This is a genomic window from Planomicrobium sp. CPCC 101079, assembly GCF_007859275.1.
Taxonomy (GTDB): domain Bacteria; phylum Bacillota; class Bacilli; order Bacillales_A; family Planococcaceae; genus Planococcus.
On record NZ_VOHC01000029.1, the window covers coordinates 1 to 55,845 of the forward strand.

Annotated in this window: 62 protein-coding genes and 1 riboswitch (1 of these 63 only partly in view); of the genes, 41 read left to right on the forward strand and 21 right to left on the reverse strand. The window is 44.6% G+C overall.

Annotated elements, in window-relative coordinates; genetic code table 11:
- Positions 1–289: 289 nt before the first annotated feature.
- Positions 290–1,273: a LacI family DNA-binding transcriptional regulator gene (locus FQV28_RS14025; protein ID WP_146497127.1), complete on the reverse strand. Its 984-nt coding sequence runs from the start codon at positions 1,271–1,273 to the stop codon at positions 290–292.
- Between the two features lie 443 nt (positions 1,274–1,716).
- On the opposite strand from FQV28_RS14025, the gene FQV28_RS14030 reads away from it, so the two are divergent.
- From FQV28_RS14030 to FQV28_RS14065, 8 genes are all read left to right on the forward strand, one after another.
- Positions 1,717–2,730 (forward strand): TRAP transporter substrate-binding protein, encoded by a 1,014-nt coding sequence (locus FQV28_RS14030; protein ID WP_146497128.1) that lies wholly within the window; start codon positions 1,717–1,719, stop codon positions 2,728–2,730.
- Between the two features lie 101 nt (positions 2,731–2,831).
- Positions 2,832–3,335 (forward strand): TRAP transporter small permease, encoded by a 504-nt coding sequence (locus FQV28_RS14035; RefSeq protein WP_255472962.1) that lies wholly within the window; start codon positions 2,832–2,834, stop codon positions 3,333–3,335.
- 8 nt (positions 3,336–3,343) lie between these two features.
- On the forward strand, positions 3,344–4,639 hold the full coding sequence (locus FQV28_RS14040; RefSeq protein ID WP_146497130.1) for a TRAP transporter large permease: 1,296 nt from the start codon (positions 3,344–3,346) through the stop codon (positions 4,637–4,639).
- Between the two features lie 67 nt (positions 4,640–4,706).
- Positions 4,707–7,106, forward strand: a complete 2,400-nt coding sequence (locus tag FQV28_RS14045) for a glycoside hydrolase family 31 protein (protein WP_146497131.1) — start codon at positions 4,707–4,709, stop codon at positions 7,104–7,106.
- A gap of 96 nt (positions 7,107–7,202) precedes the next feature.
- Complete coding sequence (uxaC, locus tag FQV28_RS14050; RefSeq protein WP_146497132.1) at positions 7,203–8,609, forward strand: glucuronate isomerase; 1,407 nt, start codon at positions 7,203–7,205, stop codon at positions 8,607–8,609.
- 460 nt (positions 8,610–9,069) lie between these two features.
- On the forward strand, positions 9,070–9,183 hold the full coding sequence (locus FQV28_RS19670) for a TlpA family protein disulfide reductase (protein ID WP_146497133.1): 114 nt from the start codon (positions 9,070–9,072) through the stop codon (positions 9,181–9,183).
- A 33-nt stretch (positions 9,184–9,216) separates the two neighbouring features.
- Positions 9,217–9,825, forward strand: coding sequence for a thioredoxin family protein (locus FQV28_RS14060; protein ID WP_370455136.1), 609 nt, complete (start codon positions 9,217–9,219; stop codon positions 9,823–9,825).
- 77 nt (positions 9,826–9,902) lie between these two features.
- Positions 9,903–10,889 carry a 2-hydroxyacid dehydrogenase gene (locus tag FQV28_RS14065; RefSeq protein WP_146497135.1) on the forward strand — a complete coding sequence of 329 codons (987 nt, stop codon included), beginning with the start codon at positions 9,903–9,905 and terminating at the stop codon, positions 10,887–10,889.
- A 127-nt stretch (positions 10,890–11,016) separates the two neighbouring features.
- Here FQV28_RS14065 and FQV28_RS14070 read toward each other — a convergent pair whose 3' ends face one another.
- Positions 11,017–11,889, reverse strand: a complete 873-nt coding sequence (locus tag FQV28_RS14070) for a metallophosphoesterase family protein (RefSeq protein WP_146497136.1) — start codon at positions 11,887–11,889, stop codon at positions 11,017–11,019.
- 349 nt (positions 11,890–12,238) lie between these two features.
- On the opposite strand from FQV28_RS14070, the gene FQV28_RS14075 reads away from it, so the two are divergent.
- From FQV28_RS14075 to FQV28_RS14115, 9 genes are all read left to right on the forward strand, one after another.
- On the forward strand, positions 12,239–12,913 hold the full coding sequence (locus tag FQV28_RS14075) for a FadR/GntR family transcriptional regulator (RefSeq protein ID WP_146497137.1): 675 nt from the start codon (positions 12,239–12,241) through the stop codon (positions 12,911–12,913).
- 78 nt (positions 12,914–12,991) lie between these two features.
- Entirely contained in the window at positions 12,992–14,014 is a 1,023-nt protein-coding gene (locus FQV28_RS14080; protein WP_146497138.1) for a TRAP transporter substrate-binding protein, read from the forward strand.
- Positions 14,015–14,090: 76 nt separating this feature from the next.
- Positions 14,091–14,564 (forward strand): TRAP transporter small permease, encoded by a 474-nt coding sequence (locus FQV28_RS14085; RefSeq protein WP_146497139.1) that lies wholly within the window; start codon positions 14,091–14,093, stop codon positions 14,562–14,564.
- A 21-nt stretch (positions 14,565–14,585) separates the two neighbouring features.
- Positions 14,586–15,872 (forward strand): TRAP transporter large permease, encoded by a 1,287-nt coding sequence (locus FQV28_RS14090; RefSeq protein ID WP_146497140.1) that lies wholly within the window; start codon positions 14,586–14,588, stop codon positions 15,870–15,872.
- Positions 15,873–15,891: 19 nt separating this feature from the next.
- Positions 15,892–16,914 (forward strand): C-terminal binding protein, encoded by a 1,023-nt coding sequence (locus tag FQV28_RS14095; RefSeq protein ID WP_146497141.1) that lies wholly within the window; start codon positions 15,892–15,894, stop codon positions 16,912–16,914.
- On the forward strand, positions 16,907–17,554 hold the full coding sequence (locus FQV28_RS14100) for a bifunctional 4-hydroxy-2-oxoglutarate aldolase/2-dehydro-3-deoxy-phosphogluconate aldolase (protein ID WP_146497142.1): 648 nt from the start codon (positions 16,907–16,909) through the stop codon (positions 17,552–17,554). Before FQV28_RS14095 ends, FQV28_RS14100 begins: the two co-directional genes overlap by 8 nt.
- A 30-nt stretch (positions 17,555–17,584) precedes the next feature.
- Positions 17,585–18,283 (forward strand): RraA family protein, encoded by a 699-nt coding sequence (locus tag FQV28_RS14105; RefSeq protein ID WP_146497143.1) that lies wholly within the window; start codon positions 17,585–17,587, stop codon positions 18,281–18,283.
- Between the two features lie 18 nt (positions 18,284–18,301).
- Entirely contained in the window at positions 18,302–19,303 is a 1,002-nt protein-coding gene (locus FQV28_RS14110; protein ID WP_146497144.1) for a 2-dehydro-3-deoxygalactonokinase, read from the forward strand.
- A gap of 67 nt (positions 19,304–19,370) precedes the next feature.
- Positions 19,371–20,522, forward strand: a complete 1,152-nt coding sequence (locus FQV28_RS14115; RefSeq protein WP_146497145.1) for a mandelate racemase/muconate lactonizing enzyme family protein — start codon at positions 19,371–19,373, stop codon at positions 20,520–20,522.
- Between the two features lie 87 nt (positions 20,523–20,609).
- Here the strand turns inward: FQV28_RS14115 and FQV28_RS14120 are convergent, their stop codons facing one another.
- Entirely contained in the window at positions 20,610–21,005 is a 396-nt protein-coding gene (locus FQV28_RS14120) for an SRPBCC family protein (protein WP_146497146.1), read from the reverse strand.
- A 329-nt stretch (positions 21,006–21,334) separates the two neighbouring features.
- Here FQV28_RS14120 and FQV28_RS14125 point away from each other — a divergent pair, with 329 nt between their 5' ends.
- Genes FQV28_RS14125 through FQV28_RS14140 form a run of 4 tightly spaced genes read left to right on the forward strand, consistent with a single transcriptional unit; the run spans position 21,335 to position 24,463 of the window.
- Entirely contained in the window at positions 21,335–21,880 is a 546-nt protein-coding gene (locus tag FQV28_RS14125) for a helix-turn-helix domain-containing protein (protein ID WP_146497147.1), read from the forward strand.
- 21 nt (positions 21,881–21,901) lie between these two features.
- Entirely contained in the window at positions 21,902–22,693 is a 792-nt protein-coding gene (locus FQV28_RS14130) for a CPBP family intramembrane glutamic endopeptidase (RefSeq protein ID WP_146497148.1), read from the forward strand.
- Between the two features lie 41 nt (positions 22,694–22,734).
- On the forward strand, positions 22,735–23,655 hold the full coding sequence (locus FQV28_RS14135; RefSeq protein ID WP_186763885.1) for an ABC transporter ATP-binding protein: 921 nt from the start codon (positions 22,735–22,737) through the stop codon (positions 23,653–23,655).
- Positions 23,636–24,463, forward strand: a complete 828-nt coding sequence (locus FQV28_RS14140; protein WP_146497150.1) for an ABC transporter permease subunit — start codon at positions 23,636–23,638, stop codon at positions 24,461–24,463. The genes FQV28_RS14135 and FQV28_RS14140 overlap by 20 nt, the downstream gene beginning before the upstream one ends.
- Positions 24,464–24,508: 45 nt before the next feature.
- On the opposite strand, the gene FQV28_RS14145 is transcribed toward FQV28_RS14140, so the two are convergent.
- The gene (locus tag FQV28_RS14145; RefSeq protein ID WP_186763906.1) at positions 24,509–25,060 is read right to left on the reverse strand and encodes a GNAT family N-acetyltransferase; all 552 of its coding nucleotides are present in this window, start codon (positions 25,058–25,060) and stop codon (positions 24,509–24,511) included.
- A 345-nt stretch (positions 25,061–25,405) separates the two neighbouring features.
- Positions 25,406–26,314, reverse strand: a complete 909-nt coding sequence (locus tag FQV28_RS14150; protein ID WP_146497151.1) for a collagenase — start codon at positions 26,312–26,314, stop codon at positions 25,406–25,408.
- A 393-nt stretch (positions 26,315–26,707) separates the two neighbouring features.
- Between FQV28_RS14150 and FQV28_RS14155 the strand changes: the two genes are divergently transcribed.
- From FQV28_RS14155 to FQV28_RS14170, 4 genes are all read left to right on the forward strand, one after another.
- Positions 26,708–27,187 (forward strand): DUF2975 domain-containing protein, encoded by a 480-nt coding sequence (locus FQV28_RS14155; RefSeq protein WP_146497152.1) that lies wholly within the window; start codon positions 26,708–26,710, stop codon positions 27,185–27,187.
- A gap of 9 nt (positions 27,188–27,196) precedes the next feature.
- Entirely contained in the window at positions 27,197–27,412 is a 216-nt protein-coding gene (locus FQV28_RS14160) for a helix-turn-helix domain-containing protein (RefSeq protein ID WP_146497153.1), read from the forward strand.
- Positions 27,413–27,506: 94 nt separating this feature from the next.
- Entirely contained in the window at positions 27,507–27,989 is a 483-nt protein-coding gene (locus FQV28_RS14165) for a DUF2975 domain-containing protein (protein ID WP_146497154.1), read from the forward strand.
- Positions 27,990–28,004: 15 nt separating this feature from the next.
- A complete protein-coding gene (locus tag FQV28_RS14170; RefSeq protein WP_146497155.1) occupies positions 28,005–28,229 on the forward strand; it encodes a helix-turn-helix domain-containing protein in 225 nt (74 codons plus the stop codon).
- A gap of 90 nt (positions 28,230–28,319) precedes the next feature.
- Here the strand turns inward: FQV28_RS14170 and FQV28_RS14175 are convergent, their stop codons facing one another.
- Complete coding sequence (locus tag FQV28_RS14175; RefSeq protein WP_146497156.1) at positions 28,320–28,994, reverse strand: sulfite oxidase-like oxidoreductase; 675 nt, start codon at positions 28,992–28,994, stop codon at positions 28,320–28,322.
- A gap of 92 nt (positions 28,995–29,086) precedes the next feature.
- Positions 29,087–29,190, reverse strand: a riboswitch (SAM riboswitch).
- A gap of 169 nt (positions 29,191–29,359) precedes the next feature.
- On the opposite strand from FQV28_RS14175, the gene modA reads away from it, so the two are divergent.
- From modA to FQV28_RS14200, 5 genes are all read left to right on the forward strand, one after another.
- Complete coding sequence (gene modA, locus FQV28_RS14180) at positions 29,360–30,133, forward strand: molybdate ABC transporter substrate-binding protein (RefSeq protein ID WP_146497157.1); 774 nt, start codon at positions 29,360–29,362, stop codon at positions 30,131–30,133.
- Positions 30,130–30,813, forward strand: a complete 684-nt coding sequence (modB, locus tag FQV28_RS14185; RefSeq protein ID WP_146497158.1) for a molybdate ABC transporter permease subunit — start codon at positions 30,130–30,132, stop codon at positions 30,811–30,813. The genes modA and modB overlap by 4 nt, the downstream gene beginning before the upstream one ends.
- A 5-nt stretch (positions 30,814–30,818) precedes the next feature.
- Positions 30,819–31,451, forward strand: a complete 633-nt coding sequence (locus tag FQV28_RS14190) for an ATP-binding cassette domain-containing protein (RefSeq protein WP_146497159.1) — start codon at positions 30,819–30,821, stop codon at positions 31,449–31,451.
- Between the two features lie 122 nt (positions 31,452–31,573).
- Positions 31,574–32,593, forward strand: a complete 1,020-nt coding sequence (locus FQV28_RS14195) for a ThiF family adenylyltransferase (protein WP_146497160.1) — start codon at positions 31,574–31,576, stop codon at positions 32,591–32,593.
- A 20-nt stretch (positions 32,594–32,613) separates the two neighbouring features.
- A complete protein-coding gene (locus FQV28_RS14200; protein ID WP_146497161.1) occupies positions 32,614–33,129 on the forward strand; it encodes a MogA/MoaB family molybdenum cofactor biosynthesis protein in 516 nt (171 codons plus the stop codon).
- Here the strand turns inward: FQV28_RS14200 and moaC are convergent.
- Positions 33,114–33,602 carry a cyclic pyranopterin monophosphate synthase MoaC gene (moaC, locus tag FQV28_RS14205; protein ID WP_146497162.1) on the reverse strand — a complete coding sequence of 163 codons (489 nt, stop codon included), beginning with the start codon at positions 33,600–33,602 and terminating at the stop codon, positions 33,114–33,116. The two genes, FQV28_RS14200 and moaC, sit on opposite strands and share 16 nt — an antisense overlap.
- Positions 33,603–33,667: 65 nt before the next feature.
- Between moaC and FQV28_RS14210 the strand changes: the two genes are divergently transcribed.
- The 9 genes from FQV28_RS14210 (at position 33,668) to FQV28_RS14250 (ending at position 39,937) form a co-directional block, all read left to right on the forward strand.
- Positions 33,668–34,912 (forward strand): molybdopterin molybdotransferase MoeA, encoded by a 1,245-nt coding sequence (locus FQV28_RS14210; RefSeq protein WP_146497163.1) that lies wholly within the window; start codon positions 33,668–33,670, stop codon positions 34,910–34,912.
- Positions 34,900–35,421 (forward strand): molybdopterin-guanine dinucleotide biosynthesis protein B, encoded by a 522-nt coding sequence (mobB, locus tag FQV28_RS14215; protein ID WP_146497164.1) that lies wholly within the window; start codon positions 34,900–34,902, stop codon positions 35,419–35,421. The genes FQV28_RS14210 and mobB overlap by 13 nt, the downstream gene beginning before the upstream one ends.
- Positions 35,408–35,848 carry a molybdenum cofactor biosynthesis protein MoaE gene (locus FQV28_RS14220; protein ID WP_146497165.1) on the forward strand — a complete coding sequence of 147 codons (441 nt, stop codon included), beginning with the start codon at positions 35,408–35,410 and terminating at the stop codon, positions 35,846–35,848. The genes mobB and FQV28_RS14220 overlap by 14 nt, the downstream gene beginning before the upstream one ends.
- Positions 35,845–36,078, forward strand: a complete 234-nt coding sequence (moaD, locus tag FQV28_RS14225; RefSeq protein ID WP_146497345.1) for a molybdopterin converting factor subunit 1 — start codon at positions 35,845–35,847, stop codon at positions 36,076–36,078. The genes FQV28_RS14220 and moaD overlap by 4 nt, the downstream gene beginning before the upstream one ends.
- A complete protein-coding gene (mobA, locus tag FQV28_RS14230; RefSeq protein WP_146497166.1) occupies positions 36,075–36,638 on the forward strand; it encodes a molybdenum cofactor guanylyltransferase in 564 nt (187 codons plus the stop codon). Before moaD ends, mobA begins: the two co-directional genes overlap by 4 nt.
- A gap of 19 nt (positions 36,639–36,657) precedes the next feature.
- Positions 36,658–37,674 (forward strand): GTP 3',8-cyclase MoaA, encoded by a 1,017-nt coding sequence (moaA, locus tag FQV28_RS14235; protein ID WP_222433276.1) that lies wholly within the window; start codon positions 36,658–36,660, stop codon positions 37,672–37,674.
- A gap of 208 nt (positions 37,675–37,882) precedes the next feature.
- Positions 37,883–38,287, forward strand: a complete 405-nt coding sequence (locus FQV28_RS14240; RefSeq protein ID WP_146497168.1) for a hypothetical protein — start codon at positions 37,883–37,885, stop codon at positions 38,285–38,287.
- 98 nt (positions 38,288–38,385) lie between these two features.
- On the forward strand, positions 38,386–38,703 hold the full coding sequence (locus FQV28_RS14245; RefSeq protein ID WP_146497169.1) for a hypothetical protein: 318 nt from the start codon (positions 38,386–38,388) through the stop codon (positions 38,701–38,703).
- A gap of 562 nt (positions 38,704–39,265) precedes the next feature.
- Entirely contained in the window at positions 39,266–39,937 is a 672-nt protein-coding gene (locus tag FQV28_RS14250; protein WP_186763886.1) for a TVP38/TMEM64 family protein, read from the forward strand.
- Positions 39,938–40,656: 719 nt separating this feature from the next.
- On the opposite strand, the gene FQV28_RS14255 is transcribed toward FQV28_RS14250, so the two are convergent.
- The 10 genes from FQV28_RS14255 to FQV28_RS14300 form a co-directional block, all read right to left on the reverse strand.
- The gene (locus FQV28_RS14255; protein ID WP_146497171.1) at positions 40,657–41,298 is read right to left on the reverse strand and encodes a GntR family transcriptional regulator; all 642 of its coding nucleotides are present in this window, start codon (positions 41,296–41,298) and stop codon (positions 40,657–40,659) included.
- 24 nt (positions 41,299–41,322) lie between these two features.
- Complete coding sequence (locus FQV28_RS14260) at positions 41,323–42,495, reverse strand: MFS transporter (protein WP_186763887.1); 1,173 nt, start codon at positions 42,493–42,495, stop codon at positions 41,323–41,325.
- Between the two features lie 69 nt (positions 42,496–42,564).
- Positions 42,565–44,106: a tripartite tricarboxylate transporter permease gene (locus FQV28_RS14265; protein ID WP_146497173.1), complete on the reverse strand. Its 1,542-nt coding sequence runs from the start codon at positions 44,104–44,106 to the stop codon at positions 42,565–42,567.
- A gap of 18 nt (positions 44,107–44,124) precedes the next feature.
- Positions 44,125–44,586, reverse strand: a complete 462-nt coding sequence (locus FQV28_RS14270; RefSeq protein WP_146497174.1) for a tripartite tricarboxylate transporter TctB family protein — start codon at positions 44,584–44,586, stop codon at positions 44,125–44,127.
- Between the two features lie 116 nt (positions 44,587–44,702).
- Positions 44,703–45,752: a tripartite tricarboxylate transporter substrate binding protein gene (locus tag FQV28_RS14275; protein ID WP_255472964.1), complete on the reverse strand. Its 1,050-nt coding sequence runs from the start codon at positions 45,750–45,752 to the stop codon at positions 44,703–44,705.
- A 15-nt stretch (positions 45,753–45,767) separates the two neighbouring features.
- Complete coding sequence (locus FQV28_RS14280) at positions 45,768–46,655, reverse strand: NAD(P)-dependent oxidoreductase (RefSeq protein ID WP_146497175.1); 888 nt, start codon at positions 46,653–46,655, stop codon at positions 45,768–45,770.
- 29 nt (positions 46,656–46,684) lie between these two features.
- Positions 46,685–47,065 (reverse strand): RidA family protein, encoded by a 381-nt coding sequence (locus tag FQV28_RS14285; protein ID WP_146497176.1) that lies wholly within the window; start codon positions 47,063–47,065, stop codon positions 46,685–46,687.
- A 27-nt stretch (positions 47,066–47,092) separates the two neighbouring features.
- Entirely contained in the window at positions 47,093–47,794 is a 702-nt protein-coding gene (locus FQV28_RS14290) for a 4-carboxy-4-hydroxy-2-oxoadipate aldolase/oxaloacetate decarboxylase (RefSeq protein WP_146497177.1), read from the reverse strand.
- Entirely contained in the window at positions 47,794–48,525 is a 732-nt protein-coding gene (locus tag FQV28_RS14295; protein ID WP_186763888.1) for a PIG-L deacetylase family protein, read from the reverse strand. Before FQV28_RS14295 ends, FQV28_RS14290 begins: the two co-directional genes overlap by 1 nt.
- A 198-nt stretch (positions 48,526–48,723) precedes the next feature.
- A complete protein-coding gene (locus tag FQV28_RS14300; RefSeq protein ID WP_146497178.1) occupies positions 48,724–49,365 on the reverse strand; it encodes a GntR family transcriptional regulator in 642 nt (213 codons plus the stop codon).
- Positions 49,366–50,574: 1,209 nt separating this feature from the next.
- Between FQV28_RS14300 and FQV28_RS14305 the strand changes: the two genes are divergently transcribed.
- Complete coding sequence (locus FQV28_RS14305) at positions 50,575–50,937, forward strand: hypothetical protein (protein ID WP_146497179.1); 363 nt, start codon at positions 50,575–50,577, stop codon at positions 50,935–50,937.
- A 102-nt stretch (positions 50,938–51,039) separates the two neighbouring features.
- Here FQV28_RS14305 and FQV28_RS14310 read toward each other — a convergent pair whose 3' ends face one another.
- From FQV28_RS14310 to FQV28_RS14325, 4 genes are all read right to left on the reverse strand, one after another.
- Positions 51,040–51,306, reverse strand: coding sequence for a hypothetical protein (locus tag FQV28_RS14310; RefSeq protein WP_146497180.1), 267 nt, complete (start codon positions 51,304–51,306; stop codon positions 51,040–51,042).
- Between the two features lie 164 nt (positions 51,307–51,470).
- Positions 51,471–51,713 (reverse strand): hypothetical protein, encoded by a 243-nt coding sequence (locus FQV28_RS14315; RefSeq protein WP_146497181.1) that lies wholly within the window; start codon positions 51,711–51,713, stop codon positions 51,471–51,473.
- A gap of 559 nt (positions 51,714–52,272) precedes the next feature.
- A complete protein-coding gene (locus tag FQV28_RS14320; RefSeq protein ID WP_146497182.1) occupies positions 52,273–52,956 on the reverse strand; it encodes a hypothetical protein in 684 nt (227 codons plus the stop codon).
- Between the two features lie 262 nt (positions 52,957–53,218).
- Positions 53,219–55,381, reverse strand: a complete 2,163-nt coding sequence (locus FQV28_RS14325) for a carbohydrate-binding domain-containing protein (RefSeq protein WP_255472965.1) — start codon at positions 55,379–55,381, stop codon at positions 53,219–53,221.
- A gap of 174 nt (positions 55,382–55,555) precedes the next feature.
- Between FQV28_RS14325 and FQV28_RS14330 the strand changes: the two genes are divergently transcribed.
- Positions 55,556–55,845, forward strand: the 5' portion of a protein-coding gene (locus FQV28_RS14330) for a response regulator transcription factor (protein WP_146497183.1). 397 nt of this gene lie beyond the right edge of the window; only the first 290 of its 687 coding nucleotides appear in the window; the start codon lies at positions 55,556–55,558; the stop codon falls past the right edge of the window.

Genomic DNA, 55,845 nt, shown 5'->3' on the forward strand with positions numbered 1-55,845 from the left:
TGAAGCGGCTAAGGCCGTGCCCGCGGAAAGCGAGCGCCGGAACGGAAAGCCCGCTGCCTACGCTTCCCTCATTCCCCTCTTCTGTAAAAGAAAAAGGCTTGACTACTGATAAGAAAGCGTCCGCCTGGAGCGCAATGTGAAAAGAGCAACAAGAGTTTCTCGACAGCCTGGAAAGGGCGGCACAATTCTGTGCCACCCTTTTATATTCTAATGAGTTCAGCTTTCGGTCAGAATGGCCCGAAAGCTTTGTTTAAAAGATTTCTTGGAGAATAGAGGCTTGGCGGTAAGACTACTGTTCCTGCCAGCGGGCACAGGAAGACCGTTCGGAGATGGTAGGGCTCAGTGTCCGGACAAGTGGAACAGAATCGGGATCGCTCAGATTACTGAGCAAAGTATTGACCATATGATGAGCTATTTCTTCAACCGGCACCCCGAAGCTGGTAAGCGGGATTTCCATGTTTGCCATTTGCGGGATGTTATCATAGCCAATAACGGAAATATCTTTAGGTATGACATAATTTTCTTGTCTGAGCGCGCGGACGATTCCTCCGCTAATATCATAGCTGGAGCCGATGATGGCAGTCGGTTTATAGTTGGAAGCCAACAGGCGAGTTGTAGCTATATAGCCGTCATACCAAGTCAGGCCGGCCGTATCAATCAGATTTCCGTTTATGGGCAAGCCGAATTTTTTCATTGCTTTTTGGAAGCCATAGTATTTTTCGAGCTGGCGTTCGTCCACGGGTGAGAAATCACCGATAAAAGCAATCTTTTTGTGGCCCAATTTGTACAGGTATTCTACAGCTCTATGCATTGCGCCTTGGTAATTCACATCAATTACAGGAAATGCTTTATCCTTGCCGACGCCATACGTGACTGTCGGAAGAGGAGAGGTTTCTGGCATTTCATTATGCTGCTCATTGAAAATGATGAGGCCATCCACTTGAAAGCGCTTAAACATTTCAATTGAAGACTGGATCGAATTGACTGAAAGGAGCATGGAATAACCATTTTTAGATATTTCTTCGTTAATTTTGGTGACTAGAATAGAGGGGGCCATCCGTTCCAAAGTTGGCCAGATCAGCCCGATCACTTTGGATTCTTTTGAGACGAGCCGCTGTGCTGCATAATTGGGTTCATACCCCATTTCTTTGGCCAGCGTTATAATTCGTGCCTTTGTTTCGGGTTTGACCAAAGGGCTGTCATTGAGAGCTTTGGATACCGTTGAATAGCTGACACCAGTAAGCTGAGCTAGATCCTTTATTGTTATTTTCATAATTCATCCCCACTAATGATTGATAGCTTACAGTCTAGTATAAATTGGAATAATTAACAACGTTATTATTTTTAAAGAAAAAATCAAAGCAAATATCTCTATAAAGCTACTTAAATAACAATATTTTAACCATTTTAATATAATTTTAAACGAATAATGAATGTGAAATATAAATTTTCTAATAAATGTGTTGATATAAGAGCGGTTTTCATATAAGATAAAAAAACAATAACAACGTTGTTATTGCGAGTAAGGAAACTATGTGTGAGCCAAGATGCAGTAATTTAAATGAAATGTAAGCGCTTGCCTTTTGATGTTTGAATCTTTGAATAAAGAGGAGCAGAAGATTCGGCATTCAGAAATCAGTAGCGCAAAGAAATGTGTAAGCCCTTTCTTTATCTGGTGAGAAAAGAATAAAAGCAATTATTTTAGGAGGAATTTTGATGAAGTTTAAAAAACTGTTTTCTGTAGCAACTGCCGGTTTATTGTCTGTATCTCTTTTAAGTGCATGTGGCAGTGGGAGCAATGCAAGCGGCGATTCTGAAGCAAAGTCAGTTTCTATGCGACTTGCGCATAACCAGTCGGAAGAGCATCCTATTCATACTTCCTTAACTGAGTTTTCGAAAATAGCAGGTGAAGGAGCGGTGGAAGTCGAGATCTTCCCGAATGGCCAGTTGGGTGCCGAAAGGGATGTTATTGAACTTGTGCAATCTGGAACTTTGGATATGGCGAAAGTAAGTGCAAGCGCATTGGAAGCTTTCAATGAAAACTATTCTATTTTTTCACTTCCATACGTGTTCCAAAGCAAAGAACACTATCATAATGTGATGGACAACAGTGAATCGGTACAGGAAATTTTCCAGAGTACAAAAGACGATGGCTTTGTTGCAATCGGCTGGTATGACGGAGGGCAACGCAGCATTTACACGGCTGATAAAAAAGTTGAATCTCCAGCAGATCTGAATGGCATGAAAATCCGGGTTCAAGAAAGTCCGACTTCTATCGCTATGATTGAAGCGATGGGCGGTTCTCCAACACCTATGGCGTTTGGAGAAGTCTACACTTCTCTGCAGCAAGGCGTGATCGACGGTGCGGAGAGCAACGAGACGGCTTTGACTAGCAACAAGCACGGAGAAGTTTCAAAAGCATATTCTTACACGGAACATCAATATGTACCGGATGTTTTGATCGTCAGTGCAGACAAATGGGATGGACTTTCTGAAGAACAGCAACAGGCAATCACTGACGCTGCTGAACAATCCTCTGAAAGCCATAAAGAAGTATGGGCCAATGCAATCGAAGAAGCAATTACAGCTGCTGAAGAAATGGGCGTAACTTTCTACACAATCGATAAAGCTCCATTCATCGATGCATCAGCTCCGCTTCATGAAGAATATCAAGCCAAAAATGAAGCGAACAAGAAATATTTCGAAGATTTTCAGAGCTACGCTAACTAAAAGGACAGATGGCGGCTTCATCCATCAGCGTTTATTTTTTGCTGATGGGGGAGCCGCCCAAGTTCTTTAAAGAAGGGAGAATAACTTTAGTGAGGAAAATAGTGGATAGAATTACAGCGACATTAACGTGTTCCTTGCTGGTAGTCATGGTCTTGGTCGCTTGTTGGCAGGTTTTCACGAGATTTTTATTGAACACACCCAGCACAGTTTCTGAGGAATTTCTAAGATATTCCCTTATTTGGCTTACCATGTTGGGGGCAGCTTATACATATGGAAAGAGAAAACACATCGCAATTGTATTTGTGGTACGGAAGTTCCCGAAAAAAGTTTCTGTTATCGTCGATCTCATTGTTGAGATCATTGTATTGATGTTTATACTTGTGATTTTGCTGTTTGGAGGATACAAGGCTTTTGAAAATGCTCAAGGACAGGTTTCTTCAGCGTTAGGCCTGCCGATTGAGTATTTGTATATGAGTCTAATTGTGGCTGGCATTCTGTTTTTGTTTTATGCCTTGATCCATATTGTTGAACATATAAATAGATATCGAAACAAGTCTTTAGACGAAGATATCTATAAATCCGAGGAAATTATTGACGAGAGGTAGTGAGTTCTATGGCCTTGGAGGCTGGGATTATATTAACAGTGGTATTTGCAATACTGCTAATTATAAGTGTTCCTATTTCGATTAGTATTGTAATCGCTTCATTGGTGACAATTCTGACTATATTGCCAATGGATATGGCAATATTCACAGCTAGCCAAAAGATTGTCACTGGGCTTGACAGTTTCACATTACTGGCCGTTCCATTTTTTATTCTTGCCGGTATTCTTATGAACAACGGCGGTGTGGCTGTGCGTCTGATTAACTTTGCAAAGGTGCTGGTTGGACGGGCGCCGGGAGCTTTAGCTCATACCAACATACTCGGGAACACGCTTTTTGGTTCTCTCTCCGGCTCATCAGTTGCGGCAGCTGCAGCGATTGGCGGCGTAATGGGGCCGCTGCAAAAAAAGGAAGGATATGACCCGAAATATTCAGCAGCGGTCAATATTGCTTCTGCTCCAATCGGGCTGATCATCCCCCCGAGCGGAACATTGATCATCTACTCGCTAGTCAGCGGGGGAACTTCAGTGGCAGCTTTGTTTGTAGCCGGTTATCTTCCGGGGCTGCTATGGGCATTTGCTTGTATGGTTACTGCTTTCATCATTGCGAAGCGAAAAAGCTATCCTGTATCAGAACGAGTCAGTTTGAAAGTGGCATTTAAAACGTTTGTAGATGCAATTCCAAGCTTGCTATTGATCGTTATCGTCATCGGCGGAATTCTATCCGGAATTTTCACGGCGACGGAAGCCTCAGCAGTAGCCGTTGCCTACACATTTTTTCTGTCCATGATGTACAAAGCAGTGAAATTGAAGGACTTGCCGGGAATTATCATGGAGGCAGTTGAAGTGACTTCGGTCATCATGCTTCTTGTGGCTGCCTCATCCATTATGTCATGGGTCATGGCGTTTACAGGAATTCCATCTGCCCTTAGTGACCTTATCATTGGAATATCCGACAATCCGATTGTTCTTCTTTTAATCCTGAATCTTTTCCTGCTGGTTATTGGAACGTTCATGGATATCACGCCTGCAGTGTTGATTTTCACTCCTATTTTCTTGCCGATTGTTGCCGGTTTCGGTATGGACCCTATTCATTTCGGCATTATGATGGTCATGAATTTAAGTATCGGAAACATTACTCCACCAGTAGGTAGTGCATTGTTCGTGGGAGCAAGTATTGCAAAACTGGATCTAGAAGATGTGATCAAACCATTAATTCCGTTTTATGTAGCTATTTTAGTGGTTCTGTTCCTAGTATCCTATATCCCTTGGATCAGTATGGTTCTTCCTAATCTGCTCGGATATTGATAGTCAGGTCAAAGTTGTTTTGCGGCAAAGAAATACAGTCTATGAAGAAAGATCAGGTGAATAATTTATGTCATTAAAAGATAGCTATTTATTTACGTTGCAAAAAGAAGAGAATAATACATTAACTTTTCAATATGAGAATTCTTCATCCACTGCCAGAGTGTTTGTTTTAGAAAAAGATGTAATTCGTGTGCTTTTTACAAAAGGGGAGAACCTGAAAATCGATAAAACCTGGTTCGTGGCTCCTGGTATGGATGATGTACCGCTTAAAGGAAGAGACCGCCTGGATTTAACGCCTTTTTCACTTCCTTCTTATGAAACAAGTATTGAAGGAGACAAGTTTATCGTTGAGACGGATATGCTTAAACTTTCAATTAACTTGGACGGCTTTAAAATCACTTGGTATGCAAAAGGCCAGGAAGGTCTTACTCAAATAGCAGCCGACCGAAATACCCAAGCCTATAATTTGGACGGCTCTCTAGGAGAGGGGATATACCATTACCTTGAACGCAGCCAAGATGAGCAGTATTTCGGATTGGGAGAAAAAAGCGGGGATATGGACCGCTATGGCAAACGGTACCGGATGTTGAGTCTGGATCCAATGGGATACGATGCGCAATATACGGATCCCTTGTATAAAAATATTCCTTTTTACATCACCAGAAACAAACAAACTGCCGTATCTTTCGGGGTTTTTTACGACAATATGGCTCAAAGTGCGTTTGACATGGGGAACGAAATGGATAATTATCATGGCCATTACCGCTACTATCAATCGTTCGGAGAAGATTTGGACTACTACATTATCCTTGGGCCGGAATTGAAAGACGTCGTCAAAAAATATTCTTGGCTTACAGGAAAAACAATCTTTTCACCGAAATGGAGCCTTGGTTATTCCGGTTCCACAATGACTTATACGGATGCCCCGGACGCCCAGGAACAACTGAACAAGTTTATCGAGGAATCTGAAAGACACGATATTATATGCGATTCTTTCCAATTGTCTTCGGGCTATACATCGATTGGTGACAAACGCTATGTTTTCAATTGGAACAGGGATAAGTTTCCAGACCCAAAAAGCTTCATCGATACATATCATCAAAAAGGGGTCAAACTTTGCGCAAATATTAAACCCGCGCTGCTGAAAGATCATCCATCATTCGAAGAAATGAAAAAACGAAAGATGTTCATTATGGACGGTTCCGAAGAAAATGAAGTGGTGCAGTTCTGGGATGAAGTCGGATCTTATGTCGATTTCACCAACGAAGAGTCGGTCCAGTGGTGGAAAGACAATGTAACAAAGCAACTTCTTGAATACGGAATCGATTCCACTTGGAATGACAATAATGAATTTGAAATTTGGTCGAAAGACGCTTCTTGCAATGGATTTGGCGAGAAAATCAGCTTTGAGGATGTTCGGGCTTTGCAGCCGCTTCTTATGATGAAAGCATCTTTCGAAGCGCAAAAAGAGTTTGCGCCTAATCTGCGGCCTTACCTAATCTCAAGATCAGGCAGTCCGGGGATGCAGCGGTATGTGCAGACTTGGTCCGGTGATAACTATACAAATTGGAAGTCACTCAAATACAACATTAAGATGGGCCTTGGATTAAGCATGTCCGGCATCTATAACACGGGACATGATGTGGGCGGGTTCTCCGGTCCGGCTCCTGAACCTGAATTGTTAGTGCGATGGGTGCAAAACGGCATTTTCCACCCTCGTTTTACCATCCATTCCTGGAATGAAGACCAGACCGTCAACGTTCCGTGGATGTATGAAGAAACAACTGGGCATATTCGCGAATTGGTCAAATTCCGCCACAAGATCCTGCCTTACTTATATACAGCGCTTTACAATGCGCACAAAAATTATGAGCCGATCATCCGTCCTACATTCTACGATTTTGGCCATGATCCAAAGACGTTTGAAGAAAACGACGATTTCATGCTTGGCGAATCGATGCTTGTTGCTTCTGTAGTCGAAAAGGGAAGCGTGGAAAGATCTGTCTACCTCCCTTTGCATGAAGCAGGTTGGTACAACTTCCATAATTCCGAATGGCATGAAGGCGGCCAGATAATAACTGTTCCGGCTCCTTTGGAACTGGCACCGCTTCTTATAAAAGCTGGCAGCATTATTCCGGTAAACAATTTTGCCGCTACGTTTGCAACCAAAGAGCAAGAAGAAAGAGGCTTTATGCTCTTCCCGCATAAAGAAGAAGGAAAAGCGGCATACCACCTGTATGAAGATGATGGAGTTTCGCAAAATTATGAAACAAATCACAAAGTTGTTTCTATAGAGATGGAATCCACTTCAGAAGTTGTGGAAATCACACTTAACATACAAGGCAATTATGAACTGCCTTACGATAAGATTCGTTTTGACTTGAAAGGAAATGACAAGCGCAAACTTGTTGTAAATGGACAAGAGGTGAAGGAGACAGCAGAGGGCTATGTAGTTTCGCTGTCCTAACAGATTCTTCTAAACTCGGCAATCTCTACTTGCTGGACCTTTCTATTTCAACAGCCTAAAAACAGATCAAACCAAGCCAGTTCTGCGGAGGTATCCATGAATTTTATAACTGAAGATTTTTTGTTAAACACGGAAAGTGCGAAGATTTTATATCATCAATATGCCAAAGATATGCCTATCTATGATTTCCACTGTCATTTGAGTCCGAAGGAAATTGCTGAGAATCATCGGTTCAAGAGCATAACGGATATCTGGCTGTCCGGAGACCATTACAAATGGAGAGCAATGAGAGCTTTGGGAATTGAAGAGCGGTTCATTACAGGAGATGCGGAAGATAAAGAAAAGTTCCGCGCTTGGATACAAACGGTTCCCTACACAATGGGAAATCCTTTATACCACTGGTCGCACTTAGAGGTGAAACGCTATTTCGGCTACGACAAAGTGATCAAGGAAGAAAATTGGGAGGAAATGTGGGAGCAATTCAACGAACGTGTTCACTCTGATTCCTTTTCAGCTCAAGGAATCATCAAAGACAGCAATGTAAAAGCGATTTTCACAACAGACGATCCTGCAGAAACGTTAAACTATCATGAAGCTATTGAAAAGAACGAAAATATTGAAGCTAAAGTGCTTCCTACTTTTCGTCCGGACAAGGGGCTTAATCTGCTAAACCCTAACTTTGTGGATTATATGGAAGAGCTGGGCAAGTCAGCAGATCAAGAAATCACCAGCTACGAAGAGTTCTTGAATGTTTTGAAGAAAAAGGTGGAATATTTTCACGAACATGGCTGCCGCGCATCAGATCATGGTTTTGACTATCTGCCTTACAGTGAAGCCACTTTTGATGAAGTAAAGGAAATTTTTGCGCAAGTTTTGAACGGAGGTATAGTTTCAAAGGCGGAAGAAGACAAGTACCGTACCTTCACCATGAAATTTTTAGGGGAATTATATGCCAAGCACGGCTGGGCGATGCAGCTCCATATAGGAGTGGTCCGCAACAATAACACAAAGATGTTTGAGCTGTTAGGTCCTGATGCCGGGTTTGATTCGATGAACGATTTTGAATTGGCTCGTCCGTTGAACAAGTTTTTGGATAGCCTTGAACGCAGCAATGCGTTGCCCAAAACGATCATTTATACATTAAATCCGACCCAAAATGAGCTGATTGCCAGCACAATCGGCAATTTCCAGTCGAGTGAAATGAAAGGGAAGATTCAGTTCGGTTCAGGCTGGTGGTTCAATGATCAAAAAGAAGGAATGCTCCGGCAAATGAAAGAATTGGCCAATGCGGGACTGTTAAGCCAATTTGTGGGCATGTTAACCGATTCGCGCAGTTTTCTTTCTTATACGAGGCATGACTACTTTAGAAGAATCCTTTGCCAATTGCTTGGGACGTGGATTGAAGAAGGGGAATTACCGAAAGACTACGCGTTCATTGGCAAAATGGTCCAGGACATTTCCTATAACAATGCCAAAGCATATTTTGGTGTGGAGATCGACTGAAATAGGTTTATCCTGCATTCAAAATTGTGACTAAGAAAATCGCGTAAACCGGGTTGGCCAGTTCCGGTAAAAGATAAAAGGGATGTTCCGTGTTTTCCAATTATGAAACAATTGCGGGTGTGTGGCTGTTATTACCGGCGACAGTGATGTCCTTTATTCGGAAATGTCGCCGCAGTTTGCAGCATTTATAGAAAAATAGTAGTAGGCTGCCATACACCGAATCAGGGGTATGGCAGCCTATTTCCATAAAATCAGGTTTTTATGATTCGCTTTAGGGCAAGAGGCACCAGCCTTCAATAATCTGCCTTGCCAATGTTTCGCTCTTGATCTCGGGCGACTGTAGACAAGCTGTCTGTTTGGTTTGGCGGTCCATTCGGGTAACAGGAATATTAAGATGGGATGTAGAATAAAGATTAGGGAAGAATTATGTTTATATTGATTGAAAAAAGGAGGGCCAGCTATGTTACTGGAACAAATGCAAGACATCCAATTGAATGACCTGGAAGGCAACCAAGTTTCCATCAGCGATTTCCGCGGGAAGAACACGCTTATTTTCATGTGGGCATCCTGGTGACGCTGCCGTGCCCAGCTGCCCGGGTGGCAGCAAGTGTATGAAAAATACAAAGATGCTAATTTCGAGATTTTGTCGGTTGCCGCAGATGGCCAAGGGCCGGAAGTCGTCAAGCCGTATACTGAAGGAACTACTTTTACGACAGTGGTCGATGAAAATAATGTGTTGATCAACCTATTCGGCTTTAAAATGGTGCCAAATGGAATTTTTCTTGATGAGGAAGGAACAATCCGGATGATCAAAGAAGGATTCAAGCTGGATAATCCGGAAAACATCAAGGCGGTTGAACAGCTGCTCCATAAAGAAGTGGAGAAAGTCGAGTTTGACGGCGGCAGCCCGAAAAGCGGCCAATCCGATCTGCAGCAGCAATTAGCCCAGACAAAATACAAGCTGGGCATGGAATACGCCAAGCAGGGCCGCAATGATGAGGCGTTAAAAGAATTGGATGATGCATGCCTGCTGGATCCCGATAATTTCACTATCCGCAAACAGCGTTGGTATATCCGTTTTCCGGAAAAATTCAGTCCGGAGATTGAATTTGAATGGCAGCAAGGCCAGCTTGAAAGGGAAAAAGAGGAAGAAGAGCGCCACCGGAACCAAGGGCTGATCTGTGGGCCAGATGGCTGCTTTTTGCCAAGCACGTGACGAAGAGGCCGATTTTGGCCTTTTTCTTTTCAACCAGAAAAATGGGACATAGATAAAAGGGAGATGAAGGAGAGCCGATGAAACCGAAAGTATTTATTTCTGCACCCATTCCAAAAGAAGTGGAAAACTATATTGCACAACATTGCGATTATCGGATCTGGGACAAAAAAGAACCGATTCCGCCAGAGATCCTTGCCGAGGAAGTGGCAGATGTGGAAGGGCTGATGACTAAAAAAGGCGCAATCAACAAAGAATTTTTAGAAAAAGCGCCTCAGTTAAAAGTGGTCAGCACGATATCCGTAGGCTACGACTCTTTTGATATTGAAGCGATGAAAGAAAGAAGCGTACTGGGAACCCATACGCCGTTTGTTTTGGACGAAACGGTTGCGGACCTGGTATTCGGATTGATATTATCAGCGGCCCGGAGACTGCCGGAACTTGACCGATGGGTGAAAGAAGGCAATTGGGGCAAAGAAAAAAGCTCGGAACGGAATTTTGGCGTAGACGTCCACCATACGACACTTGGCATTATCGGAATGGGCAGGATCGGAGAAAAAATTGCCAGAAGAGCTGCGCTGGGATTTGAGATGAACGTCCTGTACAACAGCAATTCAAGAAAACAGGAAGCGGAAGAGAAATATGGCGCACGGTACAGTGAAGTCGATGACCTGCTTGCCGCCTCTGATTTTGTTGTGGTGATGCTTCCCTTGACGCCCGAAACGCACCATATCATAGGACAGAAACAATTCGATTTGATGAAGCCGGACGCCATCTTTATCAATTGCGCAAGAGGCCAGGTTGTAGATGAAAAAGCTTTGGTCCAGGCACTTCAGGAAAAGAAAATACGCGGTGCGGGGCTTGATGTGTTTGAAGTGGAGCCGGTGGAATCGGACAACCCGCTGCTGCAGCTGGACAATGTCGTAACGCTGCCCCATATCGGATCCGCGACGCACAATACGCGGTTTGATATGGCCATGAAAGCAGCAGAAAACTTGGTAGCTGGGGTGACAGGACAAGTGCCGCCTGACGTCGTAAAGGAACTGAGGAGTTTGACGGAGCAGTGAAGGGCAATGGCGCTTTGTCGATTAGGGAATAGAGCAACAACTTCAAATGGAGCCAAAATGAAAACACCGTTCATATAGGAATGGTGTTTTTGTGTGCCGCTTTTTAAATTTTTGGTATTTGGAACTATTATAAGTTGACCATGCTGGCAGCTTTTGCAGCCGTTTTTTTCGTGGCCGGCACTAATGGAATCAAGTGCTTCATGTCAGCATCTGTCCCTAGCGGATCAACTCGCAGGCTGAAATGGTTAATGGCGTCTCCGATAACTTTTGCCTGTTCTTCCAAAAGCGAATCAGATAAATCAATGGAATCGATGGAAATCAACGAGTCCGATATTTCAATGATGCGCGCTGCCTGCTCATCCAATACAGCGGCAATCTGCAAGAACGTCCAGCGTTTTCGCAGCGCAATTGAATTGTAATGGTTGTGCCCGTTGACATAAAGGCCAGGGCCTTGTTTTTTCTGCAGAATTTCCTGAATTTGTACGTGCGGGTGAATGTAATGCATAGGCTCATGTGATTTTGCAGTTGTTGCATAGATAGGATGATGGCCAAAGACGAGAAGCGGTGTCTCTCCGGAATATTCGACTACTGACTCAAGCCATTCCTGCTGAATGGGATCAAGAACGCCTCCGCAATCATTGAGATCCTGTTCTCTTGTGGTATCCAGGAAAGCCAACATTGCCGAGTCTGTTTCAACCAAGTGAAAGCGCTGCTGCTGCGTGATTTCCAAAACTTCCTTGCGCTTCAAACCATAGACATCATGGTTGCCAAGAACGTGGACAAACTGCTTTCCGTGGCGGCGGATGATCGAATAGATATTCTTCAGCTCTTCTTCCGTTCCGTAATTTGTTAAATCCCCAATGGATACATATATGTCTGCCGGTATCGAAAAAAAACGCTCCATAAACGTTTCGTAAAATCCTTGGCGCGCACCTGCGATAAATTGGTTGTCTGTAGTCAATTCAGGGTAATGCAAGTCACCGATTACTGCGATTCTCATGTCTTTTCATTCTCCCTTCATCTCTATGTTCATTACTAGTGTACCCTCTAATTAATGAGCCGCTATTAAGAGAATATTAAGAGATTGTTAATGCTATAAAAGTTAGCATTATTAAAGAGAAGGTTGTGGTTATTAGATTGCTGAAAGAAGCATGGCTGCTCTAATAAAAAACGAAAGTTGTATTACAGATTTTTAAAAATAAATTCAACTTGTAATACAACTTTTATTAAAATAATTAGAAAATTGTGTTTACAATCGCTTTTTTAGGTGTTATTGTGTAGTTGTAATACAAGAAGTAAGAGTAATATGAAAATAAACATAAAATTTGTAATACAGGTTGGTGTTTAAAGTGAAAGTTTTAGAAGGTCAAACCCCTAGTGAAAGAGTCTTTGATTACATTATGGAAAAGGTTGTGATAAAAGAGTGGAAGCCTTACACGAAGATTATGTCCGAGAAAGAACTCGGCGATGAATTAAATGTAAGTAGAATTTCCGTCCGACAAGCGTTGGATAAATTAGTGGCTTTAGGGATTTTAGTTAAAAAGAAAGGATCAGGTACTGTCGTTCAAGATATCAAACCTCAGGTTTTTTTTAAAAGTTTAATCCCTGCTTTAGTTTTAAATGAAAACGATATTAAAAGTATTATTGAATTTCGTATTCCGTTCGAACAAGGAAATGTAGAAATGTTTATCAAAAATTATGATGAAGACAGGGTAAAGAGACTGCGTGAAATTCATGAGAACATGAAAAAGAGCTACTCAGATCCCGAGGAATTTCATTTACATGATTTCTATTTCCATAAAGAAATTGCCTACGGAACTGGAAATCAAATAGTCATAAGCATTAGTGAGACGCTTCACAGTATTTTAAAATTTAACATTAAGCAACTGTATACCGATGTTGGTCCGGACATTGCGATGGAATTTCATGAGGAAATCTTGAATGCCATCGAAAATAGGGATAAGGAATTGGCTCCATTATTGATGAGAAGACATTTAGAGGCGACTTTACAAAAACTAGAGTGAATTTAATCTCTAGTTTAATGAAAATGTAAGGGCTTACTTTCTGGAAGTATTAATTTAATTATAAAAGGGGAGAAAAAAATGAAAAAAATACTGTTTTTGTTTTTGATTCTGTTAATGATTGTAGTTATGGCTGCTTGTTCATCTGGAACTTCTGGAAGTGGTTCTGAAGGAGTAAAAACAATAAAGATAGCTCACGGATCCAACGAATCTTACCACATGCATAAAGCTTGGTTGGAATTTGAAAAAGATTTGGAGGCAAATGGAAACTTTGAAGTTGAAATTTATCCTTCTTCTCAATTCGGTAATGATGATGAGATGGTAGAAAGCGCAAAATTAGGGGATATTACTATTGCGACACCGCCTTCATCATTTTTGACTGATGAAGCTAAAAATATGGCACTGATTGAATTGCCTTATGTCTTTCCTGACCGCGAAACTGCCATAAATACTTTAGGTGGGGAATGGGGACAAGCTCAACTTAAAGATCTTGAAGATGACGGTTTAATCGGCATGGGTTATTTAGAAAATGGAGTGCGCCATTTAACAAACAACACAAAACCAGTAGTAACTCCACAAGACCTGCAAGGGCTTAAGTTAAGAACAATGCAGGTTCCGGCACACGTTTACTTATGGAACGACCTGGATGCAATAGCAGAAGGTGCGCCGTTCGCTGAGCTTTATAACAACTTAAGTTCTGGTCGTTTTGATGGCCAAGAAAATCCTATTTCGCAAATTTATGCTCAGAAATATTATGAGGTACAGAAATACTTGACGTTAACAGGACATGTTTATACATCTTACGTACCTGTAATGAACCAAGATTTTTGGAATGAACTTACTGATGAAGAAAAAGATGAAATTACTACCGCTTTTGCAGATGCGCGTGATTTCCAACTGGGCTTAATTGCAGAAGAGGAAAGCGGACAGTTGGAAGAAATTAAAAACAATAAAGATTATCCAACGGAAGTTACAGAATTGACTGAAGAGCAAAAGCAACTATGGATTGACGCTGCTCAACCAACTTTAGAAAAATACCGTACGGAATTAGGTGCAGAAGTCTTTGACGAATTTAATGCAGCGATTTCTGAAGCAAGGAAATAATGACCTTGAATACCCACACTTGTAATAAAGGTGGGTATTCTCTAAATATTTTCTGTATGTTAAGGGGGGGAAGGAAGTGCAGGTTGTTAAAAGTTTTACTGACAATATCGAGAAATTTTTATGTGTCGTTTTATTGGCTTTTATCACCGCTATAATGACAATCAATATATTGATGCTGATTATCGCTGATAGTGCTTTAGCGTGGGCCTCTGAAGCCGTATTAACACTATTTGTATTTTTTGTTTGGGTTGGAATTAGCTATGGCTTTAAAGAAAGAAAGCATATTAGAGTCACCGCTTTGGTAGACATTCTGCCAACAAAAGCACAAAAAATTTTAGAGCTATTTGTGAACTTGTTGATTCTAGCGTTTTTCGCGATAATCTTGGTTGTCGGATTCCAGTGGATGAGTCATCCTTCTGTGGTAACCGAAACTTCACTTTTGTTAAGATACCCGATGTGGCTTCTGTATTTAGCTGCACCGCTTGGAGCATTATTATCTGTTATTAGGATTACTCAAAACTTCATCCAAGATATGAAAACAGTCAAATAGATTAAGGGAGAAGGTCAAATAATGGAAGCCATTGTATTATTCGGATTGCTTTTTCTTCTCATCAGTATAGGTGTTCCTATTGCTTTTTCACTAGGAATCTCCTCTATCGCGGTAATTTTTCTTTTTCAAACAACGACATTGATGTTCCAAGCGAAATCTATTGTCTCAGCCATCAATTCTTATCCCCTTTTAGCAATACCGCTTTTTATATTGGCAGGAGAGCTTATGTATTCAGGGGGCTTGTCAAAAAGAATTATTGACTTTTTTGAGTCATTGGTCGGTCATTTCAAAGCTGGCTTGGCATATGTAAATGTTTTGGCATCAACTTTTTTTGCGGCGATTTCAGGATCATCTCCAGCTACTGTCGCTGCAATAGGAACAAATTTAATTCCTGAAATGACAAAAAGGGAGTATACAAAAGAGTATGGTACTTCATTAACTGCTTCTGCAGGAATTATAGGCGTTATGATTCCACCTAGTATCCCGTTTATCATGTATGGAATTTCTGCGGAAGTATCTATTAGCCGGCTATTCATTGCAGGTATTGTTCCGGGATTGCTATTCGCTTTAGGTTTTATGGTTGTCGCAAATATCTTGTATAGAAGAGCGGGTTTTCAAGCAGAGAGAACAACGTTTGTCGCATCCAACGTTTGGAAAACTTTCAAAAAAGCTATCTGGGCATTATTGGCTCCGATTATCATACTGGGAGGAATATATGGAGGGTTTTTTTCCCCGACAGAAGCTGCGGCAGTAGGAGTGTTGTATGCGCTTTTAGTGGGTCTTTTCATATACAAGGATCTGAAAATTAGGAATCTTTTCACTGTATTTTCCCAGACAGCTCTAACGTCAGCAACGATTCTTTCTTTAGTCGTTTTTGCCTCCACTTTCGGCCGTCTTCTGACACTCGAACAAGTGCCGGCAAAGTTAGCAGCTTTCTTAACAGGTTTCTCGGATAATCCGATTATCATATTGTTGCTTATAAATATTTTCCTCCTATTTGTGGGGATGTTCATGGAAACCGTTGCTTCTATTATCATTTTAACTCCAATCCTTTTGCCTGTAGTTGTAGCTCTTGGAGTTGATCCGCTGTTATTCGGTGTTATCATGACAGTTAATTTGGCTATAGGCTTTTGTACACCTCCATTAGGAGTGAATCTGTTTGTGGCAAGCGGCATTAGTGGCCTTTCAATAGAGAAGATTGCCAGGGGCCTCGTTCCATATTTTGTTGTCATGATAGTTTTGTTACTGGTTATAACATATGTTCCGCCAGTCTCTACGTTCCTGCCAGGATTTTTAGTAGGGCAATAAATAATGTAGGAGGTCTAGAATGTCTAAATACAAAGTATATGTCAGTGATTTTGACTATCCGGATATCGAGATAGAGAAGGCAATATTAGAGCCAATTGGAGCCGAAGTTATCGGTTTGCAATGTAAAACAGGTGAAAGCTTAGCTGAGCAAGCAAAAGATGCGGATGCTATTTTTCAACAATACGCTAAAATTTCCAGAGAAACTATTGAACAACTTCCAAAATGCAAAGTAATTGCTCGTTATGGAATTGGTGTAGACATTGTAGATGTAGAAGCAGCTTATGAAAATGGCATGATAGTGACAAATGTGCCAGACTATTGTATCGACGAAGTTGCGAATCATTCCATCTCTATGGCATTTACGCTCATTCGCTCAATACCTGCTTTCGACAAGGCGACTCACAATGGAAATTGGCACTGGAGCGATTGGTTGGCTCCGATTCATCGCATGAGAGAAATGACTTTTGGGCTCGTCGGGTTTGGACGTATTGCTCAAAACATGGCAAGAAAACTAGCTGCTTTTGGGTTTGATATTATAGCTTACGATCCTTATGTTTCTGAAGGGTTGATGAATTCACATAATGTTAAAAAAGTGGATTTGGATACATTATTAAGAACTTCCCATGTAGTAGATGTTATGTGCCCTCATACCCCGGAAACCCATCATTTAATTAATGAAGAAGCATTAAAGAAAATGAGAAAAGATTCTATTCTAATAAATTGCGCAAGAGGAAAACTTGTAGATAACAAAGCGCTATTCCAGGCGCTGAGTAAGGGATGGATTGTGGCCGCAGGGCTCGATGATACCGAGGAAGAACCTGCAAAAGTAGAAAATTGGTCGCCTAAAGATAATCCATTGTTCACTCTTGATAATTGTATTATTACACCCCATGTTGCTTATATATCTCAGCCAGCTTTAAATGAGTGCAGAAGAATTGCTGCTGAAAACATAAAAGCTGTCTTACTAGGGGAGCGTCCTCCTAACTTAGTTAAACCCAAAATCATTACTCAAGAGAAAGGGAAAGTAACTAACAATGGATAAAGCCGATGTCGTTAAGAAAATAAAGGAAGCAAGAATAGTGGCGATTATCAGGGGAGTAGAAGAAATAGACATACTAGCTACCGTGCAAGCTTTAGTTGACGGTGGAATTGAAATAGTGGAAGTAACCTTCGATCATAAACAGCCAAACTTTACAGTAGAAACCGTCAATAAAATAAAGAAAATCAAAGATTTTTTTGGAGAACGCATTCTTGTTGGTGCGGGGACTGTATTAACTGAATCAGAAGTAGAACAGGCTGTTAATGCAGGAGCGGAACTTATAATATCTCCAAACGTTAGCCCGCAAGTAATTAAGAAGACAATCAGTTTGAATAAAGTATCCATGCCTGGAGCGTTAACACCAACTGAAGCATTGGTTGCTAATGAAGCGGGAGCAGATTTTGTAAAGCTTTTTCCAGCTGGTGAGTTAGGAATTAATTATTTAAAAGCTTTAATGGGTCCTCTTCAGCATCTTAATTTTATTGCTGTGGGCGGAGTGACTCCTGACAATGTAAAGGAATTCATAAATATTGGTATCTTAGGCATAGGCGTAGGTGGAAGTTTAGTAAATAAAGAAGCAATTAGTAAAAAAGAGTTTTCCAAACTGACTGAAATAGCTAAGCAGTTTACAGCCAATTTATAAAAATATTAAATTATATGGAGGAATTTTATTATGTCACAAAACTTAATTAAATCAGGAAAAATTATTAACCCAAGACCAGAGATCGATGAAAAGCTGATTGCTCCTTATCGGGAAATGGATGATGTACTTTCACTTTCTTGTATAGTCGGTGATTGTATGGCCAGAGATAATGTAATGACTAATGATATGAAGCCTAAGGCCGCAGACAAAAAAATTATCGGACCGGCCATTACTGTTAAACTGACTCCAGGAGACATTGTGGATTGTTTAGATGTATTTGATATTGCAAAGCCGGGAGATGTTGTGGTAATTGACGCTTTTGGTGAAAGTGAAACATCTATTTGGGGAGGACTAATGTCTGGCCTTGCTAGAAATGCGGGAGTGACAGGAGCGGTAATCGATGGAAGCTGCCGGGATACAGATGAGTCAAAAGTGCTTGATTTCCCTGTTACGGCAAAATTTTCAGGACCAAGACAAGCCCATACTGCTATCTCTGGAAGAAAAGAACCGATTAAAATCAATGTACCCATTACATGTGGAGGCATCATTGTCAATCCAGGAGATTTAGTTGTTGCCGATGAAATAGGGGTAGCGGTCGTGCCTTATGATCAATTAGAAGAAGTTTATGGAAAGGCACGCCAACTTGCGGATAATGAATTGAAAATTAGAGAAGAGATATTAAAAGGAGCAACAGTCGAAGAGATCCTAGCTAATTTTGGCCGCATTTAAATTGAAGGTTGTGATGAAATGTACATCTTGACTATAGATGCAGGAACTACCAATACACGTGTGACTCTCTGGCATAAAGATCAACCGCAAAGTATAGCGGTTCGTGAAGTAGGGGTTAGAGATACGGCAACAGATGGCCATAATAGCAAACTGAAAATTGCTATAAAAGATGCAATTACAGAGGTATTGGCTGGAAAAAGATTAACGCTTGAAAACATATCTCAAATAATAGCTACTGGAATGATTACCTCAAATGTGGGGCTCGTTGAAGTTCCTCATTTAATTGCTCCTGTAGGAATAGAGGAATTAGCTCGCGGAATAGTCGCATATAGGTTCCCGGAAATCATAGATAAAGAAATTCTATTTGTACCAGGAGTCAAAAATCATGCAGACGTGAGAACGCTGGAGGATAAAGAATCCATGGATATTATGAGAGGGGAAGAGGTGGAGGTAGTCGGCCTGATTGAGCGCTTGAACTTGGCGGGGCCGGCTGTAGTAATCCTTCCGGGGTCCCACTCTAAATTCATTTCTCTTGATAAAAATAACAAAATTACTGGCTGTGTAACATCACTGGCTGGAGAATTAATATCTTTAATTACAAAAGGCTCGATTTTAGCAAGTTCTTTATCTAGCTCTTTTGCAAAAGAACTGGATAAAGAATTGCTAATTCAGGGATTTGAAGCAGGAACTCGATATGGATTGACCCGTGGAAGCTTTATGGTAAGAATTTTAGATCGGTTTACCGAGTTGACAGACAATCAAAAGGCAAACTTTTTGCTGGGAGTAATTTTATCTGATGATTTAAAGGCTCTAAAAAATAGCACCGCCATAAAAGTAAGTTCAGATTCTCTTATTATAATAGCTGGAAAAGAGATACTAAAAGATGCGCTCGAAGTTGTCATCTTAGAGGATGGGTTCTTTAAAAACATTAGAAAAGCAAGCAAAGAAGAAGCTAACCATTTAGCTGGTTTTGGCGCCTTATGCGTATCAAAGCGTTCACTAAAGGAGATGCAACCTTAAATTCTGCAGAAGAGAAGCAACAAAGTTTGGTATTGTAACATAAAAATTAGGAACTGGAGTGGATATTTTGAAGGTAGCCGATATAAAGGTATATATATTAAAGTCTGCACTTCCACAGCCTTTTGCTTTTTCACAAGAATGGGTCACTCAGCGTTCTTCAACAATTGTTGAGATTGTGACTGATGAGGGTTTAAGCGGGTGGGGCGAAGCGCTTAGTGCAGGACTTCAGCAACCTGAAATTTCTGCAGCTACTATCGAAAAAGTGTTAAAACCCCTTGTATTAGGAAAAGACCCGCTACATACAGAAGTTATTTGGGATGAGATGTATCACCATACGAAAGATTACGGTAGAAAAGGCGCGGTTATAGGTGCTATAAGTGCCATAGATATAGCACTTTGGGATTTGAAAGGAAAAATTTTAAAACAACCAATCTGCAATTTGTTGGGTGGAGTTTTCCGTAAAAAAGTTCAGGCGTATGCTACTGGATTTTTTAGGACACAAGGCCAAGGGGAGAAAAAACGATTAGCAGAAGAGGCAAGCAACCATGCAGCTAATGGCTTTGAATTGATGAAAGTGAAGCTAGGCTTTGGCATTCAGGATGATATTGAAGTAATGAATGAGATTCGTCAAGCGGTAGGAGATAAAGTAGAATTGATGATTGATGTTAATCATGCGTACAGTGTAAGCGAAGCGATTAAACTTGGAAGAGCTTTGGAAAATTTTAATTTGAGATGGTTTGAAGAACCTGTAATTCCTGAAGATATAAAAGGATATCAAATGGTTAAAAATAGAATTGATGTTCCAATTGCCGGCGGAGAGGCGGAATTTACAGCGTTTGGATTCAGAGATCTCCTAGAGAGTCGAGCAGTAGATTTTGCGCAACCCGATATTTGCATTGCTGGAGGATTTACAGCATGCAAACAGATTGCGGCAATAGCGGCTGTTCACGGAATACAGGTGAATCCGCATGTATGGGGAACGGCCATCGGTCAAAATGCGTCTTTGCACTTTTTAACTTCAATTCCTCTTGCTAACAGATCATTGTTCGCTCAAGAACCAATTTTTGAATATGATACTTCTTCTCATCCTTTTAGAACAGATTTAGCGAAAAATCCAATTGAACATGAGAATGGTTGGGTGACAGTGCCAGAAGGAGATGGATTAGGTTTAGAGATAAATCGAGATTTTTTGAATGAAAACTCAGTTATTTACCGTTAATTCAATGTAAGGAATATAATGAAACATAAGGAGATGTTTTATACAAAAACCACCGCTCAGACAAAGAGCAGTGGTTTTTTCATTTTGCTATATATGCGGAAGATTTTTCCCTTCCGCAAAAGCTTTCAAATTTTCCAAGCTAAGGCCGAAGCCGTCTGCATTTACCGTTACCCGGGTTCCGTCCTGCTCGGGAAACAAATCGAACGTAAAAAGCGTCCCATCCGAATCGGAAGCATAGGAAAACCTTTCGAAAGGCAGAACCTCGGCAATAGTGAAACTCATTGAGATGCTTTCGCCTTCTTCCAGTGAATTATGGTCGCTTGGCATCAGTATGAACAGCGCCTTTTCCCCAACCTCCACTTTCGGTATTTGCCAAATCGAACCGGGAGCGTACCAAGTGGAAAAGCGGCCGTCTTTAACAATGGAGTTCCATACCGTTTCAGGGTCGGCATCAATGAAAACAGAGCGTGTGCCGGTATTCATCCGATCAACCTCCTGTTTTCTTTAAACTCTAGGTGTTTTTTGTTTCGCTAACAAGTGCACAAAATACCGTAAAACAGCTAAAAAAATAAAAATAATCCATTTTTTTCCTTGTTCTAATAAGACTGCCATTTATCTGGTCAAAATTCCGCTTCAACTTCGTCTGACAAAAGAAAGACCGGCTAATATCTGCTGCTGCGAAACCACAGCAAATACTTCATTTATAAGAATGTATTAACTTCAACTAAAAGGTGTCTCGGTTGAAAAAAGTATTGCTAAAAGTCAGATTCTTTATTATCATTATTAATAATGATAATAAAGGGAGAGATTTGATGAAAGAATCAAAGGCAGACGTCGTCTTGCACCCGGTACGGATGCGCATCATCCAAACATTAGTGAACAGACGGCAGCTGACTGTACAGCAAATCGGAGAAAAGTTGCCGGATGTTCCGCAAGCCTCGCTATACCGGCACCTCAAAAAGCTGGTAGAGGCGGAGATTGTCAAAGCGGTTGAGGAACATCAAGTACGCGGCACTGTTGAAAAGGTCTACGCTTTGCCGGAACAGGCGGCATCTCTAAGCGAAGAAGAACTGAAGAACGCTGGCGCCGAGGAACATATGAGCTTTTTCATGAAATTCTTCGCTACTGTTTTGGACGATTTCGAGCGTTATGTGGCGCAGGACGATTTTGATTTTATCAAAGACGGAACAGGCTATCGCCAAGTTTCTTTCTATGCCAATGACGATGAATACCTTGACTTGCTGGAAACCATAAACGGCGCAATGATGAAGCTGATCGGCAATGAAGAAGAGGGCAGGCGCAAGCGGACATTGACAACGATTGTGACTGCTGAAAAAAACAAGGAACAAAAGAAATGATATAAAAAAGGAGTGAAGCCAATGAAAAGAAAGAGTTTCTGGAAATCATTTTTAGCACTTTTCACCTTTGGATTGATCGGCATTATCTTTTTTATCCCTTCTTTAATTCCACTGGTTGAAGAACAATTGCAAAGCATACCAAATCCGCCGGATATCCCGCTCGTCCTGCTCGTCTTGCTGTCTTTGATCAATCCGTTGATTTTGTTGACGATTGCGGTGCTGGCAGGCTTGATGACTGCCCCGAAAGTCGGTTTGGTGTCTTATCTTCATTTATGGGTAAACGGGAACTTTGAAGGAGATGCAGCCGCTTCTTTCAAAAAAGCTGTGCCGGCCGGAATCTTCTTGGGAGCAGCGGCGGCTGCCGTTCTTTTTCTTTTGGAACTCGCCTTTCAGCCTTATTTGCCGGAGGCGCTGCAAACTAGCGCCGGCTCCAGAAGCTTGCTGGGAACAATAGGGGGGATCTCCTACGGGGGAATTACGGAAGAGCTGCTCCTTCGTTGGGGCATGATGTCCCTTTTTGTATGGATCCTATGGAAACTGTTCCAACGATCACGGAAAGCGCCTTCTGCGGCAATTTTCTGGATCAGCATTCTGGCAAGCGCGCTGCTGTTTGCCGTCGGCCATCTAGGGGCAACGGCATTGGCTGCACCGCTCACTGCGGCTGTGTGGGCGCGGATGCTTCTCTTGAATGGCATCGCCGGTTTGGTGTTCGGCTGGTTATACTGGCGAAAAGGGCTGGAAATCGCCATGGTTTCCCATGCTTTTGTCCATATCACAACCACGTTAATCACAGCAGTATGGTCGTTGTTTTAATGCACAGGAAATCTTGGTTGGCTATAGTGAGGAGGCTGTCTATGGAAACGTTAATCGAAGTGAACGGGCTGGCGAAATCATTCGGCAAGCAACTGGTCCTGAAAAACGTCAATTTCCGCGTCAAAAAGGGAGAGATAATCGGGTTGCTGGGACCTAATGGGGCAGGAAAAACAACGTTCATCCGGTTGTTGAACGGCGTCATTAAATCCGATTCGGGCTTGGTTCGTGTCAAAGGGCTGGATCCGGCCCAAAACGGCGATGAAATCCGCAAAATTTCTGGTATTGTGACGGAAAGTGCCGGACTTTACCATCAGCTGAGCGGAAAAGAGAACCTGGAATTTTTCGCTGGCTTATACGGTGTGAAAGACAAGGGGAGAGTAGAGGGGCTTTTAGAGTTGTTTGATCTGAAAGAGCATCAGCACAAGCAGGCTGGAAAGTACAGTACAGGAATGCGGAAGCGCCTCGCTTTGGCGAAAGCGCTGCTCCATAAACCTGAAATCCTCTTTCTGGACGAACCGACAAACGGGCTGGATCCCGACGGCATCGAGCAAGTGCTGTCCTACCTCAAAAAATATAACGAAGAAACCGGGACAACCATTATTATCTGTTCACATGTTCTCCACCAACTGGAGAAAATCTGCGATTCTTTCGCTTTTATCGAGCAAGGAACGATTGCCGAGCAGGGGACACTGGCTGAATTGGAAGAGAAGTACGTGGAGGTATTGACCGTGAACGTCAATACCACATTCCAGCCGGCTCAAGGAGAGTTCCTTGGATATCCGTGCCGGATCATAAGCGGCAATATGGTCGCTTTCGATTTGCCCTCAAAGCATGCCATTCCTGAGTTGCTTCAAGGGCTGCTCCAAACCGACCCGATATTTTCCGTGATTCCGGCGAACAACGATCTGCAGTCCATTTACTTTCAGGTTAGGAGGAAATTCAATGGAATCGTTCATCAGTAAAGCGTTGGTCAAGAAAGATTTGACAGATATCGTCAGAAGCAAAACTTTGTTGATCACGATGATTGCTATCCCGATTCTTTTTACGGTTCTATTTCCGGCACTGTTGATGGGAAGTGCACTATTTTTCGATCTGGAAGAAATTGCAGGGGAAGACGGACGGAAGCTGGTTTCTGTTTTCGCCGGAAGCTCCATGGGCAGCGCCGTCTCTGCTTATTCTCTTGAGCAGCAGATGACATACATCTTCATCAATTACATGTTGCCGACACTATTCTTGCTGGTGCCGATCATAACAGCGATGACGGTTGCAGCGAATAGCTTTGTGGGGGAAAAGGAGCGGCGGACACTGGAAAGCCTGCTGTTTGCGCCGGTTTCCATCCATAAACTATTCCTAAGCAAAGTGGCAGCATCGTTCATCCCGCCGTTTCTTGTCTCAATTATTAGTTTCCTGGTCTGCGGCATCATCATCAACGTGCTTGGCTATCCATTGTTCCGGGAGCTGATTTTCCCGTCAGCCAACTGGATAGTATTGATCACTTGCCTTTCTCCGATGGTGATTTTGCTCGTTGTCCTGGTCAATATTGTGATTTCATCCAAAGTCAAAACGTACCAGGAAGCCCAGAACATTGGGGGTGTCATCGTGCTGCCGGTGGTGGGCATGCTAGTAGGCCAAATCAGTGGATTGTTTTTGCTGGGAGTTGGCCTGATTCTCATCATTTCATTGGGCGTCTTGCTTGTTAATCTTATGCTATGGCACCGAATTTCCAAACATAACGACCGATTTGCCTTGTTTGAAAAGCAAATACATTGATGCAAAAAGAGTCTTCCTTCTGCTTGAAGGAAAACTCTTTTTTGTTCAGCTATTCCAAGGGTTGAGCGCTTCCCATTCAGGGCGCAAAATCCCCATCACGATAATATCAAAGCGTCTGCCGTCCCGGTACACCATCGAGCGCTTGCGTCCTTCCACTTGAAACCCTGCTCTTTCGTAAGCCTTGATGCCGCCCGCGTTGTATTCGATAACTTCCAAGCCTACACGATCCAGGTTCATTTCATAAAATGCATAGCGGAGGATCAAGCGGAGCGCATCGGTTCCGTAGCCTTTGCTGCGGTCAGCAGCATCGCCGATTCCGATGGCCAACACGCCGGTCCGATTGTTCCATTCGATGCCGTATATGGTGACGAAACCCACCAAACGGTCTTCGTCGATGGTTCTTAGGCGGAAATACACTTCATTCGCTTCCGGGGAACCTTCGTTCATCAATTGTTCGCTATTGCGGGGCATCGCCATATCCGTATCCACGTTGCGCAGATAATCGGTATCTTCTCCCCATTTCAGCATAATTTCAATATCGTCTTCCCGCGGTATTGAAAGTTTTATCCGTTCGCCGTGGAACAGGTTAGAGATAATTGTCGTCATGTTGATCTCCTTAACTTTTTCAGTTTTGAACACCTCTACAATGGTTGGCGGCTGACTCGTCACACGCAATACCTCATCCCCCTAAATTCCAATTACTTTTATCATAGAGCGTTTAAAAACGGGTGGCAATAAAATCAAAAACTTTGGCACGAAAAAAGCAAGGGAAAAGTTGAAGGGTTATTTCTGCCGAAAGGGGCTATCACTATTTTCTTCATGAAAAATCAGGAGTCCTACATGAACTTCCTCCGTTCTTACATGAAGTTTTGGATTCTTATACGAACTAAAAGCGACTTTATTCGGCCCGAAGATTCGCAGGCCGAATAAAGTCGCTTCTTGTCATCTTCCCATATAAAACGAGTGCAGTTCTTTCTCAAATTCCAAAACTGTCATTCCTGTTAATTGCTTGAAACTTTTTTCGAAATCCCCTGTTTTCCCTACCGATTCGACCAGTTCATTCAGCGACTCCTCACCATACCGATCGACCAGGTATTTAATTGCAAAATAGCTTTGCTCGTAAACGTTCGCCTTGTCGATAAAGCGGGCTTTTTGCCATTGGTCATGGGTTGTCAATTCCTCGAGTGGAACGTCCTGGTAATAGGAGTGTTCGACCCGGAACGTGTCATTGCCCACATACTCTGCTATTCCTTCATGAAACCAAACGGGATAGAGTGTCGAGTCGTCCGCTTTTGTCTTGTCTATTTTCCGTTCAAATGCGTAATGCGTGTATTCGTGCAAAATATTTTTCTGGAAACGGTACAAGGCAAGTTCATCTCCATCCAAAACCGATTCTTTGTTGTAATAGATGATGCCAAGCAGGCGCTCGAATTCCGAATAAAACCCGGATATGTTTTTAAGGTCGGAAAGCTGGCTAATGTCTTCTTCGTTTTCAAAGACGATAATGTCCAAGTCCTGCTCGTCCAATTCACCGAACAGTTCCTCATTGCGTTCCATCGCCCAGTCCAAGGTTTCTTTCGTAAGGGGAAGAAGATTGGAGAAATCGCTTTCGTAATAAATCGAAACGTGGTGGTGGTCTTCCTGGAGATTTGTCTCTTTCAAATGCCGCTCCGCTGCACTGTCGAAGTTTGTATTGACAAGCATCTTGATGGACTGGAAATATGTCAATTCCTCTTGTGTCTTTTCCTCTAAAAACTTGCTCAAAAAAATACTTCCGCCGATCAAAACAATGCCCAGCAAAACAATAATGCTCGATAAAATGAGCGGCAGTATTTTAACTGAAGTCTTCATTTCGTCTCCCTTCTTTCTGACATTGACAGTCGTTTTTGTATTTTAATCTTACCAAGCCCAAAAGGTTAGTTATACATATATTAGCCAGAATTCCTGCATTTCAATCCTTTGAGGGCGAGAAGAGAGCGGCAAAATTTAATGCCGTGAAGAAGAGAAGTTATCCATAGGTTTTGAAGGATGGCAAAAGGAGTAAAGGAGCTTGGTCTGTAATGGCCTTATAGGTGTGAACAAAATCGCAGAGAAACCATGTATTTCTGTATCGCTGCACAATATCCATTGCAAAGTGCTTCTGTAACAAAAAGAAGAATTGAGTAAAATCAATAATATTTTATTGTAAAACAATAAATATTTTGTTAGAATCAATTTAATCAATAGATAAGTGAGGTGCTTTATATGAAACGGGAAACACTCTTTTTAAAGGCAGTTATTATTCTTATGGCGTTACCGGTACTTGCAGTGTGCATTTTTGTGGTGCCTCCGCTTTCGTCATTTGTTGCGGAAGTTATACCGAAATGGGCTTTTTTGCAATATGTCTTTCTGATTGCGATGTACGCGACGGCGGTTGCTTATTTTGTGGCATTGTACCAAGCGTTGAAGCTGTTAAGTTACATTGACAGGAACGTCGCTTTCTCGGAATTATCGGTGAAAGCCATAAAAAATATCAAATATTGTGCAATCACCATCACGGCCTTGTACATCCTGTGCCTGCCGATCATCCTGTACGTGGCGCAAATAGACGATGCTCCGGGACTTGGCGGACTTGGAATGATCATCACGTTCGGTGCAATCGTAATTGCGGTTTTTGCGGCTGTCCTCCAAAAGCTGCTGCAGAATGCCATTGATATAAAATCTGAAAATGATTTAACGGTCTGAGGTGAGATTATGGCGATTATAATCAATATTGATGTAATGCTGGCAAAACGGAAAATGAGCGTCACTGAACTTTCTGAACGGGTCGGAATCACGATGGCAAATTTGTCCATCTTGAAAAACGGCAAAGCGAAAGCAGTCCGGCTCTCGACTTTAGAAGCAATCTGCAAAGCACTCGACTGCCAGCCTGGCGATATTTTGGAATATCAAAAAGAAGAAGACGCATAGAGCATTTCTTCAGAAGCTGAAAGGGCCTTTGCTCGATTGGCCTAGGTGCTCGGTGGTAATAGATGAAAAAAACTAATGTGGCGAGGTGCTTGTTATGAACCGGGGTTCAACACTCTTTTTGAAAGCAGCTATTATCCTTATCGGAGTTCCGGCACTTGCTGTATGTATATTCGGGTTGTCTAGGCTTCACCCGGATTCCCCGTATTGGGAGCTTCCTGAATTGGCTGATCTGCAATACCCGATTTTGATCGGCATGTATTTAGCGATGATTCCGTTTTTCGTCGCGCTTTACCAGACATTAAAGCTGTTAAGTTATATTGACAAAAACGAAGCGTTTTCGGAATTAGCGGTAAAAGCACTGAAAACGATAAAACGCTGTGCAATTGCCATCAGTATCCTGTATGTTTTAGAAATGCCATTCTTGTATCTTCTGACAAAAGCGGACGACGCACCAGGCATCTTAATCGGAATGGCCGTTATTTTTGGTTCACTGGTCGTCGCCGTTTTTGCAGCTGTTCTCCAGAAACTTCTGCAAGATGCCATCGATATAAAAGCGGAAAACGATTTAATAGTCTGAGCTGAGGTGAAAATAATGGCGATTATTATCAATGTTGACGTGATGCTGGCGAAACGGAAAATGAGCGTCACCGAACTTTCCGAACGGGTCGGCATTACGATGGCAAATTTGTCCATCCTGAAAAACGGCAAGGCGAAAGCAGTCCGGCTATCCACTTTGGAAGCAATTTGCAAGGCGCTGGAATGCCAGCCCGGCGACATCCTGGAATATCGTAAGGACGAAATCGCCCCAAGCAACTAAAAAACTTGCACGAGTAAAAAGGCCCGGTCGATTTCGACCGGGCCTTTTTTTATTGTTTGAAAAGGAGAGGATATGGACCAAATCGCAAGATCAGTCGAATTCTTTCTTTTCCCATTCATCTTCCGGAATCTCCAGGTCTTCACCGGAAAAGCGCTCTTCTTTAAACGGATCGCCGTTCAAGTGGAAGCCATTCTGTTCCCAGAATCCCGGCTGGTTCTCATCGATAAACTCGATGCCGCGCACCCATTTGACACTTTTCCAGAAATAAAGGTGAGGTACGACAAAGCGGAGCGGGTAACCGTGTTTGGCCGTCAGCGGCTCACCGTCCAACGAATGGGCGAGGAGAACGTCTTCCCGGTCCAAGTCGCTGAGCAGCACATTCGTTGTATAGTCATAGTCGCCGTGCAGCATGACATACTTGCTTTTTGGCGTAATGCCAAGCTCTTTCATAAGATCCTGGAAGCGGACGCCGGTGAACGTGTTGTCGAAGCGCGACCAGCGGGTGACGCAGTGGATGTCGCGCGTCATCGTCGTTTGCGGCATGCGTAGAATATCGTCATACGACAGCACCACTTCCCGGTCGGTAAGGCCGAAGATCTTCAATGTCCATTCGTTCATGTCATAGACCGGCACTTCCCCTTCATGGAGAACAGGGAAGCGTTCGGTCAGCACTTGGCCTGGCGGAAGACGCTTTGCCAGAGCCGGGTCTATGTCTGCCGTCGGGACTCTTGTCCGTTTGATGCGTTCTGCTTTGGTTAATTTCATCGGATCACTCCTCTATTTGTATAGACAGATTTTCAAAAATAAAAAACTCTTCCTAAGATGAGGAAGAGTTTGGTTTCGCAACGGGATACTCTTCCTCATCTTTCAGGACAAACCGTCCTGCTGGATTTGGCACCATACTAAACATAGCGGTTGCCGGGCGTCATCGGGCCATTCCCTCTGCCTCTCTTGATAAGGATCTGTAGTTTATATAATTTTCTAACAAGATTTATTTTAACCAATAAAAGGAGCTGTTACAATGGAAGAATCAAATTATTTTAGCGAAAGCCATAGAAAAGGCTTTGGGAAGACGGAGATTGACATTGGAAAGAGGACCCAGTAGGTTTGAAAATAGAGGAGTTAGCGAAATGAAAAAACTTTTAGTCTTGATAATGCTTATAGTATTTCTTCTGGGGGCTTGCAGCAAGCCGGAAGCCGGAAACGAGCATAAACTGCTGATTTCCGCGGCGTCGAGTTTATCGGGCGTCATGGAAAAAGCGGCGTCTGAATTCCGGAAAACCGGGCAGGCTGTAGAGCTATCCTTCAACTACGGTTCATCAAGTAAACTAAGAACCCAAATCGAGCAAGGAGCGCCGGTGGACCTCTTTTTATCGGCGAGTGAAGATGACATGGAGTTGCTGAAAGGGCAGCGGCTGATCCAAGCAGACAGTATTGTGCCGTTTGCGAAAAACCGGCTCGTTCTGGCTTCTAGCGCCGATTTGACGGGAGAGAGGGATTTTGAAGCACTGTTGAAGGATGCTGAAACCATTGCGGTCGGCGAACCGGAAAGCGTGCCGCTTGGCCGCTATACAAAAGAAGTGCTCGAAGACTTGGAACTATGGGATCCTCTCGACGGCAAGCTGGTTTACGCAAAAGATGCACGCCAGGTCCTGACCTACGTGGAAAGCGGCAACGCCTCGCTTGGCATCGTCTATGCATCCGATGCGGCGACCTCGAAAAAAATAACGGGCATGGCGGAATTTCCGGAAAGCAGGGAGCCTGTCGTCTACCCGGGAGCGATTGCGTCAGACAGCAAAAACCAGGAAGCCGCCGAAGCGTTCCTGAACTTCTTGGCGGGGCCTGAAGGCCAGAAACTCTTTGAAGAATTCGGCTTTATACCGGCAAGCGGGGCCGGCTCATGATGGCATACGATATGTCGCCGCTGTTGCTGTCGCTGAAAGTCGCTTCAATTTCCACGTTTTTCGTCTTTTTCGCAAGCATTGCCCTGGCGCGTTTGATGAGCCGACGCGAATTCTTCGGCAAAAGCGCCATTGATGCACTCGTTTTGCTGCCGCTGGTCCTGCCGCCGACAGTCATCGGCTTCGGGCTCATTGTGCTGTTCGGGGCGAACGGGCCGCTCGGCAGCCTGCTAGAAGATTGGTTCGGCTTCCGAGTTGTCTTCACGTGGGTCGGCGCTGCCATTGCCTCGTTCGTCGTCTCACTGCCGCTCATGTACCAAAGCGTCATGGCGGCTTTTGAAAAAGTTGACCCGCGCTGGGAAAACGTCGCGCGGACAATGGGCGTCTCCGAATGGCGGGTGTTCCGGACCATCACGTTTCCGCTCGCCTGGCCGGGGATTCTCGCCGGTTTGATCATGGCGTTTGCCCGGGGCATCGGCGAATTCGGCGCGACGTTGATGATTGCCGGCTATATTCCGGGAGTGACGGAAACGGTGCCGCTCGCCATCTATTTCGCTTATGAAGCAGGGGATATGGAAAAAGCGGCGTTTTGGGTCATCGTCATATCAGCAGTCGGGATTGCTGCCATCACCTGGGTCAATTATTGGCGCAAAAAAACAGCGGTCCGCATCGGAAGGGAGTGACGCGCATGCTGACTGTGGATTTCCAGAAAAGTTTGGAGCATTTTGAACTGGCTGTCCAGTTCCGGCTTGAGGATGAAATCATGGCGCTTGTCGGCTCTTCGGGTTCCGGCAAGACAACGCTGCTCAATTGCATCGCGGGCATCGATCAGCCGGATCGTGGTGAAATCACATTGAACAACCGGGAGTTTTATAAGGAAGGGAAAAAGCCGCTAAAAATACAAAAGCGGAAAGTCGGCTACCTGTTCCAGGACTATGCCTTGTTTCCGCATCTTTCTGTAGAAGAGAATATTTTGTATGGCACTTCACGCGGTTCGGATTTGTCGCATGTCACCGAACTGACGAACATTCTCGGCATCCAAAAGCTGCTGCCGAAATACCCGCACCAGATTTCAGGCGGTGAAAAGCAGCGCGTGGCGTTGACACGGGCATTGGCAGCGAAGCCGGATATTCTGTTGCTCGATGAACCGTTCTCGGCGCTCGATGACGGCAACACCCGGCGCTGCCAAGATGAGCTGATGCGCATCCATGAGCGCTGGAAGATTCCCGTGATTTTTGTCACGCACCGAAAAGCCGATGCGGAGCGGCTGGCAGACCGTGTCGTCCGGATTGAAAAAGGGCACATGACCGAACAGCTATAAGCGGGCTTTCCCTAAAAACGGGAAAGCTTTTTTGTAAGCAAGGTCTAGCAGTTCAGCAAGAATGGCGCTCGTGGTAAGCTTAAGGGAAGAACATCGGATTTACAGGAAAGGGGAGATCACCAGTGGATGAGCGCTATTCAAGACAAACTTTATTCAAGCCCATAGGCCCAAGCGGCCAGAAGCAACTTGGAGACGCGGCTGTCACCATTGTCGGTTGCGGTGCACTTGGCTCTGCGATTGCCGAAACGTTGACCCGTGCTGGCGTTGGTGAGATCCACCTTGTCGACCGTGACTATGTGGAGCTGTCGAACCTGCAGCGCCAGCAGCTGTTTACAGAACAAGACGCAAAAGACATGTTGCCGAAAGTGGTTGCTGCCGAAAAAAGGTTAAAGGCCATTCGCAGCGATCTGCAGCTCTTTACGTATTTGGAGAATTTGGATGCAGTATTGATGGAGAAACTGATTGCGGGAAGCGATTTGGTTATGGACGCGACGGACAATTTCGAAACACGTCTAATCATCAATGATGCTTCCGCAAAACACGGAGTGCCGTGGATTTACGGTGCCTGTGTCGGCAGTTCCGGCGTGGTTTTTCCGTTTGTACCAGGAGCAACAGGCTGTTTCCGCTGTTTGATGCCGGTATTGCCCGCTGTCAATGAAACCTGCGACACCGTGGGCATTATATCGCCGGCTGTCCAAATAACTGCGGCACTGCAAACTGCCGAAGCGATGAAGTGGCTGACCGGCAACAAGAAAGCGCTGCGGAAGAGAGTCCATCATTTTAACTTATGGGACAATAACCAGCTGGATATCGGGATTTCACGCATCAAAAACCCGGCATGCGAAACATGCGGTTCGGATCCGGCTTATCCGTCGCTCGATAAAGCGGCTGAGCGTGCTTACGCAGTGCTTTGTGGAAGGGATGCGGTACAGGTGCTGCCGGATCCAAAGCGGCCGATCACATTGGAAGATGCGGAAAAAGCGGGGCGAAAGCTGGATGCGAAAGTGAAGCGTACGCCTTATTTTGTGGAGTTGCAGGCTTTTGGCCACCGTATGGTCCTGTTCGGCAATGGACGGCTTTTGATCCACGGCATCCGCAGCATTTCCGAAGGACGGAAACTGTACCATCAATTGTTTGGCTGAAACGGAAAGGGAGAAACGCGATGTCTGAATCCTTTAAGCATGACAAGAAAATCCGCCTGGCGGTATTGACCGTCAGCGATACGCGGACCAAAGAGACCGACCTCGGCGGAAAGCTTGTGCAGGAATTGGCGGAAGAAAAAGGGCTGGATATAGCAGCCTATAGAATCGTGCCGGATGATGCGCAATGCATTCGGCAGACGGTAAAAGACTGGCTTCAGGAAGAAAAAGTGGACGTGGTCATTACGACCGGAGGGACAGGAATTGCGAAGCGGGACGTGACACTTGAAGCCATCAGCCCGTTGTTTGAGAAGCAATTGGATGGTTTTGGTGAACTGTTCCGTTACGTTAGTTTTTTGGAAGACGTCGGCACAAAAGCGCTTCTGAGCCGAGCGGCGGCAGGAGTGGCCAATGACAAAGCCATCTTTGTCCTGCCGGGGTCCCGCGGGGCAGTGAAGCTTGCGATGAACCGGCTCATCCTGCCGGAAATCCGGCACATCGTTTTTGAACTGACAAAGCACCTTCAGCCACGGGAATAGTCGCCGGACTTGCCGCCTGTTTTTTCCAGCAGCATTGTCGGCCCGATGACCATTTCCTTGCCGGCTGCCTTGCACATATCGTAAATCGTCAGCGCTGCGGCGGATGCGGCAGTGAGGGCTTCCATTTCGACGCCGGTCGGCCCTTTTGTCTTGACTGTGGCTAGTAAAAGCACTTCATAATGGCCGGCCTCTTCGTCGACATCCCAGTCGAACCGGATGTCGACGCCGCTTAACGCAAGCGGGTGGCACATCGGGATAATCTGCGCGGTATTTTTGGCTGCCATGATGCCGGCCACTTGAGCGACCGCAAAAACGTCGCCTTTCTTATTCGTGCCGTCCTTGATCTGGCGGTAGATGGCTTCGTTGATGGTGACGGAAGTTTTGGCCTGTGCCGTGCGGACGGTGTCCTGTTTATCGGAGACGTCGACCATCTTGGCGCGTCCTTGTTCGTTGAAATGAGTGAGTTCAGACAACGGAATCATCCTTTCAAGATAGATTAAGTCCAGTATAGCAGAACTAATCAAGGGAGTTGAGGGCAGTGGTGGAACACCGAAAACCGATTCCGGTAGCGGAAGCTGTGGAACGGGTGGTTAATAAAGCGCAGGCGCTCGGAACAGAAAGGGCAGCGCTTGGCGACAGTTATGGCCGCATCTTAGCGGAGCCGGTAAAAGCAACACACGACGTGCCGCCGTTCAACCGGTCGCCGTATGACGGCTTTGCAATTCGTTCAAAAGATTCGGACGGCGCAACCGGAGAGAACCGCAAACGGTTCGAAGTCATCGACCATATCGGTGCCGGCGCCGTTTCCGAAAAAACGGTGAAAGAAGGGCAGGCGGTGCGCATCATGACCGGCGCACCGCTGCCGGCAGGGACCGATGCGGTGGTCATGTTCGAGCAGACGGTCGATTCCGGAGCTTCATTCACCATCCGGAAGCCGTTCGAACCGCTTGAAAACGTCTCGCTGCAAGGGGAAGACATGAAAAAAGGCGAACCCGTCATCGACGGCGGCAGTTTGATTCATCCGGGAACAATCGCCGTGCTTGCGACATTCGGCTGCGCCGAAGTGGACGTGGCAAAACGGCCCGTGGTCGGCATACTCGCAACCGGAACCGAGCTTCTCGACGTCAGCGAACCGCTTGTGCCGGGCAAAATCCGCAACAGCAATGGCCCGATGATTGCGGCGCAGCTTGCACGCATGGGGCTGGCTTGCAAAACGTACGGCATGTCAGTAGACGATCTGGACGAAAGCTTCAACGTGGTGAAACAGGCGGCGGAAGAAACGGACATCCTGATCACGACAGGCGGCGTATCGGTCGGCGACTTCGACTTTTTGCCGGCCATCTATGAACGTTTGGGTGCGGAGGTTTTGTTCAATAAAGTCGCCATGCGCCCGGGAAGCGTCACGACGGTCGCCGTAGCTGGCGGCAAGTATTTGTTCGGGCTGTCCGGCAATCCGTCGGCGTGCTTTACAGGGTTCGAGCTGTTTGTCCGTCCGGCAATCCTGAAAATGATGGGGGCGGACAAGCTGTATCTGCCACGGACACAAGCAGTGCTGGCGGAAGACTTTGAAAAAGCAAACCCGTTCACCCGTTTTATCCGAGCCAGCTATGACGGCGCGTCCGTCCGTCCGGCAGGATTTAACCTGTCGAATGCGGTGTCGTCCATCGCGCGGGGCAACGCACTGATCGTTTTGCCCGGCGGAACAAGAGGCTACCTGGCAGGCACAACCGTCGATGTGCTGCTTCTTGGAGTGGAAGAAGGGGCAAGCGAATGGGTGCTGTGAAAGTACTGCAGGTTGTGGGCTTTAAAAACAGCGGAAAAACTGCGTTGATGTCCCGGCTTTTGGGTATGGCAAAAGAAAGCGGCAAGGCTGTTTCCACCATCAAGCACCATGGCCATGGGAGCCCGCCGCAAATGCCGCCCGGGACAACTGACAGTACACGTTTTTTTGATGAAGGCGCGGCAAGTTCGCTTGTTTACGGGGGCGGCGTTATCCAGCTGCACCAGCGGCAAGAAAGTGCAGCATTGGCTGATTTGCTGAAGCTGGCGTGTTTCGCAGAGCCGGATCTCGTGCTCGTCGAAGGCTACAAGGAAGCGGATTTTGATAAAATCGTCCTTGTCCGTTCGGAAGAAGATTGGCCAGAGCTGGAACGGCTTCAAGGAATAAGGCTTGTCGTGGCACCCGAAGGCTTACGTTTGGATGGTGTTGAAACGATGGGCCGGAATAACGAGCAAGAGATGAAAAGTTGGTTTTTGAAATGGATGGAAGGTGAAAAAGATGAAAGCATTTGAAGTGGTAACAGAACCGATCGATCCGCAGGCATACGCCGACCTTGTCCTGCGTCCCGAAGCAGGGGCCGTCACTTTGTTCACTGGCCATGTCCGGGAATGGACAAAAGGGGTGCGGACGTTGTATCTTGCTTATGAAGCTTACGTGCCGATGGCCGAGAAAAAGCTGGCGCAAATCGGGCGCGAAATCGAAGAAAAGTGGCCGGGTGCACAAGTGGCGATTGCGCACCGCATCGGTGAACTGCAGATCAGCGATATCGCCGTCGTCATTGCCGTGTCGTCGCCGCACCGAAAAGCGGCGTATGAAGCAAACGAGTACGCAATCGAACGGATCAAGGAAATCGTGCCGATCTGGAAAAAAGAGATTTGGGAAGATGGCGAAGAATGGATCGGCGACCAGAAGAAAAAACCGGAGGGGGGAAACCAATGATTACGTTGCATTATTTTGCAGGACTTCGTGAACTGACGGGCACGTCACAGGAACAGGCGGACCTCGCCGGCAAAACGGTCGAGGACCTTATGGAATGGGCAGCCGACAAATACCCTGGCATAGAGAACGCTTCGGCGCGAGTCGCCATCAACGAGGAATACGCCCTGCCGGCAGACGTCCTTGAAGACGGAGACACCGCCGCATTTATCCCGCCGGTGAGCGGCGGATGACCGGACGAATCGGCATTCTGCTTTCGGGCGGTGAGTCGCGGCGCTTCGGTTCGCCGAAAGCGTTCGCGGAAATTGGCGGCGAGAAGTTTTACGAAAGAGCGTACCAGGCATTGGATGCGGTATGCGACCGGGTTGTTATCGTGGCACATCCAAAACTCCAGTCCCGTTTTCCGGACGAGCTGGATGTCATTACGGATCTGCCGGCTATAGCGGGACAAGGCCCGCTTGCCGGAATTTTGACAGCGATGGCCCAAAGGCCGGGCGACTGCTACATCGTCCTGCCATGCGATATGCCGTTCATTACTTCTAAGGAAACCACAAAACTTGTCGAACGGATGGATAAAAAACAGAACATCACAGCGATCCAAACACCGGATGAAAAGGTGCCGCTGTTCAGCATCTGGAAAACCGGCCTGCAAGAAGCACTCCAAGAGGAATTGGCGGCTGGCGGACGGCGTGTCATGGTATTCATGGAAAAAGCCGGCACCGCTTGGCTCGATTCAACAGTGATTAATAAAGACACAGGCGTTTTCCGCAACATCAACAGACCGGATGAATAGAAAGGGAGGTGCACCGCAGATGAATGCCAATCCACTAAAAGACAAACTCGGGCGGCCAATCCGCGATCTCCGGATTTCGGTGACGGACCGCTGCAATTTCCGCTGTTCCTACTGCATGCCAAAAGAAATATTCGGCGATGATTACGCATTTCTGCCGAAGCAGGAACTGCTGTCGTTTGAAGAAATCCACCGGCTGACAAAACTGTTCGTCTCGATGGGCGTCAAGAAAATCCGTTTGACCGGCGGCGAACCGCTCATGCGGCGCGGACTCCCGGAACTCATCGGCAAAATCTTGTCTGTTGAGGGTGTGGAAGATATCGGGCTGACCACAAACGGCCTGCTTCTTGGCCAGCACGCGCAGCCGCTTTACGATGCGGGCTTGAGAAGGCTGAACATCAGCCTGGATGCGCTGGAACCGGAGCTTTTCGGCAAGCTGAACGGCCGCGGCGTCGAACCGTCGCGCATCCTCAAGCAGATTGACTATGCCAAGTCGGTCGGCTTCGACATCAAAGTCAACATGGTCGTCCAAAAAGGCATCAACGAAGACGAAATCCTGCCGATGGCCGCATATTTCAAGGAACGCGGCATCACATTGCGCTTTATCGAATTCATGGACGTTGGCAATGACAACGGCTGGAGCTTCGAAAAAGTGGTGACGAAAAAGCAGATCCTCGAAAAGCTTCAGACGGTGTATGAGCTTGAGCCGGTTGATGAAGACTATTTCGGGGAAGTCGCAAAGCGCTACCGCTTTAAAGGCAGCGAAGCCCAGGTCGGCTTTATCACGTCGGTATCGGAATCGTTCTGCTCAAGCTGCACGCGCGCCCGGCTGTCATCCGACGGCAAGTTCTATACGTGCCTGTTCGCGACGAACGGCTTCGATATCCGGGAACTCTTGCGCGGCGGCCTGAACGACGACGAACTCTTGCGGGCGATCAGCGGTGTCTGGGAAGGACGCGCGGACCGCTATTCCGACGAACGGACCGAACAAACTGCCAAGAACCGCAAGAAAATCGGCATGTCGTATATCGGCGGTTAAAGCAAAGTGCAGATGAACCAAAAAAGTAAAATATAGTTCTTGTTAAGCCGCTGATTCTCATATGAATTAGCGGTTTTTTCTTAGAAAGGCAACAACTGCTGCGATAGTGAAAAAACACATTGACTTTTCCGGCTATTAAACGGTATATGTTAAGTAAGAAAATGGAAATTAGTCTGCGTTCCATTGGCCAATGAAGGTGGTGTTCGGGATGAAAAAGGGGAAATTTCTATTTATTGTTCTAACCGGTCTTTTGGTGCTTGCAATGTGCAATTTCAGCAAGTATCCGGAAGGTGATTATTCTGAACTGACTTACTTGGAAATAAAAGGAGAATCAGAAACAGACGAGTGGAAATCAATAAAAGGCAAGAAACAAGTCAATGACATAGTGGGCATATTACAGAGTTCACATTGGGATAAAAATGTACAGGAAATGTCAGAAGCACCAGAAGGCATGATTACGCTGATTTCAGAACCGGATGTTGAAATGGAGCGGATATATGTCTGGTTTGATACAACCAATCAACAAACGATGTTGGTTGCAGAAGGCCATGGGTCCGGAAGACTCAGCAAAGAAGAAGGGGCGGAATTGAAGAAGAAGCTGACCGGAAATTAAAATATGTCCCGTACTTTCGGATTTTCAATTGCAAAACAAAAGGTTCAGGCATTTCCGGAAAATATAAAGGGAAAGTCATTCGAGAGGGGAAAAGAAAGGTGAAAAAAGGAAGGCTCGTTCTGATCGCTTTGCTGATTCTGGTGCTAGGCGCTTTCGGTGCGTATAAATTTAAAATGTATACGGTTGAAAAGGCGGTATTGAATCATCTGCTAACAGAAGAAAACATTCCCGAGGACCGAATTGTGCAACTGGAGGGTTTTATTGCCAACCTTCCCGGTGAGAGAAATTGGATGGTCATGGTGAAACTGAAAGAAGAAGAAAAAACGTATAGCTTCTTCAAAGACGAAAACGATCAAGTGATACTGGAATCGTCTGTGATAAACGGCTATGTAGAGGTTTATCCAGATGGGATGTAGCAATAAATCAGGAGTTAGCCGCATACTTCATTGGAGTAATTGATATTGGTATGTTCAATATGCTGCCGATACATATATAGTCGAATTTACTTTAAAAATTGAATAAAAAAGGGGAAAAGCAATGCTGACAGCATTGCTTTTCCCCTTTCGTCTATTTAAGTGTACTTTTACGAACGCATATCTTAACGAGAGCTATGGACGTCATCCTTTTGATCAAAGCATAGACTCTAAACTTGATACAGTTGCCGGCAAAGAAATTTTCTTTACCAGAACTTGCATAGAATTTTAAAAGATTAATCCAAAGGAAGACCTTTTTTACACAAAATATTTCACGTTTTCTTTAAGGTTCTTTTAAGGTTTCTCCTTAATAATAGAAACAAAGCTACTTAATTAGTGCGAAATATTTCCGCTTAGATAGAGGGAAAAGAATAATGAAAAATCGGGAGCTAGTTTTGCGAAGACGATTTTATTGATATTGTCTAATCTGCTCTAGGGTGAAGTACACAAACTAAACTTATGCCATGAACTAAAATCGAACTGGATTTCAGGAAGGATGAGATTCTTGAAGAAGCGGAACAAGAACATAATAATTTCAATTGTATTAATAATTTTGCTTTTCCTTGGTTTGAATACAGGGCTATTACAAAACGTTATTTCCGGAGATATACAGGGTTTTACTTCGGAAATGGGGGGAGAGGGGAATATAGCTTACACATTGATGATCACTTTGATCATAATGTTGATTCATAATGCACTTCCAGTTATTCCACTTTTTCTCGTCGTTTTGATAAACAATAGCTTATTGGGTTCTCAATTTGGTCTGGTGTGGAGTGTTCTAACCAGTACGCTTTGTGCAGTAATTGTATTTTTAAGTGCACGATATGCCCTCCAAGATTTGATAGTAAAAAAAGTTAATGCGGTTTTTGGGGGCAAGGTAGAACGAGGTGGATTTAGGTACGTATTAGGTACGAGACTCTTTCCTCTTGCTCCGACAAGTATGCTTAATGTCGTTTCGGGCATAAGCAATGTCCGGCTTTCTCATTTCACTATCGCGACAGCAATAGTGAATGTCATTTTTATCACTTTATACTTTCTTCTTCAGGAAGGGTTGGTATCGCAAGGCATTAATGAACTCGAAATCGGAATCATCCTTTTCTCAGGAGCTGTTCTTTATTACGTTATAAAAAAAATTACATTGCGAATAAAAATTTTGAAAATCCAATTGGCTAAATGACCTGTAAATAAAATGATTATTTAAAGTAATAAAGCAAGAGGAAATAAGCTGAAAATGAACGGCTTATAAATGAATAACCGCGGCATTCTCTTTTAGAGCAGGAGCTTTCGCTGCTCGATTGGCCTAGTTTCTTCGAAGTCCTACTTCATTTAGAACCATTTGAAGTATGGCCGATCAGAGCTTACGTTCGTATGAGTCAGTCTAGGATTCCGGCTTGGTGAGATAGTCCTTGGTGTATTTGATTTCGAGATGAAGGGATGTCCATCGTTTCCATAACGATGTGGCGTTTGGACATCTGCCTCAATCTTTCTCGCCTTGTACTCTAAAGAATTATGTTGAGCGATTTGCGAGAGGATGACCATGATCGATCTGGTATCTGATAACTGTTGTTTGTTCAGCAGTGTTTGCCGTTCATACTACTTTTTGGGGGGTGTGCACCTATCTTTTCAGTTAATATGCAAAGATAAAAAAGAGCTGAATCTGACATAGCATTAACACATGAAGAACTACAAGTCCTCCAACAGGTTGAAATACAGCCGGAGGACTTGTAGTTCTATATAGTCAATCGTGTCCGTTTTAAAAATGGTGCTAGACCACAAAAATAAAAGTTGAAAAGCTAATTTCCTGGGTACAGGTAGGGAGGTAACTTACTGCTACAAAAGCCTGTCATGAGCCATTTTTGTTTTCCGGGTGTAGCATTTAGTAGTATAATTCGTCATTTATAAAAAAGAAGAATGCTTTTGGACGTTCTCATATACGTGGGCAACATGAATGCGGCTGGTGCTTTCCGCTTCATCCGGATCCCGGGCTTGGAGAGCTTCGAAAATCGCCTTATGCTCTTCAAACGAGAATTTCTTTCTGCCAGGTATTAGAATGCTCCGGAAATGGTAGCGGGCGATTTGATTGCGTATGGTGCTGATAATTTCCACTGCCTGGGGCTTGCGTGACGCTTCGTGAATCACTTTATGGAATTCTACGTTCGATTTGGAGTATTCGTCGAATTTATCTTTTTCTATACAGTCTTTCATGAACGCGAGTATCGCTTCCATCCGCCCGAGCTGTTCATCTGTGATATGGAGGGCAGCGGAGCGGGCGACTAATCCTTCCAGATGCTCTCGAATCTCCAGGTAATTCAAAATCTCGCTCAGCGAGAAGTCGCGGATGTAGGCACCTTTATTTTTTTGGATATCCACCAGATTTTCTTTCTGCAATTGAATGAGCGCGTTCTTGACCGTATTCCGGCTGGCGCCGGTCATCTCGGACAGTTCATTTTCGGTCAGTCGTTGGTGCGGCTTGTAAGTGCCGTTAAGGATATTTTCCTTGATGTATTCGTAGGCACTTTCAGTCCTTGTGTTTACCATATCAATCACTCCTGATTCAGATGCTTATGGAATTGGTTTTGCCGGGCCGATGTCGGTCGCTTTGCTGCCGAACAGCAGGATGGCTCCGGAGATCCAGAACACGCCGGACATGGCCGTAACTTCGGCCACTGCGCCGAATGCCATCGGGGCGAGTGCCTGAGTTAGGCGGTTTGCCGTGAGGCGCAGGCCGAGCCCTTCACCGATGCGGTCATCCGGCAAATAGAGGATAGTTGCCGATATCGAAAGTGGCTGGCCGATTCCAAGGCCCAGGCCGAGCAGGAACGAAATGGCGCTTAGCATGGCCCAGTTCGGGAAAAATGGTAATGCAATCATGCAGATGCCGGAAAACAGGATGGAAAAGACGATGACTCTATTTTTATTGAAACTTTTCAAAAGCTTTGGAATGGACCAGCGGATCAAAATGCCGGCTGCCGCATTGATGGCGACAGCTGCTCCAATCTGTTGGTCATTTAACCCGAACTCTAGGGCGAGCAAAGGGAAATAAGCTGTGTAAATATCTTTTCCGAGCAGGATCAAGATGCTGATCATAAAGGCTTTTCGGATATTCACCGATTTCAGGAGGCCGATCGATTGCCAGACTTTCTTTTTGGCGGCGCCGTTCTTTGCAGACTTGGTGCACGCAGCCGGCAGGTAGAACGCCAGTAGCGTAGAAAGCAGACCGACGCCGCCCAATACACCGAACGCGTAATGGTAACCTGCATTTTCGGCGATGACACCCCCAAGAAGCGGTCCGATAAAGCTGCCGAGCGCCATTCCGATGCTGAATTTCATAATGTTCTTATCCCGTTCTGCTTCGCCGTCGGTTTCCTGCCCGCTGACCAGTGTCTGAGCAGAAATCAGGAAAATAGTATGCAGGAGGCCGCCGAAGAACTGGGAGAGGTAAAGTCCGAGCAGTTGGTCAGAAAACAGCGGAATCATCAATGAGAGCGAGCACAGGAACGTGCTGACGATGATGGGTAGCTTAGGTCCGATCCGGTCTACGTACTGCCCAATTTTGATGGCGAAAAAGAAGGGCAGGAGCGGATAGATTCCAACAATGATCCCGATTTCGAGCGGACTTGCCCCAAGATCATTGGCCAGCAGCGAAACTAAGGGGCGGGTTCCCATTACACCAATCATTAAAATAAGGGAAATAGCTGATATTAAATTGTCAGCAAGGAAACGAAATGGCTTCAAAATTTCCATCCCTTTCTATTGATGTACCACTGGAAATGGCAGCGGATGTGTTTCATCACCACTTTTTGATCAGTCTTCCGTATGGATGTCCTCTTTGTTCAAGATGTTATTTTTGGCCAGCACTTTGAATACGGCAGGGGATGCCAGCCACAAGATCGTGATTATGAACATGACCACGGCCATCGTGCTGCCCAAGAAGATCATGTAATCGCCATTTGAAATCGTCAACGCACGTCGGAAGTTGTTTTCAAGCATCGGTCCAAGTATCAGCCCGAGGACGAGTGGCGCCAGTGGAAAATCGTTGCTCGACAGAAGATAGCCAAGGACGCCGCATGCAATCAGCAGGAAGAGGTCGAACATGGTTACCTGGACCGCATAGACTCCGAAAAATGCGATAGCGAGAATGATCGGTAGCAAATATTTTGGCGGCGTCGCAATAATTTTGGCAAATACGCGAATCAGCGGCATGTTCAGAATCAATAGCAGCAAGTTGCCGATGAACATACTGGCGATTAAGCCCCAGGCGACCTGGGGATGCTTATCGAACAGCAGTGGGCCTGGCTGCACATTGTACATGAGCAATGCACCCATCATGATCGCCGTCGTGCCGGACCCGGGGATGCCGAGTGTCAGAAGCGGGATGAGTGAACCGCCGGAAGCCGCGTTATTGGCAGCTTCGGGACCCGCAACTCCTTGGATCGCGCCTGCTCCAAACTGGCCTTTGTCTTTGCTGACGCTTTTTTCCACGCTGTAGGAAAAGAAAGAAGCGATGGAAGCGCCGGCACCCGGCAGAATGCCGATGAAAAAGCCAAGGATAGAACCGCGAAGAATCGGCATGGAACTGTCTTTCAAGTCTTTTTTCGTCGGGAGGATGCGGTTAATCTTCTGCAGGTTTCCGTGAATATAATCGCGTTCAGCGATAGTTTTCAAGACTTCACCGATGGCAAACAGGCCGACCGCGATGGTCAGAAATTCGATGCCCGAGTAAAGGATGGGCTGATTGAAGGTGAAGCGGGCAACGCCTGTGATAGTATCCACTCCAACAGTCGATAGGCTGAGCCCGGCAACTGTCATGATGAGCGCTTTAATCATCGACTTTCCGGCCAGTCCGGAAACTGTTGCGAGCCCTAGAACGATCAAGGCGGTGTATTCGACCGGCCCGAAACTGATGGCGAGATCAGATAACGGTTGTGCCAGGAAAATCAATCCGATCAGGGCCATGATACCTGCGAAGAACGAACCGATTGCTGATATGGAAAGGGCTTCGCCTGCACGGCCTTGCTTCGCCATCTGGTAGCCGTCAAGCGTCGTGACCACCGATGCAGATTCGCCCGGCGTATTGATCAGGATCGACGTGGCGGAGCCGCCATACATGGCCCCGTAATAAACGCCTGCCAGCATGATGATCGAGCTGGTAGCCGCTTCTTCCGGGCTAAGACCGCCGGTGATGGATGAAGTGATCGGAATGAGCAAGGCAACGCCACTCATCGGCCCGATGCCCGGCAGCACCCCGACGGATGTGCCGATGATTACGCCGAAAAGGGCGAACAGCAGGTTGCGCCACTGAAAAGCGGTTGCAAAGCCCTGTGCTAAAAAATCAAGTACTTCCATAAATTCTCTCTCCTTACTTTAAAAGACTAACCACTCCGGGAAAGGTGGGAGAGTGCCTTTTAACAGACTCACGTATACGTAATAGACAATCCCCGAAAATAACGTTGCGATAATGATCGAATAAACGATTTTACCCCGTTCAAGCAATTGGAAGCCAATGATGAGCAGGAGGAATGTCGACAGAACATAGCCCAATGGCTCGAACAAAAAGACATACAGGATCATCAAACCGACAAAAATAGCGAATTTCCTGTAGTCGAGTGATTTTGTTTTTTCGAGTATACGCTTGTAGCGAAAGGTCTTGACGAGCAAAATGATGCTGAGCAGAAGCATGACTGCCCCTAAAAGGGTCGGAAATGCATTTGGCCCGACGTTGCTGCCGTATGCACTGTGGGTCAGTGTCCGACTTTGGACAATCAAAGCGATGCCAATCCCTGCAAAAATTAGGCTGACAAATCGGTCAACCAGACGATTTTCCATATAATCAACTCCAAGTTCTTCCGGGATTTGAGAGGCTCGGCACAAAGAACGCTGCCACTCTCAGTAAAGAAGAGCGTAAAGGATGTGCCTTGTCTGGCAGACAAGGCACATCAGGTTTATTCGTTTGCCATGCCCATGGATTTCAAGGCATCGGTGATGCGTTGTTCCTGATCCGCAAGCAATTGCTCGAACTCTTCAGAATTCTTATAGAACGGTTCCCAGCCTTTTGCTTCCAATTCAGCTTGCCATTCTTCGGTTTCCACCATTTCTTCAAGCTTTGTTGACCAGAATTCTTTCGCTTCCGGCGTCATTTCTTTCGGTCCGAAAATGCCTCTCCAAATTGCGAATTCTGCATCAATGCCGCTTTCTTTCAACGTTGGTACGTCTTCAAACGGCGCAGGCAATCTTTCAGGTGCATCCACTGCCAATACTTTAATCTTACCGGCTTCCAAAAACTCGCTGACTGATGAAGCTACACTTGCCAAGGCATCTGCATTGCCGCCAAGCAATGCTGTCATGGATTCGGATTTGCCGTCGTAAGGAATGTATTTAATTTTAGCCGCATCCAGGCCGTATTCATTGGCCGGAATCAGGAATGTCAGGTGATCAAGTGCACCCGGTGCAGATCCGCCGGCAACCGATAATTCAGAAGGGTTGGCTTTCATATGTTCGAAAAGCGATTGCAGATCATCGAACTCTGAATCCGCTCCGACTGCAATCACGCCGTAATCCTGGAACAATGCAGCAATCGGTGTGGTGTCTTTATAGCCGTATGGAGTATTTGCTTCTTTTTTCAGGTTGTTGATGAGTAATGTCGGTGAAGAAAGGAATAGTTTATAATCGTCTTTCGTATCCTGGGTGGCGTATTCAGACATGAAGACAGTTCCCCCTCCCCCCGGTTTCGGTTCAACAGTCATCTGCTGTTCAACAAGGCCGGTATCGGAAAGAATTTTCGTAACGGAACGAAGGGCTGTATCGAATGCGCCGCCTGCGCCAGAAGGGGCAATAAAGGTGACTGGCTTTTCAGGGTAGTTTGAAGCTTCGGATCCGCCGCTTGTGGCTTCCCCAGCGGCTCCTTCATTGCTTCCGCTTCCGCATGCTGCCAAGAAGACTGTTAACACAAGAACCAGCATCACCATTATTCCGGACTTAAGATTTTTAACCATTTCAATTCCTCCTTTTTATGTTTGCGATTGAATTGCTTTGATGACGTCCCGGTAGCTGTCAGGAACTTGGGCGTTAAACTGTTCTTTCAATCCCATATCAACAAGTGATTGAAGTACGGTTTTTGTTTGAATAGACATATAAGGTGCGACTTGCGCTTCCTCAAGTGTTTTAATGACTTCTTCCATTTCCGTCACGCGCCGTTCCGCGTGTATGGCAGTCCGGGTAATCAGCAGGTCCGCCAGTTCTTCAAGCGGCTGGCCAGTGAGGGTATTTTCAATGGAAGCTAGGATTTCTTTATCGACATTGAAATGATAACTGGCGTGCATGGTCTCAATTAACAGGGAAGTGAATCCTTTCATAAAGATGCTTCGACACATCTTCATGGCGGAAGCGCTTCCGGCATGCTCATTGACGACGGTAATATTCATTTCAAAAGGAGACATGATGTCTTTGAGTACCGTTGCGCCATTGCCGCTTGCCATAATCGGCACTTGATGGCGGTGCTTAGGCACCGGCTCCATGACAGCACCGTCAACAAATCGACTATTGGCGCCACGGACAGCTTCGTCGATTTGTTTTTTCACTTCGGGTGAAGCGGAATTCAGGTCGACATAAATGTGGTCTTCTTTCAGAAAAGGCGCGACTTCTTGTGCGATGCCCACTGCGAATTTTGCGCTGGTGGCACAGAAGATGATAGCGGCATGCGAAAGGAGCTCCTGCAGTGAACCGACAAGCGTTACCTGCGTCTTGTCGGCGCGAGCATGGATGGCTGGGCCGAAGCGCTCATCATCCTGCATCTTGTCGAAGCTGTATATCTCCTTGATGCCGGCTGAATGGAGCCCATCACATATATTGAAGGCGGCTTCTCCGAAACCGATAAAACCAATAACAGGATTCTTCAATTCAGAATCCTCCTTTCTAGAATGGAATGCTAGAGGACGGCAGTCATTTCGATTTGGACCCGGAGTCCTTCCCGTAAGTCTTGAAGGGTACTATGGCGGGCCGGACGGTTGTTTTCATCTGGAAACATTTTCAGCCATTCCTGGTTGACCACTTTCTTGTATTCGCGGTCTGTGACAGAGACGCTCAAGTGGGCAATATCGTCTGTTGAACCGCCGGCAATTTCTACAATTTCTTTTAGGTAGTGGAAAAGGTTTGCCACTTCCTCCTCGACTTTTTCAGGGACCTCACCAGTTTCGGGATCGGAACCGATAATTGCGGAAGTATAGACCATATTGCCAATTTTAACGGCTGTCGGAATGGGATTCTGGTGATTAGATCCTTTGACATGAAGCACGATACGTTTTGCCATGTTGTACACCTCTTTCGAAAAAATATATTAGTATTTAAGAAGTTCTTCTTCGGTTTCGCAATAGCGGACGCCTTCATTTTCAAGGACGGGGCGCAAGTTGTAGAAGTCCACGCTGATTTGGCCGTTTGCAATTTTTTCTTTTGTCTTTTGTTCTTTTTCCAGGCGTTTATAGGATGCTTCCAAAGTTTGTTCCAGATCCTCTTGCTTCACTACGACGACACCATCGTCATCGGCAAGGATGAGATCACCCGGATGGACACTTACGCCGCCGCATGCAGCAGGGGCGTTGACCCAGCCGCCACGGTTCTTGGTAGTGCCGCGAGATGTGATGGCTCGGCACCAGACAGGAAAGTTCATATCGCGCAACTGGATCGCATCCCGGATGCCGGAATCGATGATGACGCCTTTAACACCTTTTTTTATCAAGGCTGTCACAATTAGCTCACCGATCATGCCTGCTTCAAATTCACCGATGGTGGTGATTACCAGAACATCCCCCGGTTTGCAGACCTCGACGGCTGCATGGATCATTAGGTTGTCACCGGCGGGGCAGGTCACCGTCACTGCCGGCCCAACCAATAAAGTCTCCTGGATGACGGGGATGAAACCTGTCTCCATCAACCCTAATTTGCCTTGCGCTTCGTAGACCGTAGAGACATCGAGCTGTTCGAACGCTTCGATGAATTTTTGATTCGGACGTTTGATGTTTTTTAATACGTATTTCTCCATCAGTTAAATTCACCTCCTACATATGGGAAGAAGCGACTGAAGGCTTCAGCATATTGATATTCATTGTTGCCGGAGCATCTTCTCGCATGATTGCCTCGCAGTTTTGCTTTCGCCCCGTAATAATCAATCAAATGCTTTTGGGCTTTAAAGCAATTCATTGCAGCTTCTTTTTGTTCAAAAGTCTCAGTGATATCAATAATGACCTCAGGCTTGAAGTCGCTAATTTCGGATTGGTGGGGTTCAAAACCGAAAATACGAGCTTGTTTTGCAGTTTGTGTTCCTTCTATGCGTACTCCATTTGAAGTAGAGAGAACAGCCGCATCGAATACGAATTTAGAAACGGTTTCATGATCAGGATTAAAAGCATCACGCGGTCCATGAGTCAATATATGATGAGGTTGGACTTCACGGATTTTTCGAACCAACCTTTCCATCCGTTCCTCGTTAAGAGTCATATGATAATCCTGAAAGTCCCAAATTTCGAAATTGTCGATTCCCAAATGTTTGGTAGCGCTTTCAATTTCACCTTTTCGATGATTTTTCACATTCTCCAATGTTTGGTCATCAATTTTCCATAGGTCATTCGATTCTCCCCGAGCACCATAGCTGAGGATTACTAAATGAACCTTAGCACCGTGTTTGGCATATTTCGCAATCGTGCCACCACCGCGCCAGACAAAATCCGCCGCATGTGCACTTACCACTAAAAGATTCGTTTGTTCGTTAATCATTTTGTTCCTCCTCATCGTCAACAATTTTATTGATAAAATTGTTTAACAATATTGATTACAATGTGAGTGTAAAATAATTCATATTGTCTGTCAATACTAATTTTTCTGATAAATTAACAGGGAGAAGATGATTATTAGTAGAAAATAGCTGTATCAAGCGGTTTTAGGCAAAAAAAAAAAAAACGGACAATGTCCGTATTATAAAAGTAAATTAAAATTGTCTTGGATAGTCTTGCGGACATTGGCAATGTGATTAGTTATCGCTTTTTCCGCCAAGTTAGCATCCCTTGATTTGAAAGCTTGGACAATTTGTGAATGTTCTTGATAAGATTTTTCATTTCTCCCGGGAATGAGAATTGTACGGAAATGATATCTGGACAATTGGGTTTTGATCATATTGATGATTTCGACAGCTTGGGGATTCCGCGCGGCTTGATAAATGACGCTATGAAATTCTTTGTTCAAAGCGGAATAATCATCAAACTGGTAAAGATCGAGGCTGCTCTTCATACGGGTAAGAATCGATTCCAAATTTTCCAATTGCTCATTGGTAATGGAGGCAACGGCGTTTCGTGTCACAAGTCCTTCCAACACTTCCCGTATTTCCAGGAAGTTTAATATTTCGTCCAATGTAAATGATTTAATGAAAGCGCCCCGGTTCTTTTCAATATAGACCAGGTTTTCTCTTTCAAGCTGCAGCAACGCTTTTTTTACCGTATTGCGGCTAACTCCGATGGCCTCTGAGAGATCAGCTTCCGTCAAACGCTGCGAGGGCTTGTAAGTGCCATCTAGTATACGGTTTTTAATATAGTCATATGTATGGTCAATGGGTCTGGTCATAGCAATCCCCTTAATGATGATTTTGTCTTTTCATTATACCTAAATTGTTGAACAATCTCAAAAGAATACAAAAAGGGGTATTGATAAAAAATGACTAGAATTTCAAAGAGGTCTCAACTAACAAAAATATTTCAATTATTTTAAAAAAGACATCTTCTTTTTAAATAGAGAGTATCCATTATTATAATAATTGCTATTTTGAGACCGTCAAGAATTATGTGTAAATAGATAAATTGTTTTCTTGTATGTAGTTCACTAAGCCTGTTTGGACATCTCGGCCAGCTCCGCTCGAGCTTGATTGAATCCTAAGTGGCAGCGGGGGTTATTTGAACATTTAATTAGAGATAATTAAACCATTGATCCATCTTGCATGGGTTGGCGGCTTATGTGCATTGGTTGCTTCTCTTTTGTCATTGGTCAGCTATTGATTGGATTCAAAAGAAAGCTTTTCGGATTCTGAAGCGTATGAAGGGTCAAAAGTATAAGAGGCAATGAGCATTCTGCATTTGGCAGGATGTTTTTTTATTTTTCAGGAATTGTTATGAGTTTGCATATCGTTGGTGTGTCGGAAGTTACACAGATAAAAAATTGAAAGAACTAAAGTAGGGAGGAAAAGAAATATAAGGTTCAATAAAATTCTGATCGCTATTCGAATTAATTGCCTTCCTACTAGAGATTTTAGAATAAAAGCCTGAAAGAAAACGGATCAACCGGTTTTCTTCCAGACTTTACTATTAGAGTTATTTTAAATTAGTGCGTTTTCAAAAGCTTCACTAAAACATGACAATTTTTGCAATCAGCAAAATCATCAATCAAATTTTCTAATTCAAATAAACTAAACAAACTATTTTGAAAATAGATGCAAAAGAGGTTTAAAAGGAAATTTATAGGTAAATATATACTAGTAGATAATGGGTATAAGTAATCAAAAATTTTGAATTATAAGATAAAAGAAATGGGTTTGAGGGGGCAAAAGAAAAAGTTTGGTGAAGGATCGATTTTATTTTTATCTTTATAATTTTGCTTAGTCGATATAAAAAATCGTCAAATGCTAAAAAAGGTGAGAAATACATAATGGATCTAGGAAGGGCATTTAAGATAGAGCAAATAGAAGCTGCGCATGAAATCTACAGATTAAGCATTACCAGCTATCCAACCATTTATTGTTTGTAAGAGGGATAAATCCAATATCAAAAAGGGGCATCGGAAATGCTGAAAAATCAATCTGCGCTTCAAAATTCAACTGCTTATTATTTCAACAGATCAAAAGATACAAACAAGGAAAATGAGTCAACCGTTATTACCTTGTTTGCCCGCTTAACCAGGGAACTTACTTGGGATGATGGTTTCGATACATATAAAAAAATAGAAACATTCTGGGTGGATATAGAGGATATCGAAATGGAAGAAGCAACTGAGAAAATGAAGAGTTTGCCTAACTGCATGCAATACTACAAAATTTCAGAGAAAGTCTTTCACGATCTGTATCAATTGTCAAAAAACTGTCCGAAAGAACTGTACTACGTAACGCCTTTTCATCAAGAATCATTCAGGGAGAAGTTTATTACGTGAATCCACTTTCGGCAATACATAGCTTGAAAACATCCGGTACTGTCGGATGTTTTCTTTTTAGGTAGCAGTGCGGCCTTGCTTATGTGCACAAGAGTGGGACAATCATTTTCTGGGGTTGATAATAAAACTGACATAACTATCGGTGTCTGGTGGCAGGTAATCATTGATGAAAATTGCAGCCTGTTCAATAGACGTAAACTTCCAAAGAAAATCTGTCGCCGTGTCTGAAATATAAAAAGTGTCGGTAGCCTTGAGAAACCAAACTTTCAAGCTCTTGGTTTGCTCTTTATCCACATAAGCCTGTGAAGTATCAGTCCCTAAAGATCTACGTAAAACGGACAGTAATTCAATTATTTCTTTGGGATTCATTTGAACTTCTCCTTTTCTGTGAATGGAAAGGGACTAAGAAAAGTCTGGTAGAATCCATGAAACATTAATGATGTTAGGGGATGTTATGTTCTTAAGGTATTAGGATTGAGGCCAATTTGATCTTTAAAACATTACGCAGCAACTATAAAAAAACCCCTGAAAAATCAGGAGTTAGTAGTAAAATCTTTGGATTCAAGAAAGCTGAGGATAAACGCTGCGGTATTCTCAATCGAATCATTATGCCAAACTTTTTGGACAGCAGGCTCTGAGATTTCAAACGTTCTGGTGCCTGGCAAGCAGCGGACAGACAGAACACGATCTTCATCAGATACGAAAGTCTGGGTGATTCTGGAGTTATTATATTCGCAAATCGTTTCTAAAAAGAGCTTAATGCTTTCAATTTTCATGGCATGGACTTCCTTTCCGACTATGGAAAGTGACTAAGAAAAGTCATTAAGAATCCATGTGATGCAACAGTACAAGCTTAACACGGAAACGTCTTAATAGATAGTTTGCAGGCTTTCCTCAATTATTAAGGAGCAACTGAAATCAATGCAATCGGGACACGGATTTCACTAGTCTGAAATAAATAGTGAGACGGATAATCCTACTCAGTTTTTTCAAACTGTATTTTATGTTTCATATCATCTATTTCCTTGTCTTTTATTGGAAGATTGTCCTTCGATAAACCAATTATTAATCTTCAGCTTTAAAAGAATCTTAAATATAAAGAGAACATAAAAACTTGAAATAATAAGGAAATCAAAATCCTCTTTTATTGTTAGAAGAGGTCGTCTCGGAGAATGTCGCCGCTGGATAAGCTCTGGATACGGAAAAAATAGCTTTAGGAGGAATGAAAAAAAAACCGGCGGACCGCTCAATTACATAGGGTCCGCCAGCTGTTGTTCTAAACTCGTTCATCTTCTTTTTCTCTGATAACTTTTCAAGTCGACAGGTATAGCAATCTTACTTTCTTCCCATTCCGTGATGCTGGCCTTTCCCCAATACAGGGCGGTCAACGCCAAGCTCCGCTAATTCAGCTTCCGCTTCGTCGACGATCGCTTGTGCTTTCTCTTTCGTCGCTTCATCCAAATCTGCAAAAAGATCTTGTTTTTCACGTTTTTCCGGCAAGCTGACTCCTAAAGCTTCCAATTGAGTACGAGCTTCTTCGTGTGTGATAGTACCGGCTTTTTCCTGATCACGGATAGCTTCTGCTTTTGCTTTTGCATCTTCATCCAAGTTAGAGAACAGATCTTGTTTTTCGCGTTTTTCAGGGAGAGCTGCGCCGAGTGCCTCAAGTTGCTCCTGAGCTTCTTCGCGGGTCAAGGTATCTTCTTTCAGCTGTTTCAGGATCGCTTGTGCTTTCGTTTTTGTTGCTTCATCCAGATTCGCAAAAAGGTCCTGTTTTTCACCTTTTTCCGGGACTGTAACTCCTAAAGCTTCTAATTCTTCTGCAACGCGGTTCTGGATCTCTTGTACCTTAGTTTTCGTCGCTTCATCCCATTCTTCGAAACCATGTCCATTTCGTTCTTTTGCTTCTGTTGATGGTGTTGTCGTGCCAGTCGATTCAGCAGCGTATGTGATCGTTCCTCCTATAGCTCCTAAAGTCAAAGCTCCCGATAAAGCATAAGCAAATAATTTTTTTCTCATTGTTTCTTCCTCCTTGAATAGAATATTTTCATTTCCGCAGGATATGGTATAGCGCCATCGCCTCTTTTAATCAGATCTGGGGCTCGCAGTGGTTCCGTACCAAGTTGCTTGCTGAAATGTTTGTTGCTAAAGCTATTATTAAAAATAAACCTTAAATCAACCTTAAAATCCAAGAGCAGATTTTTTCCGGCAATGGAAGAGAATATACAAACGAGCAGCAGAGCAAATTTAAGTATGGCAGGGCAAAAAATTTCTTCAATCGCTATTCGGCAGAGTCTGTCCCAGCTGTACCTCTTGCTGGAAATTCTAATCCAAGTTCTTCCATCTTGGCTTCAGCTTCTTCTTGGGTGATAGTGCCATCCATTACTTGCTGCATAATTTCCTGCATTTCAGCTTTGGTTTCTTCGTCCATCCCTTCGAACATACCACCCATACCGCCCGTACCGCCTTCCGGAGGAGTGCCGCCATTTTCCGGAGGTGTACCGCCGCCTCTGCCAAATCCACCACCGCCGCCCATGCCGCCGGTTCCTGCTTCAGCTACGCCGTTTTCATCAAGCCACGTAGCAGTTTCTGAAATGGTGAAGTCGACAATTTCTGTACCGCCTTCGTACGTTCCTTCTTCGTAAAGACCATTCGTATCCGTTCCAGACGATGTTCCTCCTGTAGATAATGTATAAGACGCATCGGCCGCTAAGTCAGGAGAGCTGATGAAAATAGCCTGAAACTCTTTAGCTGGTGCAAAAGTGGCAACTTCGTTTCCTTCGCTATCTTCAATATGGACAAGCGTTCCCGCTGCCTGCATTTCAGGGAAGGTCATGACAATTGAAGATTGTGCAGATTCCTCGGCCGCTGCCTGAAGCATGCCGGCACTTCCCGCGGCAATCAATAAACCGCCTTCCATCATTAAGGTTCCATCATAATCCAGTGAACCATTCATGCTTTCTGTCGGTCCGTCGACTAATACGGTGCCGCCATTAATTTCGATTGAGCCGTTCGAGTCCAGACCATCTCCCGCTGCGTTGACTGAGACGAATCCGCCATTAATCGTCAGCTTAGATTCCAGTTCTTCTGATGCTGCCGCATCGGCTTCCGTTTCTTCTGTGGTTTCCGCTTCATCAGTTGTGGAGCTTTCTGCCGCTTCGGTCTCGCGCGCCATGCCACCTGGCATCATCTCTGAACCACCGCTGACATTAATGCCGTCATCTGTAGCCGTCAACACCAAAGTTCCATCTTCTACTGTAATATTGTCCGCTTCCAACGCTTCATTGCTTTTCGCAACTTCAATGTTCCCGCCTGCGATCAAAGCGACATTATTTGCGTGGATGCCATCGTCTCCAGTAGCAACCGTCCATTCGCCGCCACTGATGGTCACATCTCCATCACTGTGGATAGCATCGTCAAGTGAATCGATATCAAACGTTCCTCCGCTGACAGTAAGATTTGTTGCTGCTTTTATGCCTTTTGTACTGTCACTTGCCGTTTCTTCAGTGGTTTCGGCCTCTTCCTGAGGTGATCGCATCATGCCTCCTGAAGTGGCGATTGTTTCAGGGCTCCCGCCTCCCGCAGCAATCGTATAAGTGCCATTTGTTATATACAAGGAAGCGATGGATTGGATGCCGTCACCTTCTGAATCAATCGAAAATTCCCCGCCTTCCAAAGCGATGTTCCCTTTTGTTGTGTCTTCGTCATTGGAGGATTTAATGCCGTCCCCGCCTGACTTTATGGCAATTGTGCCGTCTTTTACCGCTACAATGTCACGGCCCATCAAGCCATCATCGACAGCATTAATTTGGATATCTCCTCCGGTGATTTTCAGTTCATCCTTGCTCGTGATTCCGTTATTGTAATTTCCATTGACGACTAAACGGCCGGTTCCGTTAATGGTCAAGTCGGCTTTACTGAAAATCGCCGCATTCGGTTCATCCGTGTCTGAATCTTCATAGACATATTGTTCGCCGTCTGAGAGGATGTTCTCGGTTCCTTCTTCAAGTGAAATCACCGTCTTTTCAGCATTCACGACATTGATCGCTGCCGTATCCGAAGAGCTGATTTCCACACCATCCAGAACCAGCCGCACTGTGTTTTTATCTTCAGAGTCGATGATGATTTGGCCATTATCCAAATTTCCGCTGATCACATAGGTTCCGCCGGCTTTGATCGTCAAGGTATTATCCTCGAAAATGACGGCTGCTGAAGCGGCAAAATCTGCTTCTGTGCCGTTCAGTGTAATGGTTTCCGGATTTTCCACCGCACTGTATTCATCGTCTTCCGCATAGTTGACAGTGGAGTCCACTTGCGTCTTTACTTCTGCAGAAACTGCTGCGCTTGCAAGATTGGTGTTTTGAACTGTTTCATTGCTGCATGCAAACAAAAGACTTGCAGACAATGCGATTGAAGCCATTTTGAACATTCGTTTGTTTTTCATTATCTTCACTCCTTTAAGGTTTGGAAAATTGAGTGTTTCTCTCATTGCCCTCATTGTGAAGCCCTAACCTTAACGAAACCTTAAAAGAAAAAAACAATTTGCTTTTATTTTATTTCACCCTATAATCAAGTCTATTATTGCTATTTCACCAATCGATGCAAAGGAGCCTTGCAAATGAAACTGTTAATCATAGAAGATGATCGGCATCTTTCCAATACTATTAAGGAAACAACACAGGAAATGTTCGAGACGCACCAGGCTTTTGATGGGGAGGAAGGCTTGTTCTTGGCGGAGCAAAACATTTTTGACTGCATCATTCTCGATATTATGATGCCCGGCATGAATGGCTATGAAGTATTAAGTGAATTAAGGGCAGGGGAGAATTCGACTCCCGTGATCATGCTGACGGCAAAAGACGGCATCAGCGACAAGATCCAAGGATTCAAAGCCGGCGCCGATGATTA

What these genes read in the sequence shown, in the direction of transcription:
- modB (WP_146497158.1), top strand. Translation starts at nt 30,130, where the DNA reads ATGATGGCATACGATATGTCGCCGCTGTTGCTGTCGCTGAAAGTCGCT.
- FQV28_RS14310 (WP_146497180.1), bottom strand. Translation starts at nt 51,306, where the DNA reads ATGAATCCCAAAGAAATAATTGAATTACTGTCCGTTTTACGTAGATCT.
- uxaC (WP_146497132.1), top strand. Translation starts at nt 7,203, where the DNA reads ATGAATTTTATAACTGAAGATTTTTTGTTAAACACGGAAAGTGCGAAG.
- FQV28_RS14160 (WP_146497153.1), top strand. Translation starts at nt 27,197, where the DNA reads ATGGCGATTATAATCAATATTGATGTAATGCTGGCAAAACGGAAAATG.
- FQV28_RS14190 (WP_146497159.1), top strand. Translation starts at nt 30,819, where the DNA reads ATGCTGACTGTGGATTTCCAGAAAAGTTTGGAGCATTTTGAACTGGCT.
- FQV28_RS14240 (WP_146497168.1), top strand. Translation starts at nt 37,883, where the DNA reads ATGAAAAAGGGGAAATTTCTATTTATTGTTCTAACCGGTCTTTTGGTG.
- FQV28_RS14110 (WP_146497144.1), top strand. Translation starts at nt 18,302, where the DNA reads ATGTACATCTTGACTATAGATGCAGGAACTACCAATACACGTGTGACT.
- FQV28_RS14285 (WP_146497176.1), bottom strand. Translation starts at nt 47,065, where the DNA reads ATGGCAAAACGTATCGTGCTTCATGTCAAAGGATCTAATCACCAGAAT.
- FQV28_RS14200 (WP_146497161.1), top strand. Translation starts at nt 32,614, where the DNA reads ATGTCTGAATCCTTTAAGCATGACAAGAAAATCCGCCTGGCGGTATTG.
- FQV28_RS14320 (WP_146497182.1), bottom strand. Translation starts at nt 52,956, where the DNA reads ATGAGAAAAAAATTATTTGCTTATGCTTTATCGGGAGCTTTGACTTTA.
- FQV28_RS14105 (WP_146497143.1), top strand. Translation starts at nt 17,585, where the DNA reads ATGTCACAAAACTTAATTAAATCAGGAAAAATTATTAACCCAAGACCA.
- mobB (WP_146497164.1), top strand. Translation starts at nt 34,900, where the DNA reads ATGGGTGCTGTGAAAGTACTGCAGGTTGTGGGCTTTAAAAACAGCGGA.
- FQV28_RS14255 (WP_146497171.1), bottom strand. Translation starts at nt 41,298, where the DNA reads ATGGTAAACACAAGGACTGAAAGTGCCTACGAATACATCAAGGAAAAT.
- FQV28_RS14100 (WP_146497142.1), top strand. Translation starts at nt 16,907, where the DNA reads ATGGATAAAGCCGATGTCGTTAAGAAAATAAAGGAAGCAAGAATAGTG.
- FQV28_RS14220 (WP_146497165.1), top strand. Translation starts at nt 35,408, where the DNA reads ATGAAAGCATTTGAAGTGGTAACAGAACCGATCGATCCGCAGGCATAC.
- FQV28_RS14135 (WP_186763885.1), top strand. Translation starts at nt 22,735, where the DNA reads ATGGAAACGTTAATCGAAGTGAACGGGCTGGCGAAATCATTCGGCAAG.
- FQV28_RS14080 (WP_146497138.1), top strand. Translation starts at nt 12,992, where the DNA reads ATGAAAAAAATACTGTTTTTGTTTTTGATTCTGTTAATGATTGTAGTT.
- FQV28_RS14305 (WP_146497179.1), top strand. Translation starts at nt 50,575, where the DNA reads ATGCTGAAAAATCAATCTGCGCTTCAAAATTCAACTGCTTATTATTTC.
- FQV28_RS14065 (WP_146497135.1), top strand. Translation starts at nt 9,903, where the DNA reads ATGAAACCGAAAGTATTTATTTCTGCACCCATTCCAAAAGAAGTGGAA.
- FQV28_RS14325 (WP_255472965.1), bottom strand. Translation starts at nt 55,381, where the DNA reads ATGAAAAACAAACGAATGTTCAAAATGGCTTCAATCGCATTGTCTGCA.
- FQV28_RS14275 (WP_255472964.1), bottom strand. Translation starts at nt 45,752, where the DNA reads ATGGTTAAAAATCTTAAGTCCGGAATAATGGTGATGCTGGTTCTTGTG.
- FQV28_RS14040 (WP_146497130.1), top strand. Translation starts at nt 3,344, where the DNA reads ATGGCCTTGGAGGCTGGGATTATATTAACAGTGGTATTTGCAATACTG.
- FQV28_RS14045 (WP_146497131.1), top strand. Translation starts at nt 4,707, where the DNA reads ATGTCATTAAAAGATAGCTATTTATTTACGTTGCAAAAAGAAGAGAAT.
- FQV28_RS14120 (WP_146497146.1), bottom strand. Translation starts at nt 21,005, where the DNA reads ATGAATACCGGCACACGCTCTGTTTTCATTGATGCCGACCCTGAAACG.
- FQV28_RS14165 (WP_146497154.1), top strand. Translation starts at nt 27,507, where the DNA reads ATGAACCGGGGTTCAACACTCTTTTTGAAAGCAGCTATTATCCTTATC.
- FQV28_RS14300 (WP_146497178.1), bottom strand. Translation starts at nt 49,365, where the DNA reads ATGACCAGACCCATTGACCATACATATGACTATATTAAAAACCGTATA.
- FQV28_RS14270 (WP_146497174.1), bottom strand. Translation starts at nt 44,586, where the DNA reads ATGGAAAATCGTCTGGTTGACCGATTTGTCAGCCTAATTTTTGCAGGG.
- FQV28_RS14125 (WP_146497147.1), top strand. Translation starts at nt 21,335, where the DNA reads ATGAAAGAATCAAAGGCAGACGTCGTCTTGCACCCGGTACGGATGCGC.
- FQV28_RS19670 (WP_146497133.1), top strand. Translation starts at nt 9,070, where the DNA reads ATGTTACTGGAACAAATGCAAGACATCCAATTGAATGACCTGGAAGGC.
- FQV28_RS14095 (WP_146497141.1), top strand. Translation starts at nt 15,892, where the DNA reads ATGTCTAAATACAAAGTATATGTCAGTGATTTTGACTATCCGGATATC.
- moaA (WP_222433276.1), top strand. Translation starts at nt 36,658, where the DNA reads ATGAATGCCAATCCACTAAAAGACAAACTCGGGCGGCCAATCCGCGAT.
- modA (WP_146497157.1), top strand. Translation starts at nt 29,360, where the DNA reads ATGAAAAAACTTTTAGTCTTGATAATGCTTATAGTATTTCTTCTGGGG.
- FQV28_RS14315 (WP_146497181.1), bottom strand. Translation starts at nt 51,713, where the DNA reads ATGAAAATTGAAAGCATTAAGCTCTTTTTAGAAACGATTTGCGAATAT.
- FQV28_RS14175 (WP_146497156.1), bottom strand. Translation starts at nt 28,994, where the DNA reads ATGAAATTAACCAAAGCAGAACGCATCAAACGGACAAGAGTCCCGACG.
- FQV28_RS14170 (WP_146497155.1), top strand. Translation starts at nt 28,005, where the DNA reads ATGGCGATTATTATCAATGTTGACGTGATGCTGGCGAAACGGAAAATG.
- moaD (WP_146497345.1), top strand. Translation starts at nt 35,845, where the DNA reads ATGATTACGTTGCATTATTTTGCAGGACTTCGTGAACTGACGGGCACG.
- FQV28_RS14070 (WP_146497136.1), bottom strand. Translation starts at nt 11,889, where the DNA reads ATGAGAATCGCAGTAATCGGTGACTTGCATTACCCTGAATTGACTACA.
- FQV28_RS14155 (WP_146497152.1), top strand. Translation starts at nt 26,708, where the DNA reads ATGAAACGGGAAACACTCTTTTTAAAGGCAGTTATTATTCTTATGGCG.
- FQV28_RS14130 (WP_146497148.1), top strand. Translation starts at nt 21,902, where the DNA reads ATGAAAAGAAAGAGTTTCTGGAAATCATTTTTAGCACTTTTCACCTTT.
- FQV28_RS14030 (WP_146497128.1), top strand. Translation starts at nt 1,717, where the DNA reads ATGAAGTTTAAAAAACTGTTTTCTGTAGCAACTGCCGGTTTATTGTCT.
- FQV28_RS14150 (WP_146497151.1), bottom strand. Translation starts at nt 26,314, where the DNA reads ATGAAGACTTCAGTTAAAATACTGCCGCTCATTTTATCGAGCATTATT.
- mobA (WP_146497166.1), top strand. Translation starts at nt 36,075, where the DNA reads ATGACCGGACGAATCGGCATTCTGCTTTCGGGCGGTGAGTCGCGGCGC.
- FQV28_RS14265 (WP_146497173.1), bottom strand. Translation starts at nt 44,106, where the DNA reads ATGGAAGTACTTGATTTTTTAGCACAGGGCTTTGCAACCGCTTTTCAG.
- FQV28_RS14295 (WP_186763888.1), bottom strand. Translation starts at nt 48,525, where the DNA reads ATGATTAACGAACAAACGAATCTTTTAGTGGTAAGTGCACATGCGGCG.
- FQV28_RS14140 (WP_146497150.1), top strand. Translation starts at nt 23,636, where the DNA reads ATGGAATCGTTCATCAGTAAAGCGTTGGTCAAGAAAGATTTGACAGAT.
- FQV28_RS14290 (WP_146497177.1), bottom strand. Translation starts at nt 47,794, where the DNA reads ATGGAGAAATACGTATTAAAAAACATCAAACGTCCGAATCAAAAATTC.
- FQV28_RS14025 (WP_146497127.1), bottom strand. Translation starts at nt 1,273, where the DNA reads ATGAAAATAACAATAAAGGATCTAGCTCAGCTTACTGGTGTCAGCTAT.
- FQV28_RS14090 (WP_146497140.1), top strand. Translation starts at nt 14,586, where the DNA reads ATGGAAGCCATTGTATTATTCGGATTGCTTTTTCTTCTCATCAGTATA.